The following is a 55706-nucleotide window of genomic DNA, read 5'->3' on the forward strand; positions in this document are numbered from 1 at the left end:
TAGGTCGAGAACGCCGCCAGCGTGCCGACGAAGGGATCGAAGCTCGGGAAGAACAGCTTGTTGAGCACGAGAGCTGCGGCGGTGCCGTAGATCAGGAAGTCATACCACTCGATCGCGGTGCCGAGCGCACTCGCCCACACCACATGCGCCGTCGTCGATCTCTCCGCCGCCGCGGAGACCCCCGTTGCTGCCGTCATGCCCTGCCCCAAAGATTCGGTGAGCATCATGGCCAATCGCGATCGCGGTTGCAACTTGCGGGGGTGTTGAAACTCACACAGATCACGTCGCGAGATTATTCCGCACGACTCCCTCAACGCCCGTCATTGCGAGGAGCCCTTGCGACGAAGCAATCCAGACTGTGGCCACGGAAAGACACTGGATTGCTTCGCTGCGCTCGCAATGACGATGCCGAAACAGACGTGCCCTCCCGCCCCGGAGGAACCTGCCTCTGTTTCGAATTCGCCATTGACAAACTCATTCATCAATATCTAATTTACCGCCAGAATAACCCGCCGCGCCAAGCGGCCAATAAGAGAGGGAACAACGATGAGAGGGCTTCTGGCCTGCGCCATGCTCGCGGCCATGACTTCGGCAGCCATGACTTCAGCCGCCACCGCGCAAATCTCCGACGATGCGGTGCGGATCGGCGTGCTGACGGATCTGTCGAGCTGGGGCCGCGACAACAGCGGGCCGGGTTCGGTCGAGGCGGCGAAGATGGCGGTGGAGGAATTCGGCCCGACCGTGCTCGGCAAGCCGATCGAGATCATCAGCGCCGACCATCAGATGAAGACCGATGTCGGCGTGCAGATCGTGCGCGGCTGGTTCGACAACGGCAAGGTCGATGCCGTCGTCGATATCCCCAATTCCGGCATCGCGATCGCCGTGCACAACATGGTGCGCGAACGGGGCAAGATCGCCCTGCTCTCCGGCCCCGGCGCTAGCTCGCTCACCGACGAGCTGTGCAGCCCGAACACCGTGCATTTCACCTACGACACCTACGCGCTGTCGAAGGTCACGGCCTCCGCCGTGATCAAGGAGGGTGGAAAGTCCTGGTACTTCATCACCGCGGATTACGCCTTCGGCCAGCAACTCGAGAAGGATGCAACCCGCTTCATCAACGAGATGGGCGGCAAGGTGCTCGGCGGCGTCAAGCACCCGACCAACACCGCCGACTTCTCCTCCTTCGCCCTCCAGGCGCAAAGCTCGAAATCCGATGTGGTCGCCTTCGCCAATGCCGGCCAGGACACCGACAACGCCATCAAGCAGTCGGGCGAATTCGGCCTCGTCCAGGGCGGCCAGAAGCTGGTCGGCCTCCTGATGTTCGACACCGACGTGCACGCGATCGGCCTCAAGGCCGCGCAGGGCACCTATATGACCACGGCATCATACTGGGCCATGGACGAGGCGACCCGCGCCTGGTCGAAGAAGTTCTACGAGCGCACCAAGGTGATGCCGACCATGATCCAGACCGGCGTCTACGGTTCGGTGCTGCATTATCTCAAGGCCATCAAGGCCGCCGGCACCGACGATCCCGCCAAGGTCATGGCCAAGATGCGCGAGCTGCCGATCGAGGATACATTCGTTCACGGCGGCAAGTTGCGCGAGGACGGGCGCGTCGTCCGCGATGTATCTTGCCAAGGTGAAAACACCCGAGCAGTCCAAGGAGCCCTGGGACTATCTCGACATCGTCAAGACCGTGAAGGGCGAGGACGCCTTCCGTCCGGTCTCGGAGTCCAAATGTCCGCTCTTGAAGAAGTGAGGTCCGCATGACCGGCACCGAGCACAGCGCAATTGAGACTTACGAGTGCGACGTGCTCGTGGCCGGATCGGGCGCCTCCGGCATGTCGGCCGCGATCACCGCGCGCTATCGCGGCCTCGACGTCTTGATCGTCGAGAAGGAGCCGCGCTTCGGCGGCACCACGGCGCGCTCCGGCGGCTGGCTCTGGATCCCCGGCACATCGCTGGCGAAGGCCTACGGCATCGAGGAAACACCAGAGCAGGCGCGCACCTATCTTCGGCACGAGGCCGGCAACAATTTCGATGCCGCGCGCGTCGATGCGTTCCTGAGCGCCGGTCCGGAGGCGGTCGATTTCTTCACCACCAAGACGGCGCTGCGCTTCGACATGCCGCTGGTGTTTCCCGACTATCATGCCGAGGCGCCCGGCGGCGCGCAGGGCGGCCGCTCCATGGTGACGCGGCCGTTCGACGGCCGCGAGCTTGGCGATCAGATCAGGACGCTGGGAATGCCGCTGCCCGAGCTGACCGTGTTCGGCATGATGCTCGGAAGCGGCAAGGAGATCATCCATTTCATGCGGGTGACGAAGTCGCTGACCTCGGCGGTCTATGTCGCCAAGCGCCTGTCGCGGCATCTGATGGACGTGCTGCGCTATGGCCGCGGCATGACGCTGACCAACGGCAACGCGCTGGCCGGCCGGCTGGCGAAATCCGCGCTCGACCTCAAGATTCCAATGTGGCTGTCCTCGCCGGTGCGCGAGCTCACTGTCGAGAACGGCACTGTCACCGGCGCGATCGTTGCGCGCGAGGGACGCGAGGTGCGGGTCCGTGCCCGACAGGGTGTCGTGCTCGCCTGCGGCGGCTTTCCCCACGATGTTGAGCGGCGTAGAAAAATGTTTCCGCACGCGCCGACCGGCAACGAGCACTATTCGCCGGGGCCGACCGGCAACACCGGCGACGGCCTGCGTCTTGCGGAGAGCGCCGGCGGACGCATCGAGGACCGCCTGCCGAACGCGGCGGCCTGGGTGCCGGTGTCGCTGACCACGCGCAAGGACGGATCCAAGGGCGTGATGCCGCATTTCATCGACCGCGCCAAGCCCGGCGTGATCGCGGTGATGCGCGACGGCAGGCGTTTTGCCAATGAAGGCAATTCCTATCACGACTTCGTTCAGGCCATGGTCAAGGCGGCAAAGCCCGGCGAGGAGATCGCAGCGTTCCTGGTCTGCGATCACAAGGCGCTACGGAAATACGGCCTCGGCTGCGTGCCGCCCTTCCCGATGCCGCTCGGCCATCATCTCGATACCGGCTATCTCCTGCGCGGCGACACGCTGGAGGCGCTTGCGGCGAAGGCCGGCATCGATGCCAAGGGCTTTGTCGAAACCGTCAGGCAGTTCAATGCGACCGCGCCGCTTGGATACGACGCCGCCTTCGGCAAGGGCTCGAAGGCCTATAATCGTTACCAGGGCGACGCGCTGCACGGTCCGAACCCCTGCGTCGCACCGATGGAGAACGGCCCGTTCTACGCCATCAAGATGGTGATCGGCGATCTCGGCACCTATGCCGGCATCGTCACCGACGAGAACGCCCGCGCGCTCGACGCCGAAGGCCGGGTCATTCCCGGGCTCTATGCCGCCGGCAACGACATGGCGAGCATCATGGGCGGCAATTATCCCGGCGCCGGCATCACGCTTGGGCCGGCGCTGACCTTCGGCTACATTGCCGGACGACATCTCGCCGACAGCGCCGCCAGGCGCAACGCGGCGTAAGCTCCGCCAGGAGGCGCATGAAGAGGGAAAGCCGCGGCATCCAGTCGATCGAGGTCGGCGGAGAATTGCTCCGTGCACTCGCCAAAAGCGGCGAGCCGATGATGCTGCGCGATCTCGCGCGCGAGGCCGGCATGACGCCGGCCAAGGCGCATCCCTATCTGGCCAGCTTCTCGCGCATCGGGCTGATCGAGCAGGATGAGACCACCGGGCGCTACGAGATCGGCGCGCTGGCGCTCGAGCTCGGCCTGATCAGCCTGCGCCGCCTTTCCGGCGTACGGATCGCACGGCCGAAGATCGCGGCACTGGCAAGCCAGATCAGCCATGCGGTCTCGCTCGCGGTCTGGGGCACGCACGGACCGACCGTGGTGCAGCTCGAAGAGCCGGCCCAGCCGGTCCACATCGTGATGCGCGCCGGCTCGGTGATGGCGCTGCTGGAGACTGCGACCGGCCGCGCCTTCGCCGCCTTCCTGCCGGAAAAGACGATCACTGCCGCGCTCGAGAGCGGCCTCGACCGTCATGGCGTCGGCTACAATCCGAAGCGCACGGTGAAAGGCGCAAAGGTCGCCGAGATGCTCACCGAGGTCCGCAAGCACGGCCTCGCCCGCGCGCTCGGCGATCCCCTGCCCGGCGTCAATGCGTTCTCCGCGCCCGTGTTCGACCATTCCGGCCATGTCGCGCTGGTCATCACCGCGATGGGCCCGGAAGGCACGTTCGATGCGCGCTGGGACAGCCCGATCGCCCATGCCTTACGCGACTGCGCCGGCGGCATTTCGAAGCGGCTCGGCTACGGGATGACGGTCGCGGCGGAGTGAGGGGCAAACTGCCCGCACAACTACCGCTGTCATGCCCCCGCGAAGGCGGGGCATCCAGTACGCCGCAGCCCGTCGGCTCTATCACCGCTGTCACGGAGTACTGGATCGCCCGGTCAAGCCGGGCGATGACAGCGAGTGTGTGGCGACAGCGCCCCTACTTCTCCTTCACCGGCACCGTGTAGTTCAGGATCAGGCGGCCGCCATCCGGATAGATCGTCTGCCCCGTGATATAGGATGCATCCTCGCTGGCGAGGAATGCCACGACGGACGCGACCTCGCTCGGCTCGCCACCGCGGCCGGCTGGCGTGCGCGACAGCACGGTCTTGCGGGCATCCTCGGATGTGTAGATCGCGGAGGCCACCATGTCCGTCAGGATCGTGCCCGGCCCGACCGCCACGACGCGAATGTTGTGTGGAGCAAGCGCCACCGCGGCGACCGAGGTGAGCTGCTTCATGCCGCCCTTGGAGATGGCGTAAGTCGCCAGCGTCGGGATCGCCAGCAGCGCATTCACCGAGGACATGTTGATGATGACCCCGCCGCCGCCTTGCGCGATCATCTGCTTGGCCGCCGCCTGCACCCCGAAGAACGCGCCTTTCAGATTGATGGCGATGACGTCGTCGAAATCCTGCTCGGAGATATCGAGGATGTCCTGGTTGCGGGCAACACCGGCATTGTTGACCATGATGTCGAGCCGGCCGAACTCCTTTACGGCGGCCGCGACGAGTTGATCCACGTCGGCGCGCCTGGCGACATTGCCGACGACGGTGCGCAAGGCATCGGGACGACCGAGCTCTGCGGCCGTCGCCGCCAGGCCGTCGGCATCGACATCCGAGATGACGACCTTGACGCCGTCGTCCAGGAATCTCTTCGCGCAGGCCTTGCCGATGCCGCGCGCCGCGCCGGTGATGGCGGCGACCTTGTCTTTGAGCTTCATGTTTGCGCCTCCTGAAAACAGGACGCCGCGTGGGCGTCAATTCGCCGCCGACCTCGCCGTGGCCGGCATGTAGATCTGTGCGTAGCCTTCCTTGATCGCGGCGGTGATGCGGTCGAGGCGGCGGTCGATGTGCTTTTCCAGCACCGAGACACACGCCGCTTCGTCGCGCGCCTTCAGGCCTTCGACGACGGCGCGGTGCTCGGCTTGCGTATTAGAGCGGTTGACGCGGTCCATGTCGATCCAGCGCACGAAGCGGATGCGTGCATTGACGTTACGCAGCACGCGCAGCATCTCGGCATTGTTCGACATCGCCATCAGCCGCTCGTGAAAGGTTTCATCGAGCTCGACCAGCTCCAGCGAGGAGCGCTCGCCGGGATCGGGACCGGTGGCTTCGAGGAATTTCAACAGCGCGTCGATGTCCTCGTCCCTGGCGCGCTTGATGGCGAGGCGGACCGAGGCGACCTCGATCGACTTGCGCAGCTCGTAGAGATCGAAGATCTCGTGCGCGTCGAGCTCGCGGCAGAAGAAGCCCTTGCCCGGCGTGAATCGCAGGAAGCCCTCGGTGTTGAGACGGTTGAGCGCCTCGCGCAGCGGCGTGCGGCTGACGCCGAGGCGCTTGGCGAGCTCGCCTTCGTTGAGCCGCTCGCCCGGCTTGAACTCGTAGCTCACGGCCATGGCCTTGAGCTGTTCATAGACGCGATCGACGATGCTGTCGGAGACCAGTTCCACGTTGCTCATCATAAGTGCATTCATGACCGAACACAGCACAATATACCGGGGCTGTGTCGACGCTGGCAATGCAATCGGCAAGTTAGCAGAGCTTGTTCAGAGCTTTGCGACAGCCGGGCTCAGGCAAAGACGCGCGGACGCAGTCCGGCATGAAACCAGGTGATCATGGAATAGATGTCGTAGACCGGCAGCCCGACCTCGGCCTGAAGCGCCGCCGCATAAGGCGGCATGTTGGTGCATTCGAGCACGATGGCGCCGACGTCCGGATTCCTGGCGACGAGCTCCTTGCCGGCCTCGACCACGTCGCGTTCGGCCTGCGCGACGTCCATGTCGTCCTTCTCGGCCTTGATCAGGACGCGGAAGAACTCCTTGCCGTTCTCGGTGCCGACCAGCGGCGTATCGAGCGGCACGCCGGCGCCTTCGAGATGGGCCGGCGTCAAGGTCGATCCCGACACCGTGACGAGGCCGACGCGCTTGCCGGGCGGCAGGGTCGCCTGCACCCACGGCACCTGCATCAGCGACGAGGTCGCAACCGGCACGCCGACGGCCGCCGCGATCTCCTTCTGGAACAGCGACAGGAAGCCGCAATTGGTGGTGATGGCTTCGGCCCCGAGCCGCACCAGATCCTTGGCCGCATCGATGAAATCAGGCAGCAGGCCGGCGGCGCCCTTCAGCACCACCTTCTCCGGCGAAGCGCCGCTCACCACGCGATAGAGCACCGGGAACGGCCAGGTCGTGCCGTTGCCCATGTCGCCGGGAATGCGGGGAAAGCGCGCTTCCAGCATCAGGATGCCGAGCGGCGCGCCATAGATGGCCTTGCCGCCACGCGCGATACGGGAAGAAGGGTTGGCTGGAGAGGTCATGGTGCGATCCTCAGAGAAAGCGATTGGGTGCGAACGGTGCCAGCGGGATCTCGGGCTGCTTGCCGCTCAGAAGCTGGGCGACGAGACGGCCGGTACGGGCCGAGCCGACCAGGCCGACATGGCCATGGCCGAACGCATACACAATGTCGCGCGAAGCGCGCGCATAGCCAATGCAGGGACGGCCATCCGGCATGCTCGGCCGGTGACCGAACCAGGTCTTGATACGCGAGGCCGGGATGTCCTTCGGCAGCTTGGGGAACATGCTGAAGAGGTGGTTGCGCAGGATCTCGGCGCGTTTCCAGTTCGGCGTGGCTTCGAGCCCGGCGATCTCGACCGTGCCGGCGGCACGCAAGCCCCTATCGGTCCAGTTCACCACCATCTTGGCATCGGACGCCATCATCGAGCTGCGCGGACCCGCCTCGGGATTTTCGATCATGACGTGATAGCCGCGCTCGGTCTCGAGCGGCAGCGGATCGCCGACGGACGCGGTGAGCTGCTTCGAGCGGGCGCCGGCGGCGACCACCGCGGCATCGCACGGAATCTCGCCGGTCTCGGTGAGGACGGCGACGAGCTTGTTGCCGTCAAGCTTGAGGCCCGTCGCCTTGGCGCGCATGAGCTTGGCGCCGATTGCGAGCGCATGTTGCGCGAGGGCAGCGACATAAGCGCCGGGATCGCGGCAGCGGCCGGCCTCCTCCACCACCACGCCAAAGGTGTAGCGCGGATGCAGGTCCGGCTCGCGCTGGCGCATCTCGTCGGCGGAAAGCTCCAGCCATTCGACGCCGACCTTCTTGCGCAGGCGCCAGCCGAGATCGTTGTCGAAATTGCCGCGCGAGGCGAAGACGTGCATCACGCCGTTGCGCTCGATCAATTCGGGCACGCCCGCCTCTTCCGCGAGCTTTTTGTGCAGCAGCGGCGCGTCCCTTAGCAGATCGCGGAGCGCAAACGCGGTCTTCTCGACCCGCGCCTCGGTCCAGCCCGACAGCAGGTACTTGATCAGCCAGGGCAGCGCCTTCGGCAAATAAGACCAGCGGATCGCGAGCGGGCCGAGCGGATCCATCAAATAGCCCGGCACCTTCTTCCAGACGCCCGGCTCGGCCGGCGGGATCACCGAATGCGAGGACAGCCAGCCGGCATTGCCATAGCTCGCCGCCTGTTCGCCGCCAGGCTCGCCCGGATCGATCAGCGTGACGCGATGGCCCTCGCGCAGCGCCTCGATGGCGCTGATCACGCCGACCGCGCCGGCACCGATGATGGCGACATGGCGGCCGGTCGCCATCGGCTAAGCCTTGACCTGCGGAACAAAGTCCTTGCCGACCGAGATCGCACGCGGATCGATGATGCAGTGGAGGATCGCCGGCTTGCCCGAGGCCAGCGCACGCTCGAAGGCCGGCGCAAACTCTTCGGTGCGCTCAACGCGCTCACCATGGCCGCCGAACGCTTTTGCGTACATCGCGAAGTCGGGGTTCTTGAGCTGGGTGCCGACGACGCGGCCGGGATAGTCGCGTTCCTGATGCATGCGGATGGTGCCGTATTGCGAATTGTCGACGACGATGACGACCAGCGGCGCGTCGTACTGAACGGCGGTCGCGAACTCCTGGCCGTTCATCAGGAAGCAACCGTCGCCCGCGAAGGCAACGACCACGCGATCCGGATATTGCCGCTTGGCCAGCACGCCCGCCGGCACGCCATAGCCCATCGAGCCCGAGGTCGGCGCGAGCTGGGCGGCGAAGCTGTGGAAGCGGTGATGGCGATGGATCCAGCCGGCATAATTGCCGGCGCCGTTGCAGACGATCGCGTCCTTCGGCAGGCGATCGCGCAGCCAGGTCATGACCTGGCCATACTGGAACGAACCCGGCAGCTCGCGCGCCTTCTCGGTCCAGGCGAGATAATCGGCATGCGCTTTCGCGGCCTCACCCTTCCAGGCAATTGCGCCGGAAGGCTTCAGCGTCTCGACGGCGGCGGCGAACGCGGCCGGCGTCGCCTGAATCGCCAGCGCCGGCTGATAGACGCGGCCGAGCTCTTCCGAGCCCGGATGCACATGGATCAGCTTCTGCTGCGGGGTCGGAATGTCGAGCAGCGTGTAGGACGAGGACGGCATCTCCGACATGCGGCCGCCGATGAGCAGGATGACATCGGCGCCCTCCATGCGCGCCTTCAGGCCGGGGCTCGGCCCGATGCCGAGATCGCCGGCATAATGCGAGTGATCGGCGTCGATCAGCGAGGCCCGGCGGAACGAGGTTGCGACCGGCAGGTCGAACCGCTCGGCAAAGCGCGCGATGCTTTTGGTCGCCTCATCCGTCCAGCGCGAGCCGCCGAGGATGACGAGCGGCGCCTTGGCGCTCGCGAGCATGGCACCGACGCGTTCGACGTCCGATGGCGCAGGCCAGCTCACCGCCGGCTCGATGCGCATGGCATCGGCAACGGCCGCGGTCTCGGTCAGCATGTTCTCCGGCAGCGAGATCACCACGGGACCGGGGCGGCCCTGCATGGCGACGCGGAAGGCGCGCGCCACCAGCTCCGGAATGCGGTCGGGGCGGTCGATCTCGACGGCCCATTTCGCCATGGTGCCGAACACCGCCTTGTAGTCGAGCTCCTGAAACGCCTCGCGCTCGCGCATGCCGGTGTCGACCTGGCCGACGAACAGGATCATCGGCGTCGAATCCTGCATCGCGATGTGGACGCCGTGGCTGGCGTTGGTCGCGCCGGGACCGCGGGTGACGAAACAGACGCCGGGACGGCCCGTGAGCTTGCCATAGGCTTCCGCCATCATCGCGGCGCCGCCTTCGGCGCGGCAGATCACGACGTCGATCGGGCTGTCATGCAGCGCATCGAGCGCCGCCAGATAGCTCTCGCCCGGCACGCAGGTGACGCGCTCGACGCCTTGGGCGACGAGCTGATCGATCAGGATCTGGCCCCCGGTGCGGGTATTGCGAATGGACATGACGGCTCCCTCAAGGCTTTGGCGATGCGCCTCATCGCCTCGCGAAAATGTTGTTCGGAGGTGGCGTATGACAGGCCGGCAGGGCGCGCAAGATCGAAAGGCTTCTCGCACCCTGCGCAGGCGTCATGCCCGCCCCTGCTGTTTGCACGACGCGATGATGCGGCGGCAATGATCGAGCGCGGCGCCGATGAGATTGTCGCTCGCCTCCGGCGTGCGGAACGCCGAATGCGCCGACAGCGTCACGTTCGGCAGCTTCGTTAGTGGATGGCCTTTTGGCAACGGCTCGACGGTGAAGACGTCGAGCCCGGCGTGGGCGATGTGGCCCGAGCGTAGCGCATCACACATCGCGTCCTCGTCGACCACGGCGCCACGCGCGGTGTTGACCAGGATGCTGCCGGGCCGCATCTGCGCGATGCGCTCGCGCGACAGGAAACCTTTGGTCTCGTCGTTGAGGAGCAGATGCAGCGAGACGACATGGCTGTCCGCGAGCAGCGTCTCGAGCGAAACGAATTCGACGCTCGCGTGCGTCTTCGGCGACCTGTTCCAGGCAATCACCTTCATGCCGCAGCCGAGCGCCATGCGCGCGGCTTCCGCCGCGATACCGCCAAAGCCGATCAGGCCGAGCGTCTTGCCCGTGAGCTGGACCGCGTCGCGGCGCAGCCAGTTGCCCTCGCGCATGCCGCGATCCATCTCGCCAAAGCTCTTGGCGGACGCCCACATCAGCGCAATCGCGCATTCGGCGACCGCGGTGTCGCCATAGCCCTTGATGGTGTGAACGGCGATGCCGCGGTCGGCCAGCTCTTCCGGATTCATGTAGCTGCGCGCGCCGGTGCCGAGGAAGACGACATGCTTCAGGGCAGCGCACTTGGCCGCAATCGCCGTCGGCACTGCGGTGTGGTCGACGATCATGATCTCGATACCGTCGAGCAGGCCGGGCAGGTCGTCGGGCTTGATCGAGGGATTGCGGTTGATGCCGATCGGCAGGTCCTGCGAGCGCAGCAGCTTTTCTGTCACCGCAGCAAGGGTGTCGTTGGCGTCGACGAAGAGAGCGCGCACGTGATTGTTCTTTCCTGCCCCAGCTAAAATACCGTATTGCATTTTAGTCTGAATACAGAAATAGTCCAGACGCCGGGTCTAAATGTCTTGAAGAGACTGCCCAGGAGAACTGCCATGAATCGCAGGGACGCACTCACCAGCGTCGCCAAGGTCGAGACGCTGGAATCGACCTGGGGCAACCAGATCCTGGATCTCCAGGCCGACAAGATCGACCTCGCCTTCGCCGTCAATCCGACGCCGGAGCGCTCGCTGGTCATCGACTTCTCCACGCCGATCCTGGTGCACTCCTTCACCGTCATCACCAAGAAGGGCTTCGCCAAGCCGCAAACCTGGTCCGAGCTCAACAAGCCCGAGGTCAAGATCGCCGTCGACATCGGCTCGACCCACGAGACCATCGCGCGCCGCTACTGCCCGAAGGCGAACATCCTCGGCTTCAAGGAGCGCAACGAGGCGATCCTCGCCGTCGCGACCGGTCGCGCGGACTGCAACATCTCGCTGGCGGTGCTGTCGGTTGCGACCCTGAAGAAGAACCCGACGCTCGGCGAGCTTGCGGTGCCGCGGCCGCTGCTGACGCTGCCGACCAACATGGGCATCCGCGCCGAAGCCGATCGGCGCTACAAGGACTTCCTCAGCGCCTGGGCCGACTACAACCGCTCGCTGGGCCAGACCCGCGAATGGATGCTGAAGGGCTTCGAGGCCGTCGGCCTCGGCGCGGACGACATTCCCGGCGAAGTGCAGTTCTGACGGCCTTCGACGATGTATGTCTGGGAGTTCGCGGCGCTCAAGCCGTATTGGGGCCTGATCTGGCAAGGGCTCCTGCTCACCGTTTCTACACGATGATCACGGTGGCCGCGGGCCTCCTGATCGGACTGGTCGTCGGCATTCTGCGCACGACGGCGCCGCGCTGGGTCTCGGTGCCGCTGCGTCTCGTGCTCGGCCGCGACCTGCTCGCAAAAGCCGGCCTCGCAGCGAGCGGCTGAAATCCTTAGCGGACCCCGGGCAGACATCGGGCTGAGCCGATTGCTGACATCTGTATAGGTTGATATATCTAAAGACTACATCCGAAAGGCGAGCCAAGCTTACCTTTTGCAAGTCAGCGATACGTCCGGATAATCGGGAGGTATAGCATGTACCGGCATATTCTCATTCCGACAGATGGGTCTGAGCTAGCGGAGCGTGGGGTAGCGCACGGATTGGCGCTCGCGAAATCCCTTGGAGCCACCGTCTCCGTCATCTTCGTCGTGGAACCGTTTTCAGAAGTATCAGGCCGGTTCCTTGAAGCCGTCGCGACATATGTCGAGTTTCGCAAGGAGCAGGCCGCGAACGTGTTGGATCGCGCGTCAAGTGCGGCCAGGACGGCCGGTGTTTCCTGCGAGACGATCCAAACGGAGAGCGGGCAACCCCATCAAGCCATCATCGCGGCAGCCGCGGACGAGGGGTGTGACCTCATCGTCATGTCGTCGCATGGGCGAAGCGGGCTCTCTGCGCTTCTCATCGGCAGCGTGACGAACAAGGTGCTGGCGCACGCGAAAATCCCGGTACTGGTCTGTCCATGACGTGCGGACCCGCCTGAAGATCGAACCAGCGCGCCGGAAGACGGTGACAATGTCATCGAGAAAGCGAGCCCACAAATGTACGCCCATATTCTCTTGAGTACAGATGGATCGGAGGTCGCGAGAAACGGCCTCAGGCATGGGATTGCCTTGGCGAAGGCCCTGAAGGCCAAAGTGACAGTCATCGCCGTGACAGAATCGCTGCCGATCGACTACGGAAGCGGACACGCCTCGGGATGGATACCGTCGCAGCAAGAGATTGATGCCTTTGACGCGGCTTCCAAGCAACGCGCGGGCAAATTCCTCGATGAAGCGCGCACCATAGCGGAGCAGGTCGGGATATCAGCAGAACTCCTGCATGTTCCGAATGCGCACCCGGCCACCACGATCATCGCAACGGCAAAATCGGGAGGCTGCGACTTGATCGTCATGGGCTCCCACGGACGCCGCGGTCTCAAGAAGCTGTTCCTCGGGAGTCAAACATCGGAGGTCCTGGCGGACGGAAGCGTGCCGGTGCTGGTCGTGCACAACGAACAGAAATGACGGCACGGGCTGATGAAGGCAGACTGACCTGCGCTCAAGCTGTTGGAAATCGCTTCGCGTCGAAGTGCCGCCTTGCCAGAGATCCATGAGGATTCGGTCCTGATCGCCCCGCGATCAGCAGGTCCGCGATCCGGCCTTGAGGCAACGGCCCGCGCGTTGGCGGCGTTCGCCATGGCCAAACGCCGAAATCCAGTCATTCGCTCCATCATGATGGCGAACTTCGGCTTGTTCGTCTACGATCCGGCCGAACCAAATCGTCGGGAGCGCCGGAATGCAAACCGTTGGCCTGATTGGAGGCATGAGCTGGGAGAGCACCGCGCTCTACTACAAGCTCATCAATGAGCGGGTGCGCGACCGCATGGGCAAGCTGCATTCGGCCCCGCTGCTGATGTACTCCTACGATTTTCAAGGCATCAAGGAGATGCAATACGCCGGCCGCTGGAGCGAAGCGGCGGCCAGCCTGGCCGAGGTCGCACGGCGCCTCGAAAGCGCCGGCGCGCGTGCGATCGCGTTGTGCACGAACACGATGCACAAATTGGCACCCGAGATCATGTCGAGCGTGACCGTTCCGTTCATTCACATCGGCGACGCAACGGCGCAGCGGATTCGGGCGAAAGGGTATCGGCGGGTTGGGCTGCTCGGCACCAAATTCACGATGGAGGAACATTTCTACATCGATCGGCTGCGTGCGCATGATCTCGACGTCCTGATTCCTCCCGCCGATGAGCGCGCCGATGTGAACCGCATCATCTATGATGAGCTGTGCCTTGGAATCGTCGCCGCTCCCTCGCGCCGGCGCTATCAGGACGTGATGGCAGCGCTCGTCGCCGCAGGCGCGGAGTGCATCATCCTCGGCTGCACCGAGATCACCATGCTGGTCGGTCCGGACGACACGTCAGTCGAGACATTCGACACCACCGCAATTCACGCAGAGACTGCGGCCGATTTCGCGATCGGATGATGTATCTCGCCTGTGCCATAGCCCTGCTGGCTTCAGCGTCAGGGCCATCAGACAGCGACGCTCAAACGCATGCCGCCCCCATCGAAGCGCACCAACGACCCCGAGCGCACCAAGCGCGACATCCTCGAAGTGGCGATGCAGGAATTCGCCCGCGAGGGCTATTCCGGCGCCCGGGTTGACGCGATCGCCGCCCAGACGCGCACGTCGAAGCGGATGATCTACTATTATTTCGGCGGCAAGGAGCAGCTCTACCTCGCGGTGCTGGAGGAGGCCTATCGCAGCATCCGCGCGCTGGAGGACCAGCTCGACATCGAAAGCTGCGACGCGCGCGAGGGATTGCGCCGCCTGATCGAGGCGACCTTCGACCATGACGAGCGCAACCCGAGCTTCATCCGCCTCGTCAGCATCGAGAACATCCACCACGGCAAGCACCTGAAGCAGAATCTTCAGCTGCGTCAGCTCAACGCCAGCGTGATCGCGACGCTCGACGGCATCCTCGCGCGCGGCCGCAGCGAGGGTGTCTTCCGCGACGACGTCGACGCCATCGACCTACACCTGGCCATCTCCTCCTACTGCTTCTTCCGCGTCGCCAACCGCCACACCTTCGGCGCCCTGTTCGACCGCGACCTCAGCGAGCCCAGCATGCTGGCGAAGAGCCGGACGCAGATCGTGGAGATGATCTTGGCGTGGCTGACGGCGAAGCAAGGGCCTTCGCCGGGACGACAATAAGGCGAGAGTTAAACAGCCGCGTCAACACCGTCATTGCGAGCGCAGCGAAGCAATCCAGAATCGCTCCGCGGAAAGACTCTGGATTGCTTCGCTGCGCTCGCAATGACGATGTGGATAGAGCCTCGCGCGCATTCCGGCCTCCGCCCGCATCTGCCTTCGCTAAAGCTTCGGCGGACAGGCGCGAGGAGAGGCGAAGAGTCTCACCGATGCTCGATCGCGCTGATGGCGCCGCGGAGCTCGGCGAGGCCACGCAGGCGGCCGATCGCCGTGTAGCCGGGATTGGTGCGCTTGGTGGCGGCGAGATCGTCCAGCATCCGATGGCCGTGATCGGGACGGAACACGATTCTCTTGCCGGGCGCGCGCCGCGCGTTCTCCTTCAACAGCGCCTTGAGCACTGCGATCATGTCGACGTCGCCGTCGAGATGATCGGATTCGTAGAAGGACAGGCCATCGGCCTCGCGCTTGGTCGCGCGCAAATGGGCAAAGGCGATGCGCGGGCCGAAGCGTTCGGCCATTGCTAGGAGATCATTCTCCGCGCGCACGCCGAGCGAGCCCGTGCACAGGCAGATGCCGTTGGCCTTCGACGGCACGGCGTCGAACAGCGCCTGATAATCGTCCGCGGTCGACGCGACGCGCGGCAGGCCGAACAGCGACCGCGGCGGATCGTCGGGGTGCAAGGTCAGGGACACACCAAGCTGCTCGGCGACCGGTGTGACGCGCGCAAGGAACTCAGCGAGATGCTGGCGCAGCAGCGCCGGCGTGATGTCGCGATACGTTTCCAGCCGGTCGCGGAATTGCGGGATGGTCATCGGCTCGGTGGTCGAGCCCGGCAGCGCGCTGGCGATGACCATGACGAGATAGTCGATGTCGGCCTGGCTCATCTGCTCGAACAGCTTTTTCGCGCGGGCCTGCTGCTCCGGCGAATACTCCTGCACGGCAGCAGGCCGCTTGAGGATGTGCAGCTCGAACGCCGCAAAGCGGTCCTGGTCGAAGCGCATGGCGCGGGCGCCGTTCGGCAGCTCCCATTCCAGATCGGTGCGGCACCAGTCGACCACCGGCATGAAATTGTAGCAGATGATCTTGATGCCGGTGGCGGCCACCGCCTCAAGACTCGCGATCCAGGCTTCGATGGACTTCGTCGCCTTGCCCCCGAGCCGCTTGACGTCGTCGGGGATCGGAATCGATTCCACCACCGACCAGGTCAGCTGCGAGCGGCCGGGCTGGCCACGCTCGATGAAGTTCTTGCGTTCCTCGACCGCCTTGCGCGTCCAGGCTTCGCCGATCGGCACCTGATGCAGCGCCGAGACGATGTCCGTCGCCCCGGCCTGCCTGACATCGTCGAGCGAGACCGGATCATCCGGCCCGTACCAGCGCCATCCCTCCAGCATCATGTGCAGTCTCCGATCAGTTCGCGGTCAGCACGACCTTGACGCTCTGCGAGCGGTCGAGCGCCAGCCGCAGCGCGTCAGGCGCGGTCGACAACGGCCGCTCGGCCGTGACGAGCGACAGCACGTCGACGCTGCCGTCGGCAATCAGTTCCACCGCGGTCATGAACTCGAAGCCGAACCGGAACGAGCCGCGCAGGTCGATCTCCTTGGCCATCACGGCATTCGAGGGCGTCGGGATCTGGCCGCCCGGCAGATTACCGATCTGCACCACGACGCCGCCGCGCCTGACGATGCCGATTGCGCTGGCAAGGCCCGCCGCCGTGCCCGAGACCTCGAAGGCGACGTCATAGGGACGCGCGGCGGCCTGCGCCTTCAGGCCCTCCTCGCCGCCCGAGACGTTCTCGACATGCGAGGCGCCGAGCCGGGTCGCAAAGGCGAGCGGCGCCGGCGCGATGTCGGCCACCGTGATGTCGTTCATGCCGGCGCGGCGCGCGGCGAGCATGGTCAAAAGCCCGATCGGGCCCGCACCGAAGATGATGCCGCGCTTGCCCTCGATGTTGCCGGCACGCGCGACCGCGTGCAGGCAGACCGCGAGCGGCTCGGCCAGCGCCGCCGCCTGATAAGACACATGATCCGGGATATTCACGCATTGCGCCGGGATCGCGTCGAAGAAATTGGCGAAGCCGCCCTGCATGTGCGGCGTCTTCGAAGCCGATCCCATGAAGTAGATGTTGTCGCAAAGGTTCGGCCGGCCTTCGCGGCAGGCAACGCAATGGCCGCACCAGCGCGACGGGTTGACGGCGACGCGGTCGCCGACCTTCAGGTTCGCCGCGGACCCTGCGATCTCCACGACCTCGCCCGAGATCTCGTGGCCGAGCACCAGCGGCGATTTCACCACGAAATCGCCGGTGCGGGCATGGCGGAAATAGTGCATGTCCGAGCCGCAGATGCCGCCGGCGCCGAAGCGGATCCGCACCATGCCGTCTGCGAGCTTGTCGAGCGGATGATCGACCATGCGCAGGTCTTCGGGACCGAACAGGGTTGCGGCGAGAGCGATGGAGGTCATTTGGAGAGTCCCATGTATTTTGGCAGCCAGAGAGTCAGGTCGGGAATGTAGGTGATCGCGATCAGCGCGAGGAGCAGCGGCACCAGCCAGGGCAGGATCGCGACCGTCGTCCGCTCGACCGAGAGCTTTGCCACGCGGGCGAGCACGAACAGCACCATGCCGAGCGGCGGATGCAACAGGCCGATCATCAGGTTCAACGTCATGATCAGACCGAAATGGATCGGATCGATGCCGAGCTTGAGCACGATCGGCAGCAGGATCGGCACCAGGATGGTGATCGCCGCCGTGGTGTCGATGAAGCAGCCGACAAACAGGATCAGGATGTTGGCGAGCGCCAGGAACACCCATTTGTTGTGGGTGATGCTGAGCATCCAGTCCGACAACATTTGGGCTGCCTGCGACACCGTCAGCAGCCAGGCGAAGATCGAGGCGGCGGTGACGATGAACAGCACCGAGGCCGTGGTCTCGATGGTGTCGAAGGTCGCCTTGGCGACGGTCTGGAACGTCATGGTGCGGTAGCGCACGAGACCGAGGAACAGCGACCAGATCACTGCGGCCACCGCGGCCTCCGTCGGCGTGAACCAGCCGAGCGTCATGCCGCCGATCAGGATCACCGGCGCCATCAGCGCCATCACCGCCGAGAAGTCGAAATACCAGTCGATCGCCAGCAGCGTGCCGAGACCGATGACGACGGCCATGTTGGTCGACATGCCCGCCAGCACCATCAGCCAGATCGCGAGCGGGAATGCGAGCACGATGGCGATCTCGAGTCCGGCCGAGCCGAGCTGCGGCCAGGAGAACGGCGTGTCGCTGCCCCATTTGTTCTTGTGCGCGAAGTAGGTGACCGTGGCCATCATGAACAGCGTCAGGACGACGCCCGGAATGACGCCGCCCAGGAACAGCGCTCCGATCGAGACGTTCGCCATCATGCCGTAGATCACGAAGGGCAGCGACGGAGGAATGATCGGGCCGAGCGTCGCCGAGGCCGCGGTGACGCCGACCGAGAACTCGGTGGAGTAGCCGTGGTCCTTCATCGCCTTGATCTCGATGGTGCCGAGCCCGGCGGCATCCGCAATCGCAGTGCCGGACATGCCGGAGAAGATCACCGAGCCGATGATGTTGACGTGACCGAGGCCGCCGCGCATCCAGCCGACCAGCGCGACCGCGAACTTGTAGATGCGGCCGGTGACGCCGGCGATGTTCATGAGATTGCCGGCCAGGATGAAGAACGGCACGGCAAGCAGCGGAAAGCTCTCGACGCCGGCGATCATGCGCTGCGCCAGCGTGACATCGGGCGTCACGCCGCTGACCAGGATGTAGAGCAGCGACGACACCGCCATGGCAATCGCCACGGGAACGCCGAGCAGCATCAGGATGAGAAAGCCTCCGAGCAACAGCAGCATGGTCCTATCCTTCCGATCCGTCGTAGGCACCGGGACGTTCGAGGACCGAGTAGCCCTGCCGCCAGTTCTGTAGCGCCACCTGTACGGAGCGTGCGAACATCAGCACGAAGCCGAGCAGCACCGCGTAATAAACGTAGTCCTTGGGAAGATTGATCGTGGTCATCTGCTCGTCGCCGATGATCTGGATGTAGACCCAGACCAGCTTGATGGCGTAGCCGAAGAAGGCGATCCGGATCAGGTCGATCGCGGTCGACAGCGCGCGCGCCACGAGATGCGGCAGATAGCGGTAGACGAGATCGACCTGGATGTGCCGCGACAGCCGCACGCACATCGAGGAGCCGATGAAAACCACGCCGATCAGGCAATAGGTCGCGATCTCCTCGGTCCAGGCATAGCTGTCGTTGAGCACGTAGCGGGTGAAGAACTGGAGGAAGACGGCAAGCGCCATGACCCAGAAAATCGCCAGCGCCAGCCAGTCCTCGAAAGCGTAGATGCCGAGATCGACCTTCGGCGTCGCCTCTTCCTCGAAAGTATGGGCGATCTCATCGGCGGTGATCTGCCGGTGTATTTCGGCGGTCGACATGGGGTTACTCCTCAAAACTCGCTCACGTGATTGACTCACGTCATTCCGGGGCGGCTCGAAGAGCCGAACCCGGAATCTCGAGGTTCCGGGTTCTCGCTTCGCGAGCCCCGGAACGACGGGCGTTGGTTATTTCACGTCCTGGATCCGCTCCCAGTCGGCCTTGCGGTAACCGAACGTCTCGAACGCGACGTTCTTCAGCACGGTGTCGCGGAACTCGTTCTTGTCGACCTCGGTCACGGTCAGGCCCTTCTCCTTGAAGAAGGCGACCAGCTTGGCTTCGTTCTGCTTGATCTCTTCGGTCGCCTTGGCGGCGGCTTCCTGGGCGACGTCGGTGAAGATCTTCTTGTCCTCGTCGCTGAGCTTCTTCCACAGCGCACCGGCGATCACGGTGTTGAGGTGGTCGACGATGTGGCCGGTCAGCACGATGTGCTTCTGCACCTCGTAGAACTTCTTGGCCTCGATCGTGGTCAGCGGATTCTCCTGCGCCTCGACGGTGCCGTTCTGAAGCGCGAGATAGACTTCGGCGAAGGCGATCGGCGCGGTGTTGGCGCCGCAGGCGCGCGGCATCGCGAGATAGGCCGGAACGTCGGGCACGCGCATCTTCAGGCCCTTCATGTCGGCGCAGGTCTTGATCGGCTTGTTCGACGAGGTCTGGCGCACGCCGTAGTAGGTCACCGCGACGATGTGGTGGCCGCTCTTGTCCTCATAGCCCTTGGCGAGCTCCTTGAAGATGTCGCTCTTGGTGTAGGCGAGCAGATGGTCGGCGTTGCGGAAGGTGTAGGGATAATAGGTCACGCCGATCGGCTGGAAGCTCTTGGCCGCGAAGCTCGAGCCGGAGATGATGATATCGACCGAGCCGAGCGAAAGGCCCTGGTTGATGTCGGCTTCCTTGCCGAGTTGGGAGGCCGGATAGACCTCGATCTGGTAGCGCCCGTTGGTGCGCTTGCCGATCTCCTGCGCGGCCCAGACCGAAGCGGTGTGGAACGGCTCCGAGGTCTCGTAGACATGGGCCCATTTGAGCTTGGTCTGCGCCAGGCCGGCCTGGGTCGTCGCAAGCATTGCCGCGGCCGAGACCGCAAGCACCGTTGTCATCTTCTTCAACACTGACTTTTCCTCCATCTCTCAAGTCTGCTTCTTGTTCGCCCGACCCAACGCGGATGCGGGCCGCCCAATCTCATCGCCGCGAGCAGCGTCGCTGCTCGCGGCCCGGTTCTTTTTCGGCGCATGTTTCGGCTTTGACGGCTCTGCCGTCGTTCGCGCCGTACGGCTGCGTCCGGAAGACGATCCTGCCGCGTTCTCGGCGCCAAAGTTCTGCGCAAAGCGTTCCTGCGAGCGCGCCAGATGATCGCGCATCGCTTCGCGCGCGGCTTGCGGATCATGCGCCGCGATCGCGTCGCGCACGGCGCGATGCTCGTCGAGCGCGGTGCGCCAGGTGCCGGGGCTTTCGAAATAGTGCGCAAGCTGCGCGAAATACGGATTGAGACGCTGGTCGAACAGCTCGCCGACCACGCGCACCAGGACGGCATTGCCGAGGCTTCCGGCGATCGCAATGTGAAACGCGCGGTCGTGGACCATCGAGGCTTCGCCGGGATGCTCGACATTCTCCATCGCAACAAGGGACGCATCGATGCGCGCGACATCGTCCTTCGTCGCCACGCGTGCGGCCTGCTCCGCGATGGCACTTTCCAGGAATTCGCGGGCACGCAGCAGCTCGAACGGGCCCTCGATGACGGGAACGGAAGCGGATGCAGGCGCGGCAACGGCGGCGGGTTCGATCACATAGATGCCGGAGCCGACGCGGATGCGGAGGCGGCCTTCGACCTCGAGCGCGATCAGGGCCTCGCGGACCGTCGGCCGCGAAACTCTAAGCTGCTCGGCGAGCTCGCGCTCGGTCGGCAAGCGACTGCCGACCGCGTACTCGCCGCTGTCGATCAGGCTTCGCAATTGATCGGCGACCTGGCGATAGAGCCGTCTCGCCTCCACAGCTTCCAGCGGCACGCTGGCCTCCCCGAAAGGGGCCGCGCCGGGTTCGTCCCCGTCGGCCCGCCAATTTTGGAAAATTGGTCTTACCAATTGACCGAAGCATTGACCGAGGACGGACGCCATGTCAAGCAGCGGCCAAAGCAAGGGGGAGACGTCGATGCGCCTTAATTCAATGCGCCTTGGCCGCGCCAATCTCGACCGGCTGCCACCTGGCATCCGCCGCCCGGCCTATGACCGTTCACGCGTCACGCCCGGCATCGTCCATCTCGGCCTGGGGGCCTTTCATCGCGCGCATCAGGCCGTCGTGATCGACGATTGTATTGCCGCAGGCAGCAACGCCTGGGGCATCGTCGGCGCCAGCCTGCGCAGCCCGGATACGCGCGATGCCCTCGCCCCGCAGGACCATCTCTACACGGTCGCCGTCCGTGCCGCCGAAGGCACCGAGCATCGTGTCATTGGTGCGCTGCTCGACAGCGTCGTCGCGCGCGAGAACCCGGCGCGGCTGGTCGAGCGGATGGCCGATCCCGCCATTCGCATCGTCTCGCTCACCGTCACCGAGAAGGGCTATTGCCACACGCCGCAGACCGGCGATCTCGACGAGCGGCATCCTGACGTCGTGCACGATCTGAACAATTTCGACGCGCCGCGCTCGGCGCCCGGCTTCATCGTGGCTGCGCTGGCGCGCCGGCGCGCACGGGGCCTTTCGCCCTTCACCGTGCTGTGCTGCGACAATCTCGCCGCCAACGGCCACACCGTGCAGCGGATCGTGACGCAGTTCGCCGCGCTGCGGTCGAAGGACCTCGGCAAGTGGATCGCGGACACGGTCGCCTTCCCCTCGACCATGGTCGACCGCATCGTGCCGGAGACGACGGACGCCGACCGGGATGCGGTGTCATCCGCGCTGGGCATGCGCGACGCCTGGCCGGTGATGACCGAGCCCTTCACGCAATGGGTGGTCGAGGACCGCTTCACGGCGGGGCGGCCCGATCTTGCCGCCGCGGGGGTCGAGCTCGTCACCGACGTCAGGCCGTTCGAGCTGATGAAGCTGCGGCTGCTCAACGCCAGCCATTCCGCGCTGGCCTATCTCGGCTACCTCGCGGGTTACGAGACCATCGCCGACACCATGCGGGATCCGCATTTCGCGCGCCTTGCCGCACAGGTGATGGAGGAGGCCGCGGTGACGCTGACCATGCCGTCAGGCACGGACCTAGCCGGCTATCGCGCCTCGCTGCTCAGGCGCTTTTCCAATCCGGCGCTGCATCACCGCACCTGGCAGATCGCCATGGACGGTTCGCAAAAACTTCCGCAGCGCCTGCTCGGCGCGATGCTGGACCGCCTGCGCAAGGATTTGCCGATCACAACGCACGCGCTCGCGGTGGCGGGCTGGATGCGTTACGTCACCGGCCTCGACGAACAGGGTCGCGCGATCGACGTGCGCGATCCGCTCGCCGCCGAATTCGCAGGCCTGGCGCGCGAGGCAGGTCCCGTCGCCGAGCGGCTCGCGCCTGCACTGCTCGCCGTCGAGAAGGTGTTCGGCCCCCTAGGGGCCGAGCCGCGCCTGCGCGAGGCCGTGACCTCGGCGCTCGGCCGTCTCTATGCGGAAGGTGCACGGCGGGCGGTCGCGACGCACGTCTCGGCGTGACCACAAAGCGGGCAATGCTGCACTGCGGTCAAAATCGACGCAAAATCAAACAGAAGTCGCGCTTGATTTTTGTCTGCCATTGCCCCACCCGAGAGCCATGGCAAAGGACAGCAAGGTGATCGCCGCCAACGCGGCCTTCTACGCCGCCTTCTCGACCGGCGACATCGCCGGCATGGAGCGGATGTGGGCGGATGACGATGCCATTTCCTGCATCCATCCCGGCTGGCCGGCGATCATCGGGCGCGCCACCGTGATCGGAAGCTGGCGCGACATCCTGCAAAATCCGGAACGGCCGCAGATCGTCTGCGCCGAGCCCCAGGCGATCGTCGACGGCGACAGCGCGCGCGTGCTCTGCATCGAGATCGTCGACGGCACTGCTTTGGCTGCTGCCAACCATTTTCGGCGCGTCGGCGACGGCTGGCGCCTCGTGCACCACCAGTCGAGCCCAATCGCGCAAATTGTCGAGCAGGATGAGGACGATAGAACGAGCCGCCGCGTCCACTGAACGCGGCAACCATGCCGGCGCGGTCTACTGTGCATGGGGTTGTTTTTCGGTTTTTTATTTGGCCGCATCATCCAGGCCTGACAGATCGTCCAGCACGACCTGTGCCTCGGTGAAGTCATCCTCCCGGAAGAACATGCTGCGGGTGATGAGAACCGGGATGTTGGCGCGCGAAGCCGCGATCAGGCCGTTGGCGGAATCCTCGATCGCGACGCAGTCCAAAGGCTCAAGCTTCAGTCGTGCCAGGACTTCGAGATAGACGTCCGGCGCGGGTTTCTTGTGCTGCACATCGTCGCCGGCAACGACCGCATCAAAATCCGCGGCCCAGCGCCTGCCAAGAGCCTGCGACAGCAGCGCATCGATGTTGCCGTGGGAGGTGGTGGTCGCGATCGCGAGCCGCTGGCCGCGCGCCTTCGCAGCCATGAGCAGATCCGCCACGCCGGGCCTCAAGGGGCAGCAGCCGGTTTCGACCAGCTCGGCGTAATGCGCGGTCTTGATGCAGTGGAGCGCGGCGATGTCCTCGTCCGACAAGGGGGGAGCAAGACGCTGCCTTGCGTGGTAGGCGCGCATGCGTTCCTTGCCGCCCGTCACCCGCAGCAGGTCCTTGTAGACGGCGCGGTCCCACTGCCAGTCGAGACCATGACGAACGAAGGCATGGTTGAAGGCCAGCCGATGCAGCTCCTCCGTCTCGGCCAGGGTGCCGTCGACATCGAAGATCAGCGCGGCCGCGCGCCGGATCAGCTCGGCGGCGTCGCGTGGCGGCGCGGCGGGCGCTTCTGCCTGCATGATCGACCCGGTCGTCAACAACGTCTCCCTTGCAATCCATCCGTGATAAGGAAGCATCGCCCGCACTGGCGGACGAGACAAATTGCAATATCTTTTGCCGGACCCAAAAATCTCTTATGAGCGAGAACGCGCCCGCGAGCGCGACAGGGAACTCCGACCAGCACGGCAGATGCATGCGGCTCTTCATTCTTGGCCTTGGCTATAGCGCCCGCCACTTCGTCCGCAGATTCGGCGGCACCTTCGCGCAAATTGCCTGCACCGTGCGCGATCCCGCACGGCGGGACGACCTCGCCGGCATCGAGGTGCACCCGTTTTCCGGGAGCGCTCCCGATCGCGCGACGGTCGAACGTATCCGCGACGCCGATGTCCTTCTCATCTCGATCCCGCCCGGCCCCGCAGGCGATCCCGCAATCGCAGCCTTCGCGGACGTGCTGGCGGCGGGCCGCCGCAAGGTCGTCTACCTCTCCACCATCGGCGTGTACGGTGATCATGCCGGCGCGTGGGTGGACGAGAGCACGCCGCCGCAGGCTGCGCTCGAACGCACGCGCATGCGTCTTGCGGCGGAGCAAGCCTGGATGGACGCGACAGGCGGCGATGCCGCGATCCTGCGACTGGCCGGCATCTATGGTCCCGGCCGCAACGCGCTGGCGACGCTGCGCGCCGGAACGGCCCGGCGCATCATCAAGGCCGGGCAGGTCTTCAACCGCATCCATGTCGACGACATCGCAGGCGCGATCATGGCCGCGGTTCACCATCAGGACGGCGGCACCTGGAATGTCTGCGACGACGAGCCGGCGCCGCCGCAGGACGTGATCGCCTTTGCCGCGCAGCTGATGGGCATTGCGCCGCCGCCAGAACAGTCCTTCGCGACGGCCGAGATGTCGGCGATGGCCCGCAGCTTCTATGCCAGCAGTGCACGCGTCTCCAATACGAAGCTGAAGCGCGAGCTCGGCGTCACGCTCGCCTATCCGACCTATCGGCACGGCCTCGATGCGCTGTGGCGCGCGGGGGAAGGACGATAGGGTTCCGGCGCTCCGACGCGTCCCAGACATGCCCCGCTCGCAGTTGACTTCGCGCCGGTGCGCACGTGATCTAGGCATCGAGCGGGTTCAGGACATCGTCTATGGCGCGATGGTTCGATGAGTTCGGCGACCTGAACCAAAAGGGCGGCCGATCAGGCCGCCCTTCGAAACCAGCGTCAGCTCAAGACGCCGTACTTCTTGAACCAGGACTGTGCCTGCTTCCAGGCATCCTCCGCCGCATCCTTGCGATAGCTGCCGCGGTAGTCGGCATGGAAGCCGTGCGGCGCCTCCGGATAGATCTTGAACTCGGCCGTCTTCTTGCTCTGCTCGAGCGCCGCCTTGAGCTGCTCGACCTGCGCGACGGAAATGCCGGTATCGGCACCGCCATAGAGGCCGAGCACCGGCGCCTTCATCTCGGGCGCGAGCTGAAGCGGGCTCTTCGGCCACAGCGGGTTGGCAGGATCGACGATCGAGCCATAGAAGGCAACGCCCGCCTTGAGGGCGCCGCTGTGAGCGGCATATTCCCAGACCGTACGTCCGCCCCGGCAGAAGCCGATGATGCCGAGCCTTGTGGCGTCGCCGCCTTGCGAGCCCGCCCAGGACACCGTCGCATCGAGGTCGGACAACAGCTCGGCGTCCGGCTTGACATTGACGACTTGCAGCAGGTCCTTGGTCTCGGTGACCTTGGTCAGATCGACGCCCTTGCGGAAGTAATAGTCGGGCGCGACGGCGAATGCGCCAAGCTTGGCCAGGCGCCGCGTCACGTCCTTGATGTATTCGTGCAGGCCGAAGATCTCCATGGCCACGACGATCACCGGCGCCTTGGTATTGCCGGCGGGACGGGCGAAATAGGCTGGCATCTCCTCGGAGCCGACCTTGATCCTGGCGTCGCCGGCCTGGAGACCATCGGTATCTGTCGTAATGACCCCGGCGCGGACCGGACCGGCCGCAAGCGTGTAGCCGGCGGCGACGGCCGCGGTGGCGCTCATGAATCCGCGGCGCGAGACCGGGGCGATCTTTGTCAGCCCGACGACGTCGGACGTCATGGTGGTTTCAAAGCTCATCCGCCTATTCCCTTTCCTTCTTCCTGCTGCCTGTGGTGATATCCCCGAAGGCGGGGCATTCGCCGATAATTGCCGGCGAAACGCAAATCACCAGGCTGCGAGCGTGCTTGCCTTCAGGCCAAGCCCTGAGGTTTCTTCAGCGGCGCGGTTTCGGGCATCAGGCTCATCGCGACAAGTCCGACGATCGCTGCGAGCAGGAGATACCAGGACGGCGCCAGCGGATTGCCGGTGACGTGGAGGAGCCAGGTAACCACGAGCTGCGCCGTACCGCCGAAGCTCGCGATCGCCACCGCATAGACGGTCGCGAACACGCCGCCGCGGATGTCCTGAGGCAGCGCCTCGGTGAAGGTCGCATAGAACGCGGTGAACGGCAGCGAGCCGATGATCGACAGCACGCCGAAGCCGACCAGGAGCGAGAGCGCGCCCGGTGCATGGACGATCCACAGGAAGGCCGGATAGGTGAGCAGGAGGGTCGCGAGCTGCGGCCAGAACATGACCGGCTTGCGGCCCACGCGGTCGGCGAGCCAACCGCCGAACAGTGCGCCGACGATCTGAAGGCCGTTGCTGACCAGCGACACCGCAAAGGCCAGCGTCGGCGTCACATGCAGCGTGTTTTGCACATAGGTCGTCATGTATTGCGTGACGTAGGTCGAGATCGTGCCGCTGGCCAGGATCATCAACGCCAGTGCAATGAGGCCGAGGTGGCGGCCGGCCTGTGAGAGATGGCTCGTATGCTCGGTGGCACTGGCAGCGGCTATGTCCTGCGGAATGGCCTCCGGCAACGTCCGTCGCATCCAGACTCCGAACGGCAGGCAGACGGCCCCGATCAGAAACGCCACCCGCCAACCATAGGAATCCAGCATCTCCGGCGCCATCGTCTTGCTCAGGATGACGCCAACGAGCGCACCGGCGGTCGCGGCGATCTCCTGGCTCGCCGGCTGCCACGCCACCACCAGCGCCCGATGTTCGGGTGGAGCGATCTCGATGAGATAGGCAGTGGTCGGCCCGACCTCGCCGCCCAGGGCGAAACCCTGCACCATGCGCGCCGCAATCACGATGATGGGCGCGGCAAGGCCGATCGAGTCATGGGACGGCGTGAGTGCGATGGTCAGGATCGATAGCCCCATCAGGACAAAGCTGAGCAGCATGGCGGGACGCCGGCCGATGCGGTCGGAATAGATGCCGAGCACGATCCCGCCGATCGGCCGCGTGACGAAGCCGGCGCCGAAGGTCGCCAGCGACAGCATCAGGCTGCCATACTCGCTTCCGGTCGGGAAAAAGCTGTGGCCGATCTGGATGGCAAAGAAACTGTAGGTGATGAAGTCGTAGAATTCAAGCATGTTGCCGATAGTGGCTGCCAATGCCGCGCGTTTGACATTGAACGGCGCGGCTTGCTCGATTCCCAACGACACTCTCACATTCCCTGGCTTCACTCGTGTGCCGGACTTAACCGTCTAGCCGCATTGCATCGCAACATCCATTAACCGAAAAAGACGGTTCTCCCTTGGTCGGCCACGCCGCCAGGCGTTGCAGGTGATGCATCTGTTCGCGCATTCGAAACGCTCGGCCGCAACAAATGGACACCGCGGTGGCGACAATGACACATCATGTTGCTCGGGCAGAGCACATCACCGTCAATTCGCGCGCACGCTGCCGTGATTTGATTGAAATTTTCAGAAGACTTGAGCCGTGCGGTTTACTCGAACTTTCTTTGTGACGCTCTAGTTCCACGATCGGAAAGTTCCATCTCCGCACAAGGAGGCGGCGTTCTCATCCACCTGGATTGCGCTTACCAAAGGCTCAATTGAATAAAGTTTTATCCGACCTGGAACTGAAATGAATTTGGCTCGCGAATCGATTGAACTGTTGGAGCAGGTCGCACGGATCCTGTGGTTTGAAGGCACCAAGCACGGCTTGCGTGATCGCGAGTGGATGGCGCTGCGATTTCTTTCCCGCGCCAACCGGTTTTCCCGGACGCCTTCGGCGCTGGCGAGCTATGTCGGCACCACGCGCGGCACCGCCTCGTTCATCATCGGCGAGCTCGAGCGGCTCGGTTATCTGGAGCGAAAGCGCTCCGCCAAGGACAAGCGGTCGGTGATGCTGAGCGTCACGCAGCAAGGCAAGAAGTTCCTTGTGCGCGACCCCGTCACCGTTCTCCTCGAGGCAATCGCCGTCCTGGGCGACGAGACCAAGATACGCTTCCGTGACACGCTCCGGCACGTGCTGGATCAGTCGGACGCAGCCGAACAGCGGCACCATACCGACGTCTGCAAGCGATGCATCTTCCTCCGGGAAGATCGCACCACCACCGACGGCAAGACGACGGTCGAGTTCAGTTGCCGCCTGTTTCGCGCACCGATCGCGGATGCGGAGGTCGATCTGCTATGCACCAGCTTCGAGCATCACCGCCAATAGAAGGCTGCGTCGATCACGGCGCCGCCTTGCGCGACGAGTAGACGACGCCGCCGCTGGTCTCCACCACCAGACGCCCGTTCTCGCTCCTGATCTCCTCGATGCGGCCAAGCCCGGGCACCTGCTGCCCCAATACGGCTTCGATGACGCCGTTCGGGCCTTGCAGGATCGCAATCCCCTCATAGGCCTGGCGGACCGACCAGCCCTTGACCACCTTGCGCGGCGCCGACGTACGCTCGGACGGAGACACCGAGCCCGTGATCTCGGGCGCCGCGACCGAGGCCATCATCGGCGCTGGCTGCGGCAACGGCTGCTGTTGCGCCACCGCCGGTGCCGAAACCTGGGCCTGCGCCTGGGCGAGCTTGTCGAGCTTCACTGTAGAGGACGAGCTCACCCGCTCGATGCGGTCCAGGTTCTCGGCGAACCTGCCGAAGCGATCATTGGTCGCCTTGCTCGATTGATCGACCGCGGTGCGCAGACCGTCGAGATTTTCGGACACGCCCGATACCTGCCTGCGCAATTGCGCGACCGTATCGCGCAGATTCCTGATCTCGGCGTTGGCCGCGACGTTGTTCTGGGCGGGCTGGGTCGTGAGATAGGCGATCACGCCGGTGCAGGCGCAGAGCACGAGCATTGCGGCGACCGCCAATGTTGCGAGCGGCGCGACCCATGTCGGACGGGGCGGCGGCGGCTTCGCGACGATCACGGCCGGCTTGATCACGGTCGGCGCGGGTGTCGGTATGGCCATCTTGTCGAGGCGCGCCTTGGCGCGAATACGCTTCAGCCCTTCGAGCGCTTCTTTCGCCAGAACCTCGTCGCTTGCGGCCGCCGACACACGCTTTGCGCTTGCAGCGGGTTTCGCCGTTTGCGCCGCGCTGTCCTTTGTGTTGCGCACTTCCGGAGCTGGCTTCGCCGCTGCCGAAACTTCGGCAGTCTCGTTGGGACGAGCTTTCCCATCGGACAACATGTGATGATGCTCCGTTCGGTTCGATCTATCGAACGACGACGTTATTTGCAGAAGCTTGCCTGAAACGTGCGCATCGAAAACTCTTCATCGCGGACAGCGGCGACCTCAAATGAGTCGAACGCGTCATGCACGTGGCGAGAGTGCGACTCGAAAGACACACACTCGCCAAGATTTCGCCAAGCTGGAGTCGCGCCGCCACACATGAGTCGAATTGTCGCATGTGGAAACAAGTGCGAGAGAGTCAATCCCGGGTTGAAAAGCCCTCAATTCACATGACCCGCAGCACCACCTAAAATAGCTGTAATTCTACAGGCATACGGAAATTTGGAACCGCCCCAACGCAAAACTAGTTTTGTTTCCAAATCAACTGTTGCGCTTAAAAATACAAAGCAACAACCCGAAACAAACCAACAGCATCAAGCACGTGTAGCAATCGCTTTGTTGCGCGCGCTTGATCGGAAATCGGCAGTTGTTACGGTCCTACACAAGTGATTCTCGCCAGTTGGCGAGGAGATCGACACAGTTCAGTGGTGTTCAGACGCGATGAGCAACTTGGCGCAACTGTTCTAGGTCGTTTTCTCAATCCGCTCCGCGAGGTGATCCGTAAGACACCCGCCGGGCCTCACGCAGTAAGCGTTCAGTATCGAGTCGAAGTAGCAGGCCTGCGAGACGCAGGCACTGAATGCGTAGGGCTGCCCGCGAACATCGAAACCATAACAACGGTTTGCGGGAGAAGAATGTCGTCAAACAGCATGGTTGCCGTGCCGGGGCATCACAACAACCCACCCGGCCGCGACGAGTGCGAAACAGGGGCGAAAAGACTGATGTATATTATCGTTGATGATCGCGAGAGCGTCACGAACAGCTACGTTGGAGGGCTCGTTCGCGAAGGTGTATCGTCGATCGGATTCTCCTCCGGAGAATTCTGGGACTGGCTGCAATCTGCGAGTGAATCGGACCTGGCAGCGGTCGACGCCTTCCTCCTAGGGGATTGCGACGCCCGTGGAAGCCTGCCGCGGGCGATGCGCAAGCGCTCCTCGGCTCCCATCATCGCCATGAGTGGCCAGAAGATGCTCAAGAACACGCTGGAGCTGTTCGAATCGGGCGTCGACGACGTCGTGCACGTGCCGATTCATCTCCGCGAGATCCTCGCCCGAACGGCCGCGATCGCGCGCCGCCGGGTGGGCGACCTGCCGAGGCCCTGCGAGACCAGGATCCAGGTCTTCTTCAACGGGCGTGACCCCGAGATCGCGGGCCACGCCCTCACCCTGCCCCGCCGCGAACTGCGCATTCTCGAGTACATGGTCGCCAACCATGGCAAGTGGATCACCAAGACGCAGATCTTCAACGCGGTCTACGGCATCTTCGAGTCGACCTTCGATGAGAGCGTGATCGAGAGCCACGTCAGCAAGCTGCGCAAGAAGCTCCGCGACCGCCTCGGCTTCGACGCGATCGTGGCCCGGCGCTACGTCGGATACCGTCTCAACATCCCGGCCGGCGAGACCCTGGACGAGCCGATGCAGGAGCTCGACGAGGTCGGCATTCTCCTGAACAGGGCCCACGCCGTGCCGGCGGCATACTCGGCTGGAAACTGACGCGGCAGGGCACTGCTCCGAAACCGACAACGGCCTCTGCGGAGTTAGCTCCGCAGAGGCCGTTGCAGTTTCAGCGGCAGAGAGCGCAGGACGCGAGACGATGATGCCTCATCATCTCATCGCGTCCGGGGCGTCGGTCGAGCATGATCCGCTCGGAAAGGCGCCTGGCACTGCTTTCGGATCGTGCCTTACGGCTTCTGGAATTCTTCCTTGGAAACGTAGTTGAAGTCCTCGACCAGGACGTCCTGAACCACGTCGGCCTGCATCCGCTCGTTGACACGCTGCTTGATGGCGGTCGTGAGGATGGAGAGATCGTAACGGGCGAGCTTCCTGAAATCGAGGCGGTCGTCGGCATAGATCCTGCGGAAAGCCTCGTCGACGACGAATGGCTCCGGCGGAACGTTGAGCTGGTGCATGGTTCGCGCCTCCACCGTGTAGACGAAGCGCGCGACGATGTAGCCCTGCACATTGCCGCTCTCGACCATGGGCACGCTCAGCGCGCGCGTCTTCTGGTACTGGAGCCCGTCGAGATATTCGTCCTTCGCCGGCATCAGGCTGCCCTTCTCCTTCCAGTAGGCCACGGCATAGCTCGTGCCCGCAGTGAGGATGCAGACCCAGAGCCCGGCGAGCACCAGTCTGATCATTTTCCGTCCTGTGTTGCACGACCGGTATAGGTGCCGTCCGACTCGACCTCCTTGATCGCCTTCACGATGATGGTCGCGACCTCGCGTACCGCATCGTAGTGCATTTCGAGGATCGAACGATTCCGCTCGAGCTTCTCGCGCAACCGCTGGATCTCCGCGGTGATCTCGACCTCGCTCCCGAGATGCATCCGTGCCCGCATCAGGCGGACGAATTCGAGCATGCTCCGGCTCTTGCGGGCGCTGAAATCGTCGAAATCGATCTTCTTGCCGGTCGAGAGCGCGACCGTCTCCTCCTCGACGATGCTCTCGAGCCGGCGGATCGTCGCCAGCAGGCCACGCACCTCGTCCGATCTCGCCGCGTCTGTGCCGTCGATCTCCGCCTCGCCGCCGACATTCGGCAGCAGCACGGGCAACAGCGCGTTGCCCGTTGCTGCTTCCGTCGTCGTCGCTCCGGTGTCCACGACCGGCTGCTCCATCACCAGAGCCGCCGCACCTTCTTGTGCCTGCATAGGAAATTCACCCCTCAACTTCTGTCACCCATTCCCGGATCGTCATCCGGCCTTCCCCGTCACGTCCGTCCCCGCTGGATTTGCAGCGGCGAGCTGCCTGGCAATGCCGATGCCCTTGCCTTTCGCCAGTTGGGCGCCAAGTTGCTCCGCCAGCATCGACTTCCAGACGCCGCCGGCCGTCCCCTTGCCGAAGACTTCCTCGGACTCCTTCGGCAACATCGTCTCGACGAAGGTCTGGAGAATGAACGCCTCGAACTTGCGGTACACCTCGCCAGATGCCGGCGCCTTGATCACCTGTACGGGTGGACCGTTCACTGCCCCCGACTGCGCTTCGGAAACCTTCGTCGTGGATTGACCGGCGGCCGTCGCAGCGGCCTTGCCCACCTCCGCCTCCATCGTGGCCGCGAAATCGGCATTGGACGATTTCAGCGCATCCAGCTTGGCGGTCGCCGCCCGCTGCGTCACGGGATCGGCGGCCTCGAGCACGTCGAGAACGAGATCGGGTGTTGCTGTCACGATCATGTCTTGTTCCGGCTGGCTGACCGTGGCGTCCAGTCGCGCACGGTGGGGCTCATTCCCGTCATCTCCTCGAGCGAACGCTTTTCGGCGTCGCGAAGCTTGTCCGCGAGCGCCGCCTTCGCGACCTGTTCGAGCTGTTTCACGCGGCGGCTCTCCGAGCGGACCTGGTCGAGCTGCTGCGATGCCTGCGCCTGAACCGCGCGGGCGCCGACGCTCGTCCTGTTGAGGCGTCGCGCGATCGACTCGCTCGACGACCCGGCCGGCGGCTTCTCCTCGTTTAGGGCTCCGACCAGCCATTCCTGCTCGTCGTGCAAGCTTCGCTCCTGCTGGCGCAATTGCGCGAGCTGCCACTCGGACAGCCGGAGCTGGAGCTTCACGAGCGAGACCATCCGGCCGAGCTTGTCCGCGCGCGACATGACCGGTCACTCCGCCAGCCACGACGAGACGCCGAGCATGAACTGCGTCAGGAGCTCGTCGCTGGTGAGGTAGAGCAGCAGGAAGCCGCCGAACAGCACGAAGGGGACCGAGATGAAATAGACCGGAATTGCCGGCGTCAGCTTGTTGATCAGGCCGACCGCCAGGTTGACGATGACGGAATAGACGATGAACGGGCTGGTGATGCGCAGCGTCAGCACGAACGCCTCCGACAGGCGGCCCGCGAGCTGGTTCAGCGCCATCTCGCCGCTCAGCCTTTCACCGGGATGCCAGACGTCGTAGGAGTTCATCAACCCGCGCAGAACCTGCCAGTGCTGGTCGGTCATGAAGAACAACGTGGTGACGGCCGCCATGATCAGCGGCACCAGCGCCGGTGCCGGATCGGTGTCGCCGACCGGCGTTCCCGGGATGTTGCTGAGGCCGATCGCACTCGCCATCACCGTTGCCATGGTCTGGAGCGCAAGGAAGAACACCCGCCCGCCGAGGCCGATGACGCTGCCGACCACGAGCTCGGAGCAGATCAGGAGCGCGAGCGTCAGCGGCGCGGCATTGTCCGTGAGCGGTTTCAGCACCGCGATCAGGATCGGCGTCAGCGCAAACGTCGTGACGAGCGCGACAAACAGGCGGACCTGGGCCGGGACGTTGACGCTGGAATAGCCGGGCACGAGCATCAGGCAGGCGCCGATGCGGCAGAACACGATGAACGTCACCAGCACGCTGTCGGCGAGGCCGCTGATCACGATACCGCTCCGAGCGCCCTGATCTCGGCGCTGCGCGCGACTTCGACATGCGACAGGATCGGCAGGGTCGGGAACACCCGTTCCAGGATCATCCGGACATAGGGCCGCGCTTCCGGCGTCACCGCCAGCACGACGCTGGTGCCGTTCTCGGTGAATTTGCGGATCGCGGCGCTGGCTTCGGTGGCGAACTGCTCGATCAGGCGTGGATCGGCGTCGAACTCGACGACGTCGCCCTTGGCGTCGCGCTTCAGGCTCTGGTGGAACGCCAGGTCCCAGCGATTGCCGAGACGGACGACGTTGAGCACGCCGTTGTCGGAGAGGTCGCCACAGATCTGCTGGGCAAGACGCGTCCGCACATGCTCCGCGACCTGCTCGGAGCGACGCACGTGAGGCGCGATCTCGGCGATCGCCTCGAGGATCAGATGCAGGTTGCGGATTGACACGCGTTCGGCCAGCAGGATCTTCAGGATCGCCAGCAGGCCCGAATAGGAGATCTGCGACGGACAGAGATCCTCGACCAGGCGCTTATATTCGGGATCGAGCCGGTCGAGCAGCCCGCGCATGTCCTTGTAGGACAGCAGCTGAGCGAGATTCGCCCGGATCACTTCGCTCAGATGCGTGAGCAGCACCGATAGGATATCGACGGGCTTGCAACCCTGTCGCTTGACTTCGTCGGTGAAGGCTTCCGTCACCCACAGCGCCTTCATGCCGAAGGCGGGTTCGATCACCTCTTCGCCGGGCACGTCGGGCTTGCCGTCCTTGTCGACGAGCACCATCACCTCGCCGAGCCGCAGATCGCCATGCGCAACGCGCGTATCGTGGATCCGGATCTGGTATCCCTTGGGATCGATCGACAGATTGTCGCTGAGCTTGATCTCGGGAATGACGAAGCCGTACTGCTTGGCGAACTTCTTGCGGATCTTGGCCACGCGGTGCGCAAGCTCGTTGCGCGAGCCCAGCAGATGGACCGAGAGGTGGCCGCCGAGCGCCAGCTCGATCTCCGCCGTCCTGAGCGATTCCTTGACGGATTCCTTGGCTTCGGCCTGGGCGCGCTCGTCGGCCTTGCGCGCATCTTCCTTCTGCTTCAGCGCCGCCTGCCGCTTCGGCAGCGAATAGCCGACGAAGGCCATGACGCCGCCCAGCAGCACGAACGGCGCCATCGGCAATCCCGGCATCAAGGCGAGCACGAACATCATCAACGCGGCGGCCGACACAGCGCGCGGATAGCCGCCGAGCTGCCGCAGCACCGCCTGCTCCGCCGAGCCCCTGGTGCCGCCCTTGGAGACCAGCAGGCCGGCCGACAGCGACACGATCAGCGCCGGCATCTGCGACACCAGGCCGTCGCCGACGGACGACTTCGTGTAGACGTCGGCTGCGCGCGACAGCGTCAGCCCGTGATGGGTCACGCCGATGATGATGCCGCCGAAAATGTTGATCGCGGTGATGATCAGGCCGGCGATGGCGTCGCCGCGGACAAATTTGGAGGCACCGTCCATGGCGCCGAAGAATGCACTCTCTTCTTCGAGCTCGCGGCGCCGGCGCTGGGCTTCCTTGTCGTCGATCAGGCCCGCGGAGAGGTCCGCGTCGATCGCCATCTGCTTGCCGGGGATCGCGTCCAGGGTGAAACGGGCGCCGACCTCGGCGATACGCGTCGCACCCTTGGTGATCACGACGAAATTAACAGTGACCAGGATCGCGAAGATGATGAGGCCGATGACGAAGTCGCCGCCCATCACGAATTTGGAGAAGCCGGCGACGACGTAGCCGGCGGCCTGCTCGCCTTCCCCGCCGTGCGACAGGATCAGTCGCGTCGTCGCGATATTGAGTGCGAGGCGCAGGATCGTGGCGATCAGGAGCACGGTCGGGAAAGCGGAGAAATCGAGCGGCCGCTGGATCCACAGCGCCACCATCAGGATCAGCGCCGACAACGCGATCGAGAAAGCGAGGCCGAGATCGATCAGGATCGGAGGAATCGGCAGGAACAGGATCGTGAGCATGGTCACGATACCGCCCGCAAAGAAGGCGTCCGCTCCGAGGCGGCGCGGGCTGGGCAGGCTAGCAGCTAACGTATCGGCCATGGGTCACCGGCAGAGGGTCCGCCCGTAATCTGCCGTGCAAAGCTTACGCGAGGGTGGTGGCCGGAGCTGTCCGGATCAGAAGCCGTGCTCGATCCGCGAATAGACCATCTCGGTGAAGGTGGAGAGATGCGCGCCGATGAAGGAGCCGGAAACGGCGACGACCAGAAGAATGACGATGATCTTCGGAACGAAGGTCAACGTCACTTCCTGGATCTGGGTCAGGGCCTGGATCAGCGCAATCACAGTGCCGACCAGCATCGCGGCGCCGACCGCGGGCCCGGAAGCGACGATGATGGTCCAGATCGCCGCCTGGACGATGTCGAGGGCGTCCCGTTCGTTCATGACTGACTGATCGTGAGTCCGGGGCCGACCGCGACCTTCGTGCCGTTCTCGAGGGTCGCGATGGAGCCGTCGCTGTTGATGGAAACCGAAGCCACCTTGCCGGAGAAGCTGGCACCGGTCGAGTCGGTGAAGCTGACGGTTTTTCCGATCAGCCCGTTGGCCTGCGACAACGACTGCGAGGACAGCAGCGCATCCAGCTTCGTATTGGTCTGCATGGCCTGCTCGACCGTCGAGAGCTGGGCGAACTGGCTCATATATTGAGACGTGTCCATCGGATTGGTCGGATCCTGGTTCTTCATCTCGGCGACGAGAAGCTGAAGAAACGTATTGTAGTCGACGCTGTTGCTTGCCGTGGTCGTATTGGAGTTGGTCGAACTGGACTTGCTGGTGCTGTCGGTGGCGCTGGTGACGTTCATGTAGCCTCTCCGCTGTCAGGCAGCCTCGAATGGGGAAACGGTGGCGGCACCGGCGAGGTCGGCCAGGATTGCCTGTTCCACCGGAAACAGCGCCCGGATCCGTTTGAGCGCCTCGAAATAACGCGTCGTGCCGACCAGCTCGTCGATCGCGGCGAGCCCCTCCAGCATCTCGCGGCTTTCGCACACCGCGAGCAGGGCCGCGTGATGCTGCCCGTACAGCGCCGCGGCGTCCCTGACGTCGGTCGGGTTCATCAGCATGAGCTGGACGATGAAATAGAGTTGCCGCATCGCCGTGGTGGCGTCGGACGCCTGCATGACCTGCCCCTCGAGCAGGAACATCACGTCGTTGACGAGCTCGACGGAGACCTTGCGGTCCACGCGCAGAACCGCGCCGTTGATGTAGATCCGTTCGCCCGCCCGCAAGGAGATCTTCATTAAAGCGCGTCTCGGATCAGGCGATTGATTTCGATGAGCTGCACCACGTCGTTCGACCTCTCCTCGCGAAGGCGGTCTGCTTCCTTGACCACCCACAGGCCGATCGAGATGATGTCGGCGCGCAGCTTGTCCGGCAGTCCGTTTTCCGGATGCGCGAGATCCTCGATGAAGATCGTCCACAGCCGCCGCACGTAGAGCAGGCTCTCGACCAGATCCTCGAAGCTGAAGCGCCCGTTCTGGATCCGCTCGAGGCGGTCGATGCCGAGGCTGAGCGCCTGCCGCTCGCGGCCCCGCGCTTCATAGCCGCTCTCGTCGACGACCGCTTCATAGGCTTCAAACGTCATCAGAAACACTCTGCTCAGGAGACCGAATAACAAGACAATGATGCGAGCCTGACAAAGGAGCCTTCTCAGAGATAGTTGATGAGGCTGATCTTCTGGAGCTGCGAGGTGAGCGCGAGCGCCGTCTGGATCTGGGTCTGCAAGGTGTTGACCCTGACCGAGGCCTCGGTCGGGTCGACCGCTTCCATCTTGACGATCTGATTGTTCAGAATGTCCTGCTGCACCTTGAGCTTTTCGGTGGCGCCCGTGATCCGCTGCTGGACCGTGCCGACATCGCCGCCGAGCGTAGCGAGGTCAGTAATGGCGGTACCGACGAGGCCGATGGCCTTGTCCACGACGACCTGGAACGTCGCCTGGTCCAGATTCGCGTTCCCGAGATCGGCCATCATGGTGTAGGCCTCGGCGAGCTTGCGGAAGCCGGCTTGGTTGGCGCTGACAGACGTATCGGCGATCTCGGTCGTTGAAATACGGCTTTGCATGACCTGATCGGTGGCCGACGACCAATTGGTGTTCCAGGCCGGACTCGCGAACTCGGCATCGAAGGTGGTGTCGAGGAAGGTCTGCATCTGGGCCGGGGTGATGGTATTCACGCTGGCCGAGGATTGCGAGAAGCCGAAGGTCGCGAGGAAATCGGCGTCGACCTGGTTCTTGCTGGCCGAGCCCGCGGTGTAAGCCGTGATCGGCGCGTTCTGCGTGTTGATGCCCGAGAAAAGAGACGAGCCGTTATAGGAGACGTTCAGCGCGCCGATCAGATCCTGGAGGTTGGAGGACGCAGGCGGCAGGATGATCCGCCCGCCGCCGTCGGTACTGCGGGCCGCGATCAGGTCCTTGAGGAAGTCCGTTGCAGTCTTGCCGAGCTGGGTGATACGGTCCTGGGTCACGGCCAGGCGCCCCGAGACGAGCCCGTTGGTATCGACGAGCTGATCGGCGAAGCTCAAGTCCGCCCGCAGGGTGAGGTCGCTTCCCGTCGTGGCACCGAGCTCGAGGCCAACATCGTAGAAGCGGCCGGTGGTCGCCTCCGTCGACGCCCTGCTCAGCGCGGCCTGGTTGTTCGTGATCGAGGACCTCAACGACGAAGACAGCATCAAGGTCGAGATGTAGTTCGCGCTCATCATGGCTTAATTCCCCACGGCAGCCAGCAGGCTCTGCAGCATTTCGTCGACGGTCGAGATGATCTTGGACGACGCCGAATAGGTGCGCTCGACCTGGAGCATCAAGGACATCTCGTCGTCCATGTTGACGCCGCTGACGTTCGACAGCGCCGCGGTGCTGCGGTCGAGCAGCGTTTTCTGGTAGGTGACGTTGGAGTCCGCGGTCTTGCGCTGGTTCTCGATCCAGCTCGTCGAAGACGACGCGAAGTCGATCAAGCTGCCGCTCGGCTTGCCTTGCGTGGTTGCATCGAACGGCTGCGACGCATCCATGCCGCCGATGAGCTGCTGCAGACGGGTCGAGTAGCCTGCGTTACCGGCGGTGTTGTATCGGTATGCGACGTTGCCGCTGATCGCGCCGTCGCGCAGCAGATTCGGGTTGCCACCCAGCGCCGGATCGACCGACGCCGCAACACTGATCAGACTGGCAAGGCCGACCGAGACGGTGGCGCTCGCCGGCATCGCCGGTGCGCCGGGATAGGTGAAGAGGCCGGGCACGTCGGGCAGCGCCGCGGCCGACTGGTCACTCTCTCTGAAGGTATTGATCAGGCCGCGCGCGATTTCGTCGAGCTGACTCTGATAGGTGACCGTGGTCTGGTCACGCAGCTGAGCGAGGCCCGCAAGCTTGCCCGATTTCAGCGGCATCACCGAATTGGCGCCGGTGACCGGGACACCGTCGATATAGACCGCGTTGCCTGTGGTGCCGGCCGAGTAGAGGTTGGTCGCCGCGAAGCTGACCGAGCGCGCCGTCTTGTCGAACAGCACGACGCCGCTGTCGGTGTAGAGCGCGGCATCGCCGTTGGCGCGCAGCGTCATCGAGACGCCGACCTCCTGCGACAGCTTCGAGACGATGTTGTCGCGCTGGTCGAGATAGTCGGTGATATCGTCACCGGAGATCGTTCCCTTCACGATCGCGGTGTTGACCTTGTCGAACTGGGTGAGCAGCTGATTGATGTTGGCGACCGAGGTCGCCATGTCGGCGTCGGCTCCCTCGCGAACCGACTGCACGGTCTGGGTGGCCTGGTTGAGCGCGGTCGCCATGTCCTTTGCGGACGTCACCGCGGCCTGCGCCAGCGTGGTGTTGTCCGGGGCATTGGCATATTGCTGGAGCGCCTGCTTCAGCTTGTTGAGCTGCGCCGTCGGCGACTGGTTGAGCTCCGGATCGTCCACCGTGGACGATGCGATCTTCTGGAGACCGTCATAGATCGCGCTCTGCTTGGCCGACGACGAGGTCGCGATCAGGACGTTGTCGTAGAGACCAGAGCTGGCGGCGCGCTGGATCGCCGCCACATAGACGCCGGCCCCGGGCAGGTTGTCCAGCACGGCGATCTTGCGCGAATAGCCGGTGGCACTGGCACCGGCGATGTTGCGCGAGATCGTCGACGACTGGATGCCCGACGCCATGAGTGAGGCGCGGGCGGAGTCGAGAGCAGCGGTAAGGGACATGATTGACTCTGGCCCGGAATGAGCGCTGAAGGATTCAGCGCTTCAGGTTGACGACGACGTCGAGCAGGTCGGCGCCGGTCTGGAACGATTTCGAGTTCGCGGTGAAGCCGCGCTGTGCCTCGATCATGCCGGTGAGCTCGTCCGCGAGATCGACGTTGGAGTCTTCCAGCGCACCGGACTGGATGGTGCCGAGTCCGCCGGTGCCGGCATTCGCGGCCTGCGCATTGCCGGAGTTCGCGTTGGTCGAATAGACGTTGCCCGGCTCCGGGGTCAGATTGTCGGGGCTCGCGACATCGGCGAGCATGAGCGTGTAGAGCGTCAGTTGCTGCCCGTTCTTGAGAATGGCGGTCACGTGGCCCGCCTCGTCGACATCGACCTTGTCGATGGCCGCGGGAACGCTGCCGTTGACGGTCGCCTTGAAGCTGAAGTCGGCGCCGACCTGCGTCATGTTCGACAGGTCCATGGTCAACGCTGCGCCGCCGGGGACGTTCACGGTGAGACCCGTCGGGCTCGCTCCCGCCAGCGCGCCCTTGCCGGCCGCGGTGGTGTCGAAGGTAAAGGTGGTGGCGGGGGCAAGCGAGGTACCCGTCGCCGAATCGTAGACCTGGATCTGCCAGGTGTCCAAGCCGGCAGCCGTCGCGGTGTGGGACATATAGACGTCAAGCGTCACGGCCTGGCCGATATTGTTGTAGGCCACGATCGAGCTCTTCGATGAATATGACGCCGGGCCGGGCGGACCGGCAATGACGGCCGCTTTCGGGTCAAGATTGCCGGTCGTGAGCGTCCCCGCCGTCGACGGCACGGGCACCTGCGACACCTGGGAGATGTTCACGATCTGCATTCCCGCCAGGCTGTTCTGCGAGAAATTGGTCACGAGGCCGGGCTGTCCCAGAAGGTAGTAGCCGGCCGCGTTGACCAGGTTGCCCTGGCTGTCCGGCACGAACGAGCCGGCGCGCGTCAAGAACTGCTGCGTGTTGGCGGCGTTCGACACCACGAAGAAGCCGTTGCCTTGAACGGCGAGGTCCGTCGTCGACGTAGTGAACTGGGTATGTCCGGCGTCGCTGATGGCGTAGCGGACGGTGGTCTCGACGGCGCCGGAGTCGTAGTTGCCCGAGCCGCTCTTCAGGATCAGCGAGGAGAATTCGGTCGAAGCCCGCTTGTAACCGGTGGTGTTGACGTTCGCGATGTTGTCCGAGACCGTCGACAGCTTGTTGGACTGCGCAGCCATCCCGGAAACGCCGGTGCGCATAATGCCGTAGAGGCTCATGGATTGGGCTCCTGTGGTAGGTTGTATTTACAATGAGGGTTCTTGCTTGCGCGGGGCTGATGGTTGGGAACCATGCACAACTTCATGTGGTCATGTCGTTCCGGGCTGACAGAACGAGCGCGCCTTGTCGGTCCATGCGCCGAAGCCGCTCGAGACGAGATGGGCGACGATGTGACAGACGTAGCGCTTCTGCGCGGGCTGGTTGTTGGGACCTGCGTTGTAGCGGGCGACCGCCATGGTCCAGCTGCCCTCGCGCTGCTTCAGCTCTTTGAGGAAACGCGCGGCGTAGTCGACATTCCTGGCGGGATCGAACATCGCGCGCACCGAAGCGAACTTGTCGCCGTGGTAATAGTGGTTGATCTGCATGCAGCCGAGGTCGATCAGCTTGATGCCCTTGCTCCGCATCGCCTCGAAATTCGCGATCGCATCGTTCATGTCCTTGGCGAACACGGTCTGGCCGTCGGCGCCGAGCGCATAGGGATGGAGCGCGCCGCGACGCCCGGTTTCGGTGAGGCCGACCGCATAGAGAATGCCGAGCGGAATCCCGTGCTGCTGGGCCGCACGCGCCATCTCGCGCTCGCAGGGGCGCGCGCTGTCAGTCGCCGCTGCCGCGACACCCGCGTTACAGATAAACAGGGCCGCGACGATTCTGCGGGCCCACGTCCTGGTCATGACGCGTCTCCTGGTTGGACTGGCGCTCCTGCCGGGCCTGCTTCGCGCCGCCGTCTGATTGGCCGGACGACGTGCTCGTGCCGTCGAACGCGGCGTGCGACTGCGACTGCGGTTGTTGCTGGCTCGAGGGCTGCGGCTGCGACTGGCCGGAGCCGCTCTGGAATCCGTCCAGCGAACCGTGCTGGACCGGCGCGACGTCGGCGACGTAACCCGCCGACTGCATGAGGTCGCGGATCGAGTCGCGCTGCTGGTCCAGCATCTGGCTGGTGTCCTTGCGCTCGGCCGCGAGGTGGACCGACACTTCGGTGCCGACGAGGCGCAGGCGCACGGTGACGTTGCCGAGCGCCGGCGGCTCGAGGTTGATGGTCAGTATCTTGAGCGGCTGGTCCGGTGTATTGCTCTGGGACGTCGCGAGATCGGGGGCCGTGGACGCCGGCGGGGCCGGGGATTCCTTCAGCTCGGCGACGACCGCGTTGGCGATCTGCTGCGGGGCATTGAACTGCGCCGGCGGCAGATGGGTCTCCTGCTGGACCACGGTCACCTTGGTCGCTTCGGGCAATGCGTCCCGCGCCGAGGCCTTGACGGCGCGTTCGACATTGGCCGTGACGGCCTCGAAGCCCGACGTTCCGGGCATTGCTGCCTTCGACGAAGCATCGCTGCCTTGCTCTGCGGCCGTCGCTTGGGAAGACGTGACCTGTGAGCGCGCTCCTGTCGGGGCGGCAGCCATCGGCGCGGACTCGACGGCGGCCCTCGCCATGCCGGTAGCCTGAACGTCACGCTTCGTCGTGGAGCGTTCGTCGCGCGCGGGCGCGTCCTTCTCGGCGGCGGCCTGCGATTGCATCTGCGGCTTTGCCGGCACCGCGGCGAACTCCTGTCCGACCATCGCGAGAACGCTGGAACGATCCGGAACGTCCACCTTCGCGGCGTGGTCGACCGGACTTTGCGTCTGCGACGATGGCTCGGTTTTCTGGTCGGAAGGCTTGCGACTGGACTTGGGTTCGTCGGCCGCCTCGGCGCGTTCGCGCACCGTCTCGTCCTTCGTCCCGTCTTTTTCAATCGGATGCACCAGGCGCGTCCGCAGCGATCCGGCCTTCACGCTCGTGTCGCCGCCCTCGTCATTGAGCGCCTTCTTCGCGAGGCTCGAAACGGTGTGGAGCAGATCCTTGAACGAGGAATCCGCTTGCGATTTCGTTCCGCCCCCCTTCGTCGAACGCGACGCGCCGCGCATGTTGAGGCTTTCGGCAAGCCCCGAGAAGAGCTGTCCGGAGGTTCCGCTGAGCTTGGTCATGGACGGCGATCCCTGGTGAGAAGTTCGAGTTCGCCGAGCTGCTGCTGCGCGCGCGCCAGCGTCGCGGTCGATGACGCGAGATCGAGACGCGCCGGCGTTGCCGGAGGCTTGTCGGCGGCAGCGGATCCGCCCGCGAATTGTTTTCGGACATCGAGCGCGAGCTGCACCGTTGCATTCAGAAGGGGAATGTCGCGCTCGGGCAGCTTCGACCGGTCGAGTGCCTTGAGCTCGGCGAGGCCGCCATCATACTCGTCGCCGAGCACCCGCGAGACGCCGCGGAAGAAATGGGCGCGCTCGCGGTCCGCCGAGGCGTCGGCGCTGAGGGTGAGCGCCCGCTCGCCGGCGAGCCGGGTCACGGCCAGCCGTCCACCCACCATCGCGGCGCGCGCGATCACGAGATAGAGCTTGAGGCGGCTCGCGCGATCGATCTGCTCCAGCAGGGTTGCGATCCGTGCGAAGCGACGTTCGTCGAGAGCGATGCTCGATTGCGTCAAGCCCGAGGAAAATCGCTGCCAGAAGTCGCCGGCATAGATCGAGTTGCGGTAATGGCGGATATAGGCGAGCGTCAGGAATTCGAACTTGTCGAATTCCTCCGCCTGCCCGACCAGCAGGATCTCGCGCCGCAGCGCCGCCTCCTCCACGAGCGTGCCCGGCAACAGCAGGCGCGCATCGTCGAGGCGCTCGATCGCCATCGATGTCTCGGAGCGCGCGAACAGCGCGCCCTGGACCAGCGCGACCTGCCCGCCCAGGCCCGACGGGAGCGTGCGCGGCTTGACATCCTTGAGCAGCTCGCGCGCCTCGTCCTGACGGCCCTCGACATAGGCGAGCGCACCGTTGAACAGGCGCTCGTCGACGTTCAGCTTGTCGCGCGGCAGCTTGCGAACGACCTGCGGCGCACCGCCACTGAGCAGGTAGATGACGACGGCCTGGCCGTTCTGCGGATTGCTCCATACACCCGGATCGGCGGCGAGAAATTTCTCGCCGAGCTGCCGCGCCAGCGCGATGTGGCTGCCATGCGCCGCGGTGTCACCATTGGCGATGCCGTCCTGCACGGCCTGCAACGACCGTACGAGCTCATAGGGCTGTTCCCCGGTCGGCGTCGCCGGCTCGGCAATCGCACTTGCCGCCGCGAACGGCAGCACCATCAGCAGCGCGGCGCGGAGGCGCAACCTGATCAAGGACGCTTCTCCCGGATCAGGATCTCGATCCGGCGATTCTGTGCGGCCGCCGGATCGTTCGGAAGTTTCGGCCGCCGGTCGGCGTAACCTTCGACATGCTCGATCCGCTGCGCATCGACGCCGGAACGGACCAGCATGTAATAGGCCATCTGCGCCCGGGCGGTCGACAGCCGCCAATTGTCGTAGGTGTCAGACTTGTACGGCCGGTTGTCGGTGTGGCCGCGGACGATGATCATGCCGGGGCGCTTCGTCACCAGGGGCCCGATCTTGTCGATCACGCGAATGAGCTCGGGCCGCGGTTCGGCCGAGCCGACCGCGAACATGCCAAAGCTGGCATCGTCGGTGAGGCTGATCAGAAGGCCTTCCTCGACCTGGCGAACCTCGGCCACCGGTCCCGCGCCGGCCTTGACGTCCGCCAGCGCGTCCGCGATCGCGGACTGAAGCTGCTTGACGGTCGGCTGCTGCGTCTGCGCCGCCTCGCGCGGTTCGGAATCCTTCTTCGTATCGCCCGGGCGAGTCTGCGCGGCAGCATTGGCCTGGGCGCCCGGCTGCGCGCTGCTCTCGCGCGATGCCTGCGGGGGCGCAGGCCCCGGCGGCAGCAGGGGCGACATGCTTGCCGACGATGCATCGGCGTTCTGAGCGAGGCTTCCGCCGGCATCATCCTGCCCGGCGCGGCGCGAAGACTCGGCCTGACCTGTGCCGGCCGGATTGTCGCGCGCGGACGCATTCGGCTTGGGCTCGCTGTCGATGATGCGATCCGCATCCTTGGATATCTGCGGCGCCAGCTTCCAATAGCCGGGATCGAAGGGATCGCGGTAGGCGTCGCCGCCCTTGAGGCCATCCTCTTCCGCGGAGGTCAGAGCGCCGGCGCGCCGCTGGCCAGTGGCCTGGTTCGCGCTGTTTGCGATCTCGGCGAGCGTTGCATAGGGATCGCGGAACAACACCTTCTCTTCGTAATAAGGCGGCTTCTCCGCTGTCGGCGAATCGCCGCGACGTTCTTCGCTCGGCCCGGCGGGTTGGCGCTTGCCGTCCTGGCCATCAAACGTCGTCGGCTCCTTCTTGCTCAGATCCTTGAGGCCTTTCGGGGCTGGCGCGTTCTCCGCGAGCTTGATCGGGTTGAAATAGCTCGCAACGACCTGCTTCTGGTCCTGGTTGAGCGCATTGAGCAGCCACATGACCAGGAAGAACGCCATCATCGCGGTCATGAAGTCCGCATAGGCGATCTTCCAGACGCCGCCGTGATGCGCCTCCTCGGCGAAGGCGCTGCGCCGGCGGACGATCACGAGCTCGTGCTTGACCTCTTCCATGGCTGCTACCGGCGCGCTTCCTTCAGGCGTTCGCTCCAGGTCGCGATCTGCGTTTCGATCACGGTCTGGTCGGCAACGACGCGGACCTCGGGAGTCTCGGCGGCCTCGTACTCGATGCCCGTATGTCGGGCAGCTTCGAGCTGCGTCCTCACGAGGCCGAGCAGCTCGCTCGGGCCGGTGACCTTGAACACCGGCACCGGCGAATTGCCGGTCAGCGCCGCAATCTGCTCGACCAGCGATCCGATCGCCTTGTCGCGGACCGCGTCGGCAAGGAAAGGCAGCAAGATTCGCGCGACGGAGCTCGCGATGTTGGTCTCGATCTCACGGCAAGCCGCCTCGAAGCCGCTGACAATCGCAACCGCCTGCTGGTCGGACCATTTGGAACGCTCCTCGCCGAGCCGGATCGCACTGCGGACGCGCTCCTCGGCGACCCTGGCATCGCCTTCCGCAACACCGGCGGCATGCCCGCGACGATAGGCATCGTCGAGCAGATTGACCGGCGGAGCTTCCGGCTCGGGCACCGGCAACGGCGACTGAAGTTGCGGCTGCGCAGCTTGACGCTGCGGCTGGGCCTGAGGCTGCGGCTCGCGCCGGGCCTCCTTCGGCCTCGTCAGCACGTCCTGGATCTTGGGCGGTGGAGGCGGTGGCGACTTGGCCCGGCCATTCGCGTCGAACTGCGTCAGGAGCTTTCCGATTGCCGCGTTCATGCCGCCTCCTCGCGTCGCATCCAGTCTTTAAGGATCGCGGCCGCCTGCATCTGGTCGAGCCGGACGATCTGCTCGAGCCGTTTCTGCGGCGTTCGCTGCATCTTGCCTTCGAGGTCTTCAACGAGGTTGAGCTCGGCCTCGTCGCTGTCCGGCAGTGCAAGCGCGGCGGCAGCCTCGAGCTCGGCGACTTCCGCGGCTTCCACCTGCTCCTGCTGCGCGCGATGGGTCAGGATGCCGTTGACCGCAGGCCTGAGGCCGAACCAGACCAGCATCGAAGCGACGGCCAGGATCGTCACCGCGTTGATGACGCTGCCGAGCTGCTTGTTGATCATCTCGACGAAGCTGATCGGGGGAACCGGCGCCAGCTCGCGCGAGCCTTCGATGAAGTCGACGGCGGTTACCTGGATCTGGTCGCCGCGCGCCTTGTCCAGTCCGCCGGCCGTCGCAGCGAGCTGGCTGATCTCGGCGAGCTTGCTGTCGACGATGGCCTGGTTGCTCTTGTCGCCGAGATCGGCGACGAGGCGCGCGCGGTTGACCAGGACGGCGATGAAGAGTTTCTTGACGGAATAGCCGTCGCTCACCGTCGTCGTGGTCTTGGACGACACCTCGAAATTGGTGACGTCCTCGCGGCGGGTCTTGTCCTCGCTGGAGTTCTTGCCGCCGCCGGCATTGACCTGCTGATCGGGAAGGTTCTGCTGCACCGTGGTCGGCGTCGAGCGGTCCGCGTTCTGCGAGGACTCCTTTTCGCGCACGTTCCGCACCGACCGCTCGGCCCGGTTCTCCGGATCGTAGACGGTCTCGTTGATCTGCCGCTTGTCGGTGGAGAGCTGCGGGGCGACGCTCACCTCGAAATTGTCGAGGCCCAGATACGGCGTCAGCGCCTTGCGGATGTTCTCCTGCACCATCCCGCCGACCGTCTTCTGGAGGCTCGCCATCTTGGTCGGGGCGGCGCTGGCCTCGTCCTCTTCGGCGAGCAGCATCGAGCCGTCGGCATCCAGCACCGTCACCTTGTCGCGGCTCATGCCGGGGATGGCGGCCGCGACGAGATGGCGGATCGACTGCGCCGTGCGGGCCTCGATGGCGCCGTCGGTGCGCAGCACGACCGAGGCCGAAGGCGGCTGCTGCGTTGCGCGGAACGAGCCACGCACCGGCAGCACGATATGCACCCGCGCCGCCTTCACGCCTTTCATCAACTGGACCGTACGCGCGATCTCGCCTTCCAGCGCTCGCAGCTTGGTGACCTCCTGCATGAACGAGGTCAGTCCGAGCGAGCCGATCTTGTCGAACAGCTCGTAGCCGGAATTGGCGCTGGTCGGCAGCCCCTTCTCGGCGAGCAGCATCCGCGCCTGCATGGTCTGGCTCGGGCGTACCGAGACGGCATCACCGGCTGTATTGACGTCGAACGTGATGTTCTGCTCGCGCAATGCCGCACCCATGCGCGTCACGTCTTCGCGGGTCAGGCCGGTATAGAGCGTCTCGAACTCGGGCCGGCTCAGATAATAGGCGCCACCGACGACAGTGACGAGAACGGCAAAGCCGATCAATCCCAAGGCCATCAGACGTCGCGGCCCAAGTTCCAGCAGATTGTTGAGCAGCTGCTGTAGCTGCGCGCGGCTGAGCATGTGACCTCGTACCAATGCGAACGTATGGGACACTCCGCTGCGAACCTTGTCTGAAGGTTGCGCGAGGACATGAATGTGTCGGTTCGCGAGCGAGACGTTGCAATTTTACAAGAATCTCGGGCGACGCAATCGGTTCGGCAGCAACAGGGAGGGCGCGTGGGCGCATGGCAGCGCGATTGGCTGCGGCGTGCTGAATGATGTGTGGCGTCAAGTTACGGGCACGTCATGTGCCGTCACATCCGCCGTTCACGGCGGGGACCGTGCTCCCGAGGGAGCACGGTCATTTCAAGGGCCGAAGCTTACTTGAACAGCGAGAGGATGCTCTGGCTGTTCTGGTTGGCGATCGAAAGCGCCTGAACGCCGAGCTGCTGCTGGGTCTGGAGCGCCTGCAGGCGGGTGGACTCCGCGTTCATGTCGGCGTCGACGAGTTGGCCGACACCACGATCCACCGAGTCCATCAGGGTCTTGACGAATTCCGTGTTGGTCGAGAGGCGGTTCTTGACGGCGCCGAGATCGGCGGCGGCCGAGGCCACCGAGTTGATCGCGGTCGTGAGCTGCGCGATGTAGCCATCGAGCGTGGTCATGTCGGCCGTCGAGTCGGTCAGCGCGGAGATGTTGATCGTGTCGATCGACGCAGCGCCGTTCACCTTGTCCAGGATGCCGGTCTGGGTCGCGGTATAGAGCGAGTAGTTGGCGATCGTCAGCGTGATCGAGCCGATCGTCGGCGTGCCGCCGACGCGCGAGAACGACGACACCAGGTTGAAGGTCGCCGGCGTGGTCGCGGTCGCGCTCAGCCAGTTCACGCCGTTGAAGGTCGCCGCGTTGGCGGTGCCCTTCATCTGCTGCTGGATCTGGGTGATGTCGGCCTGGATCTTGGCCCGATCGATACCGGCGGTCTTGGCTTCGACCAGCAGCGCCTGGAGCTTGGTCAGGCCGCCGGTCGTGTCGCCGACAACCGCGGTCAGAGCGGTGTATTCGGTGTCGACGGTCGCAGCCGACAGACCGAGCGAGTCGGAGACGGCGGAGAGCGCGGCGTTGTCGGCGCGCATCGAGGTCGCGATCGACCAGTAGGCGGCGTTGTCCGACGCGGTGGACACGCGCTGGCCGGTCGAGATCCGGTTCTGCGTCGTCGCGAGCTGCGAGCTGACGTTCCGGAGGGTCTGCAGCGCGGTCATTGCAGACGAGTTGGTGAGCAGACTAGAACTCATGTTTGGCGCCCCTTTTGAAACCACTTGAAGTTTTCGGGACATACCGGGCTTGCACCGGTACGACAGGGCGGCATCATGCCTTTGGGCAGCGACAAAGCGCGCTCAACCTGACGTAACGGCGGCAATAGCAGGCGAAGTTTGCGCGAAGCTTGTGGCTCTGTGACCGGCGCGCGGCCTGCGCACGCCAAAATGAAAAGGGCCGCGCTTCGTGAGAAGCGCGGCCCCTTAAGTAGTTCAAGGGCTTAGCGGAACAGCGACAGGATGCTCTGGCTGTTCTGGTTGGCGATCGAAAGCGCCTGAACGCCGAGCTGCTGCTGGGTCTGGAGCGCCTGCAGGCGGGTGGACTCCGCGTTCATGTCGGCGTCGACGAGTTGGCCGACACCACGATCCACCGAGTCCATCAGGGTCTTGACGAATTCCGTGTTGGTCGAGATGCGGTTCTTGACGGCGCCGAGATCGGCGGCGGCCGAGGCCACCGAGTTGATCGCGGTCGTGACCTGCGCGATGTAGCCATCGAGCGTGGTCATGTCGGCCGTCGAGTCGGTCAGCGCGGAGATGCTGATCGTGTCGATCGACGCAGCGCCGTTCACCTTGTCCAGGATGCCGGTCTGGGTCGCGGTATAGAGCGAGTAGTTGGCGATCGTCAGCGTGATGGACCCGATCGTCGGCGTGCCGCCGACGCGCGAGAACGACGACACCAGGTTGAAGGTCGCCGGCGTGGTCGCGGTCGCGCTCAGCCAGTTCACGCCGTTGAAGGTCGCCGCGTTGGCGGTGCCCTTCATCTGCTGCTGGATCTGGGTAATGTCGGCCTGGATCTTGGTGCGGTCGATACCGGCGGTCTTGGCTTCGACCAGCAGCGCCTGGAGCTTGGTCAGGCCGCCGGTGCTATCACCGACAACCGCGGTCAGAGCGGTGTATTCGGTGTCGACGGTCGCCGCCGACAGACCGAGCGAGTCGGAGACGGCGGAGAGCGCGGCGTTGTCGGCGCGCATCGAGGTCGCGATCGACCAGTAGGCGGCATTGTCCGACGCGGTCGACACGCGCTGGCCGGTCGAGATCCGGTTCTGCGTCGTGGCGAGCTGCGTGCTGACGTTGCGGAGGGTCTGCAGCGCGGTCATTGCAGACGAGTTGGTGAGCAGACTAGAACCCATTTTGATGTCCCTTTGAAGATTGATTGAATTTGGGGACATACCGGACTTGCACCGGTACGACAGGGCGGCGTCATGCCTTTGGGCCCCCGGAAATGCGGGTTAAGGCCCAACCTGTCGTAGCGGCAAGGTTAGCGCGCGAAGCTTGTGCGAGGCTTGTGGCTCTGTGGCTTGAGCGCAACAGCGCAGTTGAACTTACGGCGTGCGCGCGGCGTTACGCCAAACGAAAGGGCCGCGCTTCGCGAGAAGCGCGGCCCTCCTCAGATCGTATCGAGGCTTAGCGGAACAGCGACAGGATGCTCTGGCTGCTGTTGTTGGCGATCGAGAGCGCCTGCACGCCGAGCTGCTGCTGGACCTGGAGAGCCGCCAGGCGGGTGGACTCCTGGTTCATGTCGGCGTCGACGAGCTGGCCGATACCGCGATCAACCGAGTCCATCAGCGACTTCACGAAGTCCGTGTTGGTCGAGATACGGTTCTTGACGGCGCCGAGGTCGGCGGCGGCCGCGGCGACCGAGTTGATCGCGGCCGTGACCTGCGAGATGTAGCCATCGAGCGTGGTCTGGTCGGCAGCCGAGTCGGTCAGCGCGGAGATGCTGATCGTGTCGACCGACGCAGCGCCGCTCACCTTGTCCAGGATACCGCCCTGGGTTGCCGTGTAGAGCGAGTAGTTGGCAACGGTCAGGCTGATCGAGCCGGTGGTCGGCGTGCCGCCGACGCGAGAGAACGACGAAACGAGGTTCACGGTCGCGGGCGTGGCCGCAGTGGTGCTCAGCCAGTTCACGCCGTTGAAGGTCGCCGCACCGGCGGTCGCCTTCATCTGCTGCTGGATCTGGGTAATGTCCGCCTGGATCTTGGTGCGGTCGATACCGGCCGTCTTCGCCTGGACGAGCAGGGACTGGAGCTTGGTCAGGCCGGAGCCGCTATCGCCGACAACCGTGGTCAGAGCGGTGTATTCGGTGTCGACGGTCGCGGCCGACAGACCGAGCGAGTCGGAGACCGCGGAGAGCGCGGCGTTGTCGGCGCGCATCGACGTCGCGATCGACCAGTAGGCGGCGTTGTCGGAAGCGGTGGACACGCGCTGGCCGGTCGAGATCCGGTTCTGCGTGGTGGAAAGCTGCGAGCTCACAGACCGCAGGGTCTGGAGTGCGGTCATGGCGGTCGAGTTCGTAAGCAGGCTTGACATTGCGAATGTCCCTTTATGTACGCGTTACATTTTCACGAGGGGACATACCGGGCTTTCACCGGTACGGAGGGGCGGCATCATGCCTTTGGACTGATGTGGGTGGGGTCCAACCCGCCGTGCCGCATTGCTAGCACGCCGAATCTTGCTTCCGAATTAAGGCCAACTTGAATTTCGCAGTAAAATCATATGGTTAACATTACTTGCCGCTAACCATAATGCAGCACGGCTCGCTAACCATAACCAGCCGGTTAGCTCTTACGAGAACGACCGCACCAGTCCTGAGGCGAGCAGGTTCCAGCCGTCGATCAGCACGAAGAACAACATCTTGAACGGCAGCGCCAGGATGGTCGGCGGCATCATCATCATGCCCATCGACATCGTCAGCGTCGCGACGATCATGTCGATGACGAGGAACGGCAGGATGATGAGGAATCCGATCTCGAACGAGCGCCTGAGCTCGGAGATCATGAAGGCCGGAATGATGACGCGCATGTCGACGCGCTTGTTGTCGAACTTCTTGCGGAAGCTTTCCGCGGCGAGCGCCTCGAAGGTCTGAAGATCCTTGTCGCGGACATGGGCCAGCATGAATTCGCGGAACGGATCGGTAATCTTCAGATAGGCCTCTTCCTCCGAGATCTCGTTCTTCATCAGCGGCTGAACGCCGGTCTCCCAGGCGCGGTCGAAGGTCGGCGCCATCACGTAGAAGGTCATGAACAGCGCGAGGCTGATCAGCACCAGGTTGGCCGGCGTGGTCTGGAGGCCGAGCCCGGCGCGCAGGAACGACAGCGCCACCGCAAATCGCGTGAAGCTCGTCACCATGATGAGCAGCCCCGGCGCCACCGAGAGCACCGTGATCAGCGCCATCAGCTGGATGATCCGGCCGCTGGTCGAGCCGTTTCCCGGAGGCAACAGCGAGTTGAGGTCCGGAATCTGGGCGAGCGCCACTTCGGGCAGCACCACCAGAATCAACGCGAGCAGCAGGACTTTCACTCTCACTGGATCACCAACGTCTCAATGATCAACTCGCGGATCTTTCCCGAGGAGCGAATGTTGGCGCGTTCGGTGAGGTCGTCGCGCAGATGCTGGAGCCCGCGCGATCCCTCGAACTGCGCAACCGACGCCGACCGCAGATAGGTGACGATGTCCTCGCTGATGTGGGCAGCCAGAATGCCGGCATCCTCGTCGCTCATGCTCTCGGTCACCATGGAAGCTTCGACGCGGGCCCAGTTGTTGGCCGGCGCGGCGAGATTGGTCACGATCGGGGACAGTTTCCTGAGCCGCGCACTGCCGGTGTAGCTCGACGCGACCGGCGGCGGCGTGGCGCTCTTCTTCGCGTCGGCGACGCGCTCGGCGGCGGCGAACAGCTGCAGGCCGACGACCGCACCCGCACCGATCGCGATCAGGGTCAGCGCCACGACGGCCGCAATCAGGCGCATCATGTCCCCCGCCCTCGCGACACGGCCCGGCCGGCGCTGCTCTCAGAATGGTGCCACGGCGTCATAGATCCGATGTCCCCATCCAGGCTGCTGCACGTCGGACAGATTTCCGCGACCGCCATAGGAGACGCGCGCTTCCGCGATCTTCTCGTAGGAGATCGTGTTGGTTCGCGAGATGTCGCGCGGACGCACGATGCCGCCGACGTTGAGCACGCGCATCTCGGTGTTGACGCGGAACTCCTGCGAGCCGCTGATCATCATATTGCCGTTCGGCAGCACGTCGGTGACGATGGCGGCGATCGACAGCTTGATGTCCTCGGTGCGGTCGATCTGGCCGTTGCCCTTGACCTGGGTGTTGGTGCTGAGATTGGCGTTGGCCGAGCCCTTGTCGTTCCATCCGGCCACGTCCATCAGCCAGTCCAGCCCGAACTTGATCTGCGAATCGCGCGAGCGGTCGGTCTTGTTGTCGAGCTTGGCCTTGTCCTGCATCGAGATGATCACCGTCACGACGTCGCCGGTGCGCCGGGCGCGGGGATCGCGATAGAGATCGGTGCCGTCGTCCCAGGTCGAGCGATAACTGACTGGCGTGCGCATGCGGGGCGTCACCGGGATAGGCTCGGCCTGCGTCCGCAGGCCGCTCCCGACCGGCGACAGCCGCGGACCGGTCAGGACCTCGGCCGGATCCTGGAAGCATCCGGCCAAGAGCACCGACGCCAGCACGAGCGAGAGGATGAGGATCGGCTTCTTCATCTATTTGGTCTTTCCGTCGTCCACGCGACGCATACCGCCCAGCAGGTCGGCGAGATGCGCTGCGCGCGCCGTATCCATCTCGTTGAAAATCGCGCTCGAGCTCCGTGGGCTGAGCTTGGCGAGCACGGCGGCCGCGGTCTCGTCGGCCATGCCGGCGATCTGGGTCGCGGCAGCATCAGGCTTCATGCGCGAATAGATCTCGACGACGCTGGCTTCGGCCTTCTTCAGGAAGTCGTCGCGCAGCGCCATCCACTTCTCGTATTCGGCGCGCTTGGCCTCGACCTCGGCGATCCGCTCGCGGAGCTGGTTCTCGGCCTTCTCCAGCTCCTTGAGCTGCCAGGCCAGTCTTGCATCGACGGCGGGGTCGGCCACGTTGCTGCAGAACAGCGCGACCTCGTTGTCGGCGGGCACCGCGGCCTGCGGCGGTGCGGGCTTCGGCGGCGCCGTGACGCTGCCGGGCTTGGCCGGACGGACGGGCGCGGGTGTCGGTGGTGGTGCAGGTGCAGGCGTCTCGGAAGCCGGCACCGCCCCGGTGATCGCGGGTCCCCGGTCTTCGGCCGCCCACGCCGTTGCCCGGATGGACGCATCGTCGCCCGGGATCGACGCGGCCGGCGGGCTCGGCTTCTGCGGTCCGGGCGCGCGGGCGCGCGCGAATGAAAGCAGGTTGAGCGGCCTCGACGGCTTCGCCTCATCCAGCGCCAGCACGGGCGAGGCGCTCGCGAGCGCCGACATCGCGACGAGGAGGAGTTTGGCTTTGTGTTCCAGCTTCAGCATCGGGCCGCGTGCGATTCTCGGTCGAGACCTGAGCATTGAGCGACCAAGCTTGCATGACGCTTATGCTTCATTGGACGATGACATCGGCCTGGAGCGCGCCGGCCGTCTTGATGGCCTGAAGGATGGCGATGATGCCGGACGGTTTCAGGCCGATCTGGTTCAGCCCGCGTACCAGGCGCTGGAGATCGACACCGCTGAGGATCGCTACCTGCGAGCCGGCCTCGTTGGCCTCGACCACCGTCTGCGGAACGACCACCGTCTGTCCGCGCGAGAACGGCGCCGGCTGCGATACCACGGGCATCTCCGTGACGCGGACCGTCAGATTGCCGTGCGTCACCGCGACGGTCGATATCCGGACGTCGCGCCCGATCACGACGGTGCCGGTGCGCTCGTTGATGACCACCCGCGCCGGCGTGTCCGGCTCGACGGTCAGCTCGCCGACCTCGGCGAGGAAGCGGACCGGGCCGATGTGACGCGGCTTCGACAGCACGATCGTGCGATAGTCGCGCTCGAACGCGATCTGGGCGCGATAGCGCCCGCCGGCGTAACGGTTGATGGCATCGAGAATGCGCGTCGCGGTGACGAAGTCCGGATTCTTGAGCTCCAGCACCAGGAACTCCATTTCATGGAGACTTCCCTGCACCTCGCGCTCGACCAGCGCACCGTTCGGGATGCGCCCGGCGGTCGGCGTGCCCTGGCTGACGTTCTGCGCCTGGCCTCCCACGCTGTAGCCGGCGACGGTGACCGCGCCTTGCGCCACCGCATAGACCGCACCGTCGGCCGCGCGCAGCGACGTCATCACCAATGTGCCGCCGAGCAGCGAGGTCGCATCGCCGAGCGAGGACACGGTCACGTCCATCCGCTCGCCCGGCCCGATCGAGGGCGGCAGATCCGCGGTCACCATCACGGCCGCGACGTTGCGCGTGCGCAGCGTCGTCGGACGTGGAGGGTTATTGGTGCTCGTGGTCTCGTTCCTGACATTGATGCCCATGTTCTCGAGCATCGATTGCAGGGACTGCTCGGTGAACGGAGCATTGCGAAGCGTGTCGCCGGTGCCATTCAGGCCGATGACGAGGCCA

57 protein-coding genes and 1 pseudogene (2 of these 58 cut by a window edge) are annotated in these 55706 nt (G+C 64.7%); 14 read left to right on the plus strand and 44 right to left on the minus strand.

The genetic code is table 11. The features are described 5' to 3' along the window. Nucleotides 1–197: the beginning of an MFS transporter gene (locus tag GPL20_RS03465; RefSeq protein ID WP_157327746.1), read on the minus strand. The gene continues 1105 nt to the left of window position 1, outside the view; the window shows 197 of its 1302 coding nt (coding positions 1–197); the start codon lies at nucleotides 195–197; its stop codon lies off the left edge, out of view. Between the two features lie 349 nt (nucleotides 198–546). Between GPL20_RS03465 and GPL20_RS03475 the strand changes: the two are divergent. The 3 genes and pseudogenes from GPL20_RS03475 (at nucleotide 547) to GPL20_RS03485 (ending at nucleotide 4312) form a co-directional block, all read left to right on the plus strand. Further along, nucleotides 547–1759, plus strand: a pseudogene (locus tag GPL20_RS03475) (ABC transporter substrate-binding protein). 7 nt (nucleotides 1760–1766) lie between these two features. After that, nucleotides 1767–3500: an FAD-dependent oxidoreductase gene (locus GPL20_RS03480; RefSeq protein WP_157327750.1), complete on the plus strand. Its 1734-nt coding sequence runs from the start codon at nucleotides 1767–1769 to the stop codon at nucleotides 3498–3500. 17 nt (nucleotides 3501–3517) lie between these two features. Beyond that, nucleotides 3518–4312, plus strand: coding sequence for an IclR family transcriptional regulator (locus GPL20_RS03485; protein ID WP_157327752.1), 795 nt, complete (start codon nucleotides 3518–3520; stop codon nucleotides 4310–4312). Nucleotides 4313–4466: 154 nt separating this feature from the next. Here the strand turns inward: GPL20_RS03485 and GPL20_RS03490 are convergent, their stop codons facing one another. From GPL20_RS03490 to GPL20_RS03515, 6 genes are all read right to left on the minus strand, one after another. After that, nucleotides 4467–5246 carry an SDR family NAD(P)-dependent oxidoreductase gene (locus tag GPL20_RS03490; protein WP_157327754.1) on the minus strand — a complete coding sequence of 260 codons (780 nt, stop codon included), beginning with the start codon at nucleotides 5244–5246 and terminating at the stop codon, nucleotides 4467–4469. A 36-nt stretch (nucleotides 5247–5282) separates the two neighbouring features. Continuing rightward, the gene (locus GPL20_RS03495) at nucleotides 5283–5987 is read right to left on the minus strand and encodes a GntR family transcriptional regulator (RefSeq protein ID WP_205751133.1); all 705 of its coding nucleotides are present in this window, start codon (nucleotides 5985–5987) and stop codon (nucleotides 5283–5285) included. Nucleotides 5988–6094: 107 nt separating this feature from the next. Continuing rightward, nucleotides 6095–6838: an aspartate/glutamate racemase family protein gene (locus GPL20_RS03500; RefSeq protein WP_157327759.1), complete on the minus strand. Its 744-nt coding sequence runs from the start codon at nucleotides 6836–6838 to the stop codon at nucleotides 6095–6097. A 10-nt stretch (nucleotides 6839–6848) separates the two neighbouring features. Then, complete coding sequence (locus GPL20_RS03505) at nucleotides 6849–8114, minus strand: NAD(P)/FAD-dependent oxidoreductase (RefSeq protein ID WP_157327761.1); 1266 nt, start codon at nucleotides 8112–8114, stop codon at nucleotides 6849–6851. A gap of 3 nt (nucleotides 8115–8117) precedes the next feature. Then, on the minus strand, nucleotides 8118–9779 hold the full coding sequence (locus GPL20_RS03510; protein ID WP_157327763.1) for a thiamine pyrophosphate-binding protein: 1662 nt from the start codon (nucleotides 9777–9779) through the stop codon (nucleotides 8118–8120). Nucleotides 9780–9902: 123 nt separating this feature from the next. After that, entirely contained in the window at nucleotides 9903–10835 is a 933-nt protein-coding gene (locus GPL20_RS03515; RefSeq protein ID WP_254126324.1) for an NAD(P)-dependent oxidoreductase, read from the minus strand. 114 nt (nucleotides 10836–10949) lie between these two features. Here GPL20_RS03515 and GPL20_RS03520 point away from each other — a divergent pair, with 114 nt between their 5' ends. From GPL20_RS03520 to GPL20_RS03545, 6 genes are all read left to right on the plus strand, one after another. Beyond that, nucleotides 10950–11579 carry a transporter substrate-binding domain-containing protein gene (locus GPL20_RS03520; RefSeq protein WP_246250083.1) on the plus strand — a complete coding sequence of 210 codons (630 nt, stop codon included), beginning with the start codon at nucleotides 10950–10952 and terminating at the stop codon, nucleotides 11577–11579. Between the two features lie 101 nt (nucleotides 11580–11680). Continuing rightward, the gene (locus tag GPL20_RS39920; protein ID WP_256557482.1) at nucleotides 11681–11815 is read left to right on the plus strand and encodes a hypothetical protein; all 135 of its coding nucleotides are present in this window, start codon (nucleotides 11681–11683) and stop codon (nucleotides 11813–11815) included. Between the two features lie 147 nt (nucleotides 11816–11962). Further along, nucleotides 11963–12391 carry a universal stress protein gene (locus tag GPL20_RS03530; protein WP_157327767.1) on the plus strand — a complete coding sequence of 143 codons (429 nt, stop codon included), beginning with the start codon at nucleotides 11963–11965 and terminating at the stop codon, nucleotides 12389–12391. Nucleotides 12392–12466: 75 nt separating this feature from the next. Continuing rightward, nucleotides 12467–12931, plus strand: coding sequence for a universal stress protein (locus tag GPL20_RS03535; RefSeq protein ID WP_157327769.1), 465 nt, complete (start codon nucleotides 12467–12469; stop codon nucleotides 12929–12931). Between the two features lie 271 nt (nucleotides 12932–13202). Beyond that, complete coding sequence (locus GPL20_RS03540; RefSeq protein ID WP_157327771.1) at nucleotides 13203–13892, plus strand: aspartate/glutamate racemase family protein; 690 nt, start codon at nucleotides 13203–13205, stop codon at nucleotides 13890–13892. Nucleotides 13893–13961: 69 nt separating this feature from the next. After that, a complete protein-coding gene (locus tag GPL20_RS03545; protein ID WP_157327773.1) occupies nucleotides 13962–14621 on the plus strand; it encodes a TetR/AcrR family transcriptional regulator in 660 nt (219 codons plus the stop codon). Nucleotides 14622–14821: 200 nt separating this feature from the next. Here the strand turns inward: GPL20_RS03545 and uxuA are convergent, their stop codons facing one another. The 6 genes from uxuA to GPL20_RS03575 all read right to left on the minus strand — a co-directional run bounded on the left by uxuA (nucleotide 14822) and on the right by GPL20_RS03575 (nucleotide 21059). After that, complete coding sequence (uxuA, locus tag GPL20_RS03550) at nucleotides 14822–16012, minus strand: mannonate dehydratase (RefSeq protein ID WP_157327775.1); 1191 nt, start codon at nucleotides 16010–16012, stop codon at nucleotides 14822–14824. A gap of 13 nt (nucleotides 16013–16025) precedes the next feature. Next, complete coding sequence (locus tag GPL20_RS03555; RefSeq protein WP_157327777.1) at nucleotides 16026–17075, minus strand: L-idonate 5-dehydrogenase; 1050 nt, start codon at nucleotides 17073–17075, stop codon at nucleotides 16026–16028. After that, entirely contained in the window at nucleotides 17072–18478 is a 1407-nt protein-coding gene (locus GPL20_RS03560) for a TRAP transporter large permease (RefSeq protein ID WP_157327779.1), read from the minus strand. The genes GPL20_RS03555 and GPL20_RS03560 overlap by 4 nt, the downstream gene beginning before the upstream one ends. A 4-nt stretch (nucleotides 18479–18482) precedes the next feature. Beyond that, nucleotides 18483–19061 (minus strand): TRAP transporter small permease, encoded by a 579-nt coding sequence (locus tag GPL20_RS03565; RefSeq protein ID WP_157327781.1) that lies wholly within the window; start codon nucleotides 19059–19061, stop codon nucleotides 18483–18485. Between the two features lie 126 nt (nucleotides 19062–19187). Then, the gene (locus GPL20_RS03570) at nucleotides 19188–20180 is read right to left on the minus strand and encodes a sialic acid TRAP transporter substrate-binding protein SiaP (protein ID WP_157327783.1); all 993 of its coding nucleotides are present in this window, start codon (nucleotides 20178–20180) and stop codon (nucleotides 19188–19190) included. A gap of 3 nt (nucleotides 20181–20183) precedes the next feature. Continuing rightward, nucleotides 20184–21059 (minus strand): FadR/GntR family transcriptional regulator, encoded by an 876-nt coding sequence (locus GPL20_RS03575; RefSeq protein WP_254125853.1) that lies wholly within the window; start codon nucleotides 21057–21059, stop codon nucleotides 20184–20186. Nucleotides 21060–21201: 142 nt separating this feature from the next. Between GPL20_RS03575 and GPL20_RS03580 the strand changes: the two genes are divergently transcribed. Together GPL20_RS03580 and GPL20_RS03585 are read left to right on the plus strand one after the other, a co-directional pair. Beyond that, on the plus strand, nucleotides 21202–22686 hold the full coding sequence (locus tag GPL20_RS03580; RefSeq protein WP_205751134.1) for a mannitol dehydrogenase family protein: 1485 nt from the start codon (nucleotides 21202–21204) through the stop codon (nucleotides 22684–22686). A gap of 97 nt (nucleotides 22687–22783) precedes the next feature. Then, nucleotides 22784–23191 (plus strand): nuclear transport factor 2 family protein, encoded by a 408-nt coding sequence (locus GPL20_RS03585; protein ID WP_157327787.1) that lies wholly within the window; start codon nucleotides 22784–22786, stop codon nucleotides 23189–23191. A 54-nt stretch (nucleotides 23192–23245) separates the two neighbouring features. Here GPL20_RS03585 and GPL20_RS03590 read toward each other — a convergent pair whose 3' ends face one another. Then, nucleotides 23246–23974, minus strand: coding sequence for an HAD family hydrolase (locus GPL20_RS03590; protein WP_157328188.1), 729 nt, complete (start codon nucleotides 23972–23974; stop codon nucleotides 23246–23248). Nucleotides 23975–24147: 173 nt separating this feature from the next. Here GPL20_RS03590 and GPL20_RS03595 point away from each other — a divergent pair, with 173 nt between their 5' ends. Continuing rightward, nucleotides 24148–24996 carry an SDR family oxidoreductase gene (locus GPL20_RS03595; RefSeq protein WP_157327788.1) on the plus strand — a complete coding sequence of 283 codons (849 nt, stop codon included), beginning with the start codon at nucleotides 24148–24150 and terminating at the stop codon, nucleotides 24994–24996. A gap of 176 nt (nucleotides 24997–25172) precedes the next feature. On the opposite strand, the gene GPL20_RS03600 is transcribed toward GPL20_RS03595, so the two are convergent. Next, nucleotides 25173–26060, minus strand: coding sequence for a dienelactone hydrolase family protein (locus GPL20_RS03600; protein ID WP_157327789.1), 888 nt, complete (start codon nucleotides 26058–26060; stop codon nucleotides 25173–25175). Between the two features lie 113 nt (nucleotides 26061–26173). Beyond that, nucleotides 26174–27400 (minus strand): MFS transporter, encoded by a 1227-nt coding sequence (locus GPL20_RS03605; protein ID WP_246250102.1) that lies wholly within the window; start codon nucleotides 27398–27400, stop codon nucleotides 26174–26176. Between the two features lie 496 nt (nucleotides 27401–27896). On the opposite strand from GPL20_RS03605, the gene GPL20_RS03610 reads away from it, so the two are divergent. Further along, nucleotides 27897–28475 carry a MarR family winged helix-turn-helix transcriptional regulator gene (locus GPL20_RS03610; RefSeq protein WP_157327790.1) on the plus strand — a complete coding sequence of 193 codons (579 nt, stop codon included), beginning with the start codon at nucleotides 27897–27899 and terminating at the stop codon, nucleotides 28473–28475. 13 nt (nucleotides 28476–28488) lie between these two features. On the opposite strand, the gene GPL20_RS03615 is transcribed toward GPL20_RS03610, so the two are convergent. Further along, nucleotides 28489–29439: a hypothetical protein gene (locus GPL20_RS03615; protein ID WP_157327791.1), complete on the minus strand. Its 951-nt coding sequence runs from the start codon at nucleotides 29437–29439 to the stop codon at nucleotides 28489–28491. An 824-nt stretch (nucleotides 29440–30263) separates the two neighbouring features. Here GPL20_RS03615 and GPL20_RS03625 point away from each other — a divergent pair. Next, a complete protein-coding gene (locus tag GPL20_RS03625) occupies nucleotides 30264–31034 on the plus strand; it encodes a response regulator transcription factor (RefSeq protein ID WP_157328192.1) in 771 nt (256 codons plus the stop codon). Between the two features lie 188 nt (nucleotides 31035–31222). Here GPL20_RS03625 and GPL20_RS03630 read toward each other — a convergent pair whose 3' ends face one another. The 27 genes from GPL20_RS03630 to flgI all read right to left on the minus strand — a co-directional run. Next, complete coding sequence (locus GPL20_RS03630; RefSeq protein WP_157327792.1) at nucleotides 31223–31678, minus strand: hypothetical protein; 456 nt, start codon at nucleotides 31676–31678, stop codon at nucleotides 31223–31225. After that, nucleotides 31675–32187 carry a flagellar biosynthesis protein FlgN gene (locus tag GPL20_RS03635; protein WP_157327793.1) on the minus strand — a complete coding sequence of 171 codons (513 nt, stop codon included), beginning with the start codon at nucleotides 32185–32187 and terminating at the stop codon, nucleotides 31675–31677. Before GPL20_RS03635 ends, GPL20_RS03630 begins: the two co-directional genes overlap by 4 nt. 42 nt (nucleotides 32188–32229) lie before the next feature. Next, nucleotides 32230–32709 carry a rod-binding protein gene (locus tag GPL20_RS03640; RefSeq protein ID WP_167532873.1) on the minus strand — a complete coding sequence of 160 codons (480 nt, stop codon included), beginning with the start codon at nucleotides 32707–32709 and terminating at the stop codon, nucleotides 32230–32232. Beyond that, nucleotides 32706–33122, minus strand: a complete 417-nt coding sequence (locus GPL20_RS03645; protein WP_157328197.1) for a hypothetical protein — start codon at nucleotides 33120–33122, stop codon at nucleotides 32706–32708. Before GPL20_RS03645 ends, GPL20_RS03640 begins: the two co-directional genes overlap by 4 nt. 6 nt (nucleotides 33123–33128) lie before the next feature. After that, on the minus strand, nucleotides 33129–33881 hold the full coding sequence (gene fliR / locus GPL20_RS03650) for a flagellar biosynthesis protein FliR (protein ID WP_254125851.1): 753 nt from the start codon (nucleotides 33879–33881) through the stop codon (nucleotides 33129–33131). After that, a complete protein-coding gene (gene flhA / locus GPL20_RS03655; RefSeq protein WP_157327795.1) occupies nucleotides 33878–35959 on the minus strand; it encodes a flagellar biosynthesis protein FlhA in 2082 nt (693 codons plus the stop codon). The genes fliR and flhA overlap by 4 nt, the downstream gene beginning before the upstream one ends. Before the next feature lie 75 nt (nucleotides 35960–36034). Beyond that, nucleotides 36035–36301: a flagellar biosynthesis protein FliQ gene (gene fliQ / locus GPL20_RS03660; RefSeq protein ID WP_027572776.1), complete on the minus strand. Its 267-nt coding sequence runs from the start codon at nucleotides 36299–36301 to the stop codon at nucleotides 36035–36037. Beyond that, nucleotides 36298–36717 (minus strand): flagellar hook assembly protein FlgD, encoded by a 420-nt coding sequence (flgD, locus tag GPL20_RS03665; protein WP_157327797.1) that lies wholly within the window; start codon nucleotides 36715–36717, stop codon nucleotides 36298–36300. The genes fliQ and flgD overlap by 4 nt, the downstream gene beginning before the upstream one ends. Nucleotides 36718–36732: 15 nt before the next feature. Continuing rightward, on the minus strand, nucleotides 36733–37152 hold the full coding sequence (gene flbT, locus GPL20_RS03670) for a flagellar biosynthesis repressor FlbT (RefSeq protein ID WP_157327799.1): 420 nt from the start codon (nucleotides 37150–37152) through the stop codon (nucleotides 36733–36735). After that, a complete protein-coding gene (flaF, locus tag GPL20_RS03675; protein ID WP_157327801.1) occupies nucleotides 37152–37496 on the minus strand; it encodes a flagellar biosynthesis regulator FlaF in 345 nt (114 codons plus the stop codon). Before flaF ends, flbT begins: the two co-directional genes overlap by 1 nt. A 65-nt stretch (nucleotides 37497–37561) precedes the next feature. Next, nucleotides 37562–38608 (minus strand): flagellar hook-associated family protein, encoded by a 1047-nt coding sequence (locus GPL20_RS03680; RefSeq protein WP_157327803.1) that lies wholly within the window; start codon nucleotides 38606–38608, stop codon nucleotides 37562–37564. 3 nt (nucleotides 38609–38611) lie between these two features. After that, a complete protein-coding gene (gene flgK, locus GPL20_RS03685) occupies nucleotides 38612–40087 on the minus strand; it encodes a flagellar hook-associated protein FlgK (protein WP_157327804.1) in 1476 nt (491 codons plus the stop codon). A 34-nt stretch (nucleotides 40088–40121) separates the two neighbouring features. Beyond that, nucleotides 40122–41354 carry a flagellar hook protein FlgE gene (locus GPL20_RS03690; RefSeq protein ID WP_157327806.1) on the minus strand — a complete coding sequence of 411 codons (1233 nt, stop codon included), beginning with the start codon at nucleotides 41352–41354 and terminating at the stop codon, nucleotides 40122–40124. A gap of 90 nt (nucleotides 41355–41444) precedes the next feature. After that, nucleotides 41445–42026 (minus strand): transglycosylase SLT domain-containing protein, encoded by a 582-nt coding sequence (locus tag GPL20_RS03695; protein WP_157327808.1) that lies wholly within the window; start codon nucleotides 42024–42026, stop codon nucleotides 41445–41447. Next, on the minus strand, nucleotides 41977–43314 hold the full coding sequence (gene fliK, locus GPL20_RS03700) for a flagellar hook-length control protein FliK (protein ID WP_157327810.1): 1338 nt from the start codon (nucleotides 43312–43314) through the stop codon (nucleotides 41977–41979). The genes GPL20_RS03695 and fliK overlap by 50 nt, the downstream gene beginning before the upstream one ends. Continuing rightward, complete coding sequence (locus GPL20_RS03705; protein WP_157327812.1) at nucleotides 43311–44492, minus strand: chemotaxis protein; 1182 nt, start codon at nucleotides 44490–44492, stop codon at nucleotides 43311–43313. The genes fliK and GPL20_RS03705 overlap by 4 nt, the downstream gene beginning before the upstream one ends. Continuing rightward, on the minus strand, nucleotides 44489–45799 hold the full coding sequence (locus GPL20_RS03710) for a MotB family protein (protein WP_157327814.1): 1311 nt from the start codon (nucleotides 45797–45799) through the stop codon (nucleotides 44489–44491). Before GPL20_RS03710 ends, GPL20_RS03705 begins: the two co-directional genes overlap by 4 nt. 5 nt (nucleotides 45800–45804) lie before the next feature. Next, nucleotides 45805–46506 carry a hypothetical protein gene (locus GPL20_RS03715; RefSeq protein WP_157327816.1) on the minus strand — a complete coding sequence of 234 codons (702 nt, stop codon included), beginning with the start codon at nucleotides 46504–46506 and terminating at the stop codon, nucleotides 45805–45807. Continuing rightward, a complete protein-coding gene (gene fliF / locus GPL20_RS03720) occupies nucleotides 46503–48128 on the minus strand; it encodes a flagellar basal-body MS-ring/collar protein FliF (RefSeq protein ID WP_157327818.1) in 1626 nt (541 codons plus the stop codon). The genes GPL20_RS03715 and fliF overlap by 4 nt, the downstream gene beginning before the upstream one ends. Before the next feature lie 299 nt (nucleotides 48129–48427). Continuing rightward, nucleotides 48428–49336, minus strand: a complete 909-nt coding sequence (locus GPL20_RS03725; RefSeq protein ID WP_157327820.1) for a flagellin N-terminal helical domain-containing protein — start codon at nucleotides 49334–49336, stop codon at nucleotides 48428–48430. 242 nt (nucleotides 49337–49578) lie between these two features. Next, nucleotides 49579–50487, minus strand: a complete 909-nt coding sequence (locus tag GPL20_RS03730; RefSeq protein ID WP_157327822.1) for a flagellin N-terminal helical domain-containing protein — start codon at nucleotides 50485–50487, stop codon at nucleotides 49579–49581. A gap of 274 nt (nucleotides 50488–50761) precedes the next feature. Next, nucleotides 50762–51667 carry a flagellin N-terminal helical domain-containing protein gene (locus GPL20_RS03735; RefSeq protein ID WP_157327824.1) on the minus strand — a complete coding sequence of 302 codons (906 nt, stop codon included), beginning with the start codon at nucleotides 51665–51667 and terminating at the stop codon, nucleotides 50762–50764. 255 nt (nucleotides 51668–51922) lie between these two features. Continuing rightward, nucleotides 51923–52663 carry a flagellar type III secretion system pore protein FliP gene (fliP, locus tag GPL20_RS03740; protein WP_212473418.1) on the minus strand — a complete coding sequence of 247 codons (741 nt, stop codon included), beginning with the start codon at nucleotides 52661–52663 and terminating at the stop codon, nucleotides 51923–51925. Then, nucleotides 52660–53103 (minus strand): flagellar basal body-associated FliL family protein, encoded by a 444-nt coding sequence (locus GPL20_RS03745; RefSeq protein WP_167532892.1) that lies wholly within the window; start codon nucleotides 53101–53103, stop codon nucleotides 52660–52662. The genes fliP and GPL20_RS03745 overlap by 4 nt, the downstream gene beginning before the upstream one ends. Before the next feature lie 42 nt (nucleotides 53104–53145). Next, a complete protein-coding gene (flgH, locus tag GPL20_RS03750; protein ID WP_157327828.1) occupies nucleotides 53146–53853 on the minus strand; it encodes a flagellar basal body L-ring protein FlgH in 708 nt (235 codons plus the stop codon). Then, nucleotides 53854–54627, minus strand: coding sequence for a MotE family protein (locus tag GPL20_RS03755; protein ID WP_167532874.1), 774 nt, complete (start codon nucleotides 54625–54627; stop codon nucleotides 53854–53856). It lies immediately after the preceding gene. A gap of 67 nt (nucleotides 54628–54694) precedes the next feature. After that, nucleotides 54695–55706, minus strand: partial view of a flagellar basal body P-ring protein FlgI gene (gene flgI / locus GPL20_RS03760; protein ID WP_157327832.1) — the 3' portion only. It continues 119 nt past the right edge of the window; the window shows 1012 of its 1131 coding nt (coding positions 120–1131); its start codon lies off the right edge, out of view; it ends in the stop codon at nucleotides 54695–54697.

Origin of the sequence: Bradyrhizobium cajani (assembly GCF_009759665.1) — a bacterium.
GTDB lineage: Bacteria > Pseudomonadota > Alphaproteobacteria > Rhizobiales > Xanthobacteraceae > Bradyrhizobium > Bradyrhizobium cajani.

Bases quoted from the DNA above. Each gene is read 5' to 3' on its own strand.
- GPL20_RS03730 (WP_157327822.1), bottom strand. From the start codon at position 50,487: ATGGGTTCTAGTCTGCTCACCAACTCGTCTGCAATGACCGCGCTGCAG.
- GPL20_RS03495 (WP_205751133.1), bottom strand. From the start codon at position 5,987: ATGATGAGCAACGTGGAACTGGTCTCCGACAGCATCGTCGATCGCGTC.
- flaF (WP_157327801.1), bottom strand. From the start codon at position 37,496: ATGACGTTTGAAGCCTATGAAGCGGTCGTCGACGAGAGCGGCTATGAA.
- flgH (WP_157327828.1), bottom strand. From the start codon at position 53,853: ATGAAGAAGCCGATCCTCATCCTCTCGCTCGTGCTGGCGTCGGTGCTC.
- GPL20_RS03690 (WP_157327806.1), bottom strand. From the start codon at position 41,354: ATGAGCCTCTACGGCATTATGCGCACCGGCGTTTCCGGGATGGCTGCG.
- GPL20_RS03680 (WP_157327803.1), bottom strand. From the start codon at position 38,608: ATGATGAGCGCGAACTACATCTCGACCTTGATGCTGTCTTCGTCGTTG.
- GPL20_RS03595 (WP_157327788.1), top strand. From the start codon at position 24,148: ATGCGGCTCTTCATTCTTGGCCTTGGCTATAGCGCCCGCCACTTCGTC.
- GPL20_RS03715 (WP_157327816.1), bottom strand. From the start codon at position 46,506: ATGAACGCGGCAATCGGAAAGCTCCTGACGCAGTTCGACGCGAATGGC.
- GPL20_RS03530 (WP_157327767.1), top strand. From the start codon at position 11,963: ATGTACCGGCATATTCTCATTCCGACAGATGGGTCTGAGCTAGCGGAG.
- GPL20_RS03555 (WP_157327777.1), bottom strand. From the start codon at position 17,075: ATGACCTCCATCGCTCTCGCCGCAACCCTGTTCGGTCCCGAAGACCTG.
- GPL20_RS03490 (WP_157327754.1), bottom strand. From the start codon at position 5,246: ATGAAGCTCAAAGACAAGGTCGCCGCCATCACCGGCGCGGCGCGCGGC.
- GPL20_RS03520 (WP_246250083.1), top strand. From the start codon at position 10,950: ATGAATCGCAGGGACGCACTCACCAGCGTCGCCAAGGTCGAGACGCTG.
- GPL20_RS03485 (WP_157327752.1), top strand. From the start codon at position 3,518: ATGAAGAGGGAAAGCCGCGGCATCCAGTCGATCGAGGTCGGCGGAGAA.
- flgK (WP_157327804.1), bottom strand. From the start codon at position 40,087: ATGTCCCTTACCGCTGCTCTCGACTCCGCCCGCGCCTCACTCATGGCG.
- GPL20_RS03535 (WP_157327769.1), top strand. From the start codon at position 12,467: ATGTACGCCCATATTCTCTTGAGTACAGATGGATCGGAGGTCGCGAGA.
- GPL20_RS03480 (WP_157327750.1), top strand. From the start codon at position 1,767: ATGACCGGCACCGAGCACAGCGCAATTGAGACTTACGAGTGCGACGTG.
- GPL20_RS03615 (WP_157327791.1), bottom strand. From the start codon at position 29,439: ATGTTGTCCGATGGGAAAGCTCGTCCCAACGAGACTGCCGAAGTTTCG.
- GPL20_RS03645 (WP_157328197.1), bottom strand. From the start codon at position 33,122: ATGTCGCGCGCGGACAAGCTCGGCCGGATGGTCTCGCTCGTGAAGCTC.
- GPL20_RS03625 (WP_157328192.1), top strand. From the start codon at position 30,264: ATGTATATTATCGTTGATGATCGCGAGAGCGTCACGAACAGCTACGTT.
- GPL20_RS03580 (WP_205751134.1), top strand. From the start codon at position 21,202: ATGCGCCTTAATTCAATGCGCCTTGGCCGCGCCAATCTCGACCGGCTG.
- GPL20_RS03500 (WP_157327759.1), bottom strand. From the start codon at position 6,838: ATGACCTCTCCAGCCAACCCTTCTTCCCGTATCGCGCGTGGCGGCAAG.
- GPL20_RS03725 (WP_157327820.1), bottom strand. From the start codon at position 49,336: ATGAGTTCTAGTCTGCTCACCAACTCGTCTGCAATGACCGCGCTGCAG.
- flgD (WP_157327797.1), bottom strand. From the start codon at position 36,717: ATGAACGTCACCAGCGCCACCGACAGCACCAGCAAGTCCAGTTCGACC.
- GPL20_RS03510 (WP_157327763.1), bottom strand. From the start codon at position 9,779: ATGTCCATTCGCAATACCCGCACCGGGGGCCAGATCCTGATCGATCAG.
- GPL20_RS03755 (WP_167532874.1), bottom strand. From the start codon at position 54,627: ATGCTGAAGCTGGAACACAAAGCCAAACTCCTCCTCGTCGCGATGTCG.
- GPL20_RS03570 (WP_157327783.1), bottom strand. From the start codon at position 20,180: ATGGAGGAAAAGTCAGTGTTGAAGAAGATGACAACGGTGCTTGCGGTC.
- GPL20_RS03545 (WP_157327773.1), top strand. From the start codon at position 13,962: ATGCCGCCCCCATCGAAGCGCACCAACGACCCCGAGCGCACCAAGCGC.
- GPL20_RS03585 (WP_157327787.1), top strand. From the start codon at position 22,784: ATGGCAAAGGACAGCAAGGTGATCGCCGCCAACGCGGCCTTCTACGCC.
- flhA (WP_157327795.1), bottom strand. From the start codon at position 35,959: ATGGCCGATACGTTAGCTGCTAGCCTGCCCAGCCCGCGCCGCCTCGGA.
- flbT (WP_157327799.1), bottom strand. From the start codon at position 37,152: ATGAAGATCTCCTTGCGGGCGGGCGAACGGATCTACATCAACGGCGCG.
- GPL20_RS03505 (WP_157327761.1), bottom strand. From the start codon at position 8,114: ATGGCGACCGGCCGCCATGTCGCCATCATCGGTGCCGGCGCGGTCGGC.
- fliF (WP_157327818.1), bottom strand. From the start codon at position 48,128: ATGCTCAGCCGCGCGCAGCTACAGCAGCTGCTCAACAATCTGCTGGAA.
- GPL20_RS03565 (WP_157327781.1), bottom strand. From the start codon at position 19,061: ATGTCGACCGCCGAAATACACCGGCAGATCACCGCCGATGAGATCGCC.
- GPL20_RS03600 (WP_157327789.1), bottom strand. From the start codon at position 26,060: ATGAGCTTTGAAACCACCATGACGTCCGACGTCGTCGGGCTGACAAAG.
- GPL20_RS03735 (WP_157327824.1), bottom strand. From the start codon at position 51,667: ATGTCAAGCCTGCTTACGAACTCGACCGCCATGACCGCACTCCAGACC.
- uxuA (WP_157327775.1), bottom strand. From the start codon at position 16,012: ATGATGCTGGAGGGATGGCGCTGGTACGGGCCGGATGATCCGGTCTCG.
- GPL20_RS03710 (WP_157327814.1), bottom strand. From the start codon at position 45,799: ATGGAAGAGGTCAAGCACGAGCTCGTGATCGTCCGCCGGCGCAGCGCC.
- GPL20_RS03640 (WP_167532873.1), bottom strand. From the start codon at position 32,709: ATGATCGTGACAGCAACACCCGATCTCGTTCTCGACGTGCTCGAGGCC.
- GPL20_RS03605 (WP_246250102.1), bottom strand. From the start codon at position 27,400: ATGCTTGAATTCTACGACTTCATCACCTACAGTTTCTTTGCCATCCAG.
- GPL20_RS03560 (WP_157327779.1), bottom strand. From the start codon at position 18,478: ATGCTGCTGTTGCTCGGAGGCTTTCTCATCCTGATGCTGCTCGGCGTT.
- GPL20_RS03590 (WP_157328188.1), bottom strand. From the start codon at position 23,974: ATGCAGGCAGAAGCGCCCGCCGCGCCGCCACGCGACGCCGCCGAGCTG.
- GPL20_RS03630 (WP_157327792.1), bottom strand. From the start codon at position 31,678: ATGATCAGACTGGTGCTCGCCGGGCTCTGGGTCTGCATCCTCACTGCG.
- GPL20_RS03695 (WP_157327808.1), bottom strand. From the start codon at position 42,026: ATGACCAGGACGTGGGCCCGCAGAATCGTCGCGGCCCTGTTTATCTGT.
- GPL20_RS03610 (WP_157327790.1), top strand. From the start codon at position 27,897: ATGAATTTGGCTCGCGAATCGATTGAACTGTTGGAGCAGGTCGCACGG.
- fliQ (WP_027572776.1), bottom strand. From the start codon at position 36,301: ATGAACGAACGGGACGCCCTCGACATCGTCCAGGCGGCGATCTGGACC.
- GPL20_RS03745 (WP_167532892.1), bottom strand. From the start codon at position 53,103: ATGCGCCTGATTGCGGCCGTCGTGGCGCTGACCCTGATCGCGATCGGT.
- GPL20_RS03635 (WP_157327793.1), bottom strand. From the start codon at position 32,187: ATGCAGGCACAAGAAGGTGCGGCGGCTCTGGTGATGGAGCAGCCGGTC.
- GPL20_RS03540 (WP_157327771.1), top strand. From the start codon at position 13,203: ATGCAAACCGTTGGCCTGATTGGAGGCATGAGCTGGGAGAGCACCGCG.
- fliK (WP_157327810.1), bottom strand. From the start codon at position 43,314: ATGACCAAGCTCAGCGGAACCTCCGGACAGCTCTTCTCGGGGCTTGCC.